Origin of the sequence: Microvirga sp. 2YAF29, assembly GCF_052114605.1 — a bacterium.
GTDB lineage: Bacteria > Pseudomonadota > Alphaproteobacteria > Rhizobiales > Beijerinckiaceae > Microvirga.
This window is the reverse complement of record NZ_JBFRFB010000001.1, coordinates 229,774-286,231: the sequence shown is the minus strand read 5'-3', so window position 1 is coordinate 286,231 and position 56,458 is coordinate 229,774. Positions and strand designations below refer to the sequence as shown.

Below are 56,458 nucleotides of genomic sequence, written 5' to 3'. Positions count from 1 at the left end.
CTCCCACTTGTTTTGCTCGCTTGCTTCGTGTTCCTGGCAGTACGCACTTCTTCAAACATCAACTATCCGAGCTTGATCGGCTTTGTGCCGTGGGTAATTACAGGCACAGCCATTGTCCTCGTCTTGCCCGAACTCTCCTTTGTGAGCAGGCTTTACAGCCGAATTTTCGGATTACTCCACACTAGATCGCCTTGAGAGAACTGGACACCATGGCAAACCAATACGACATCATCGTCATCGGCGGCGGTCCGGGCGGCTATGTGGCCGCGATCCGCGCGGCGCAGCTCGGGTTCAAGACCGCCGTGGTGGAGCGCGAGCATCTGGGCGGCATCTGCCTCAACTGGGGCTGCATTCCGACCAAGGCGCTGCTGCGCTCGGCGGAAATCTACCATTACATGGAGCACGCCAAGGATTACGGCCTGTCCGCTCAAGGCATCGGCTTCGATGCGGCTGCCATCGTCCAGCGCTCACGCGGCGTGTCGGGCCGTCTCAACGGCGGCGTGGGCATGCTGCTCAAGAAGAACAAGGTCGATGTGATCTGGGGCGAGGCTTCCATCTCGAAGCCCGGCGAAGTGGTCGTGACCGCTCCGAAGAAGCAGGCCATGCAGCCGCAGCATCCGACGCCGAAGGGCGTGCTGGAGCCGGGCACGTATCAGGCGAAGAACATCATCGTCGCAACCGGCGCACGTCCGCGTGCGCTGCCCGGCATCGAGCCGGACGGCAAGCTGATCTGGACCTATTTCGAGGCCATGGTGCCGCCGTCCATGCCGAAATCCCTGCTCGTCATGGGCTCGGGCGCCATCGGCATCGAGTTCGCCTCTTTCTATCGCACCATGGGTGCCGAGGTGACCGTGGTCGAGGTGATGCCGCAGATCATGCCGGTCGAGGACGCCGAGATTGCGGCGCTGGCCCGCAAGCGCTTCGAGAAGCAGGGCATGAAAATCCTCACCGGCGCCAAGGTCACGAAGGTGGAGAAGGGCGCGAATTCCGTCACGGCCACCATCGATGACGGCAAGGGCGGCACGCAGACGATCACCGCCGAGCGGATGATTTCGGCCGTCGGCGTCGTCGGCAACATCGAGAATCTGGGTCTCGAGAAGATCGGCGTGAAGATCGAGCGCGGCGTCGTCGTGACCGACGGCCTCGGCCGTACCAATGTGCCCGGCATCTACGCCATCGGCGACGTCGCCGGCGCGCCCATGCTGGCCCACAAGGCCGAGCACGAGGGCGTGATCTGCGTCGAGACCATCAAGGGCCTGCACACGCACGCCATGGACAAGGCCAAGATCCCGGGCTGCACCTATTGCAACCCGCAGGTCGCGTCGGTGGGCCTCACGGAGGCCAAGGCGAAGGAGCAGGGCTACGACATCCGCGTCGGCCGCTTCCCCTTCGTCGGCAACGGCAAGGCCATCGCGCTCGGCGAGCCGGACGGCATGGTGAAGACGATTTTCGACAAGAAGACCGGCCAGCTCCTTGGCGCGCACATGGTGGGCGCTGAAGTGACCGAGATGATCCAGGGCTTCGTGATCGCCATGAACCTGGAGACGACAGAGGAAGACCTGATCCACGCCGTCTTCCCGCATCCGACCATCTCCGAGACGATGCATGAAGCCGTCATGGACGCCTACGGGCGCGCGATCCACATTTGATTCTGATGAATCCGGGCCTTCATCCTATTTTCACACAGGGTGAAGGCATTTTGCTGGGACATATTGTCCAGCCTAACTAAATGGTCCGATCGTACGAGTACACCTGAAGTCATTGAAATGATATGACTTTACTAATCCTTAAGGCGATCCCTAAAAGGGGTACCTCATCCGAATTTATATGTTGTAATGCTTCGGTAAGTTGTCCTATAAACCCGGCGTTTTCACTCTTTTCCGGGTCCTGTCCATGTCCGACGCACTCCTTGCTGCTTTTAATGATCCTAATGCCACTGAGCTGACGATCCTCGACGCTATCGATACCTATGCTGCCGAACTTTTCTTTGACGGCAACGAAACTCCCTTCCGTGCGCTCCTCGATAACTCAGGCCGCCAGAAGGCAGTCGCCCTCGGCCTGAAGGAAGTTGCCACACTGTTTGGCGCCTACGAGAATATTGAGGCGATCCAGGCCGAGCTGGCTCACCAGATTCAGGTCGAATACGCCAAATTCGAGTTCATCGCCGCCATAAATGCCGCTAAAGACGCCGATGAGATGGCCGCTGCGCTCTACACCTATGGCGCTCCTCTCCATGAAGAGCGCATGTTCCTGATTGAAGCGTGGAGTGAGTCGGATAAACCGTCTGTTGTCGCGCGCGTTGCTGCTCTCAAGAGCGACACCTACACCACCGTTCTTCAGGAAATCGCTATTCATGCTGAGGATGAGGCCTATATGGTGGCCCTCGGCGAGCGCCTGCTCGCCGCCCGTGAGGCCACGCAGGACAAGCGTTTCTACGGCGACGGCGCGATCATGACTTCTCTCGACGCAGGAACCGACGACATCATTCTCGATGCCTTCAGCGATATATTCGATGCATTCGATAATGAAGAGGCGACGGAAATCGACATCCTGGCCGTCGTCGACCAATATGAAGATCAGCTGTTCTCCGCTCCTGACCTCGCTCTCTTCCGTCAGCTTCCCGACAATTGGGGACGCCAAAAGGCGGTTGTGCTTGGTCTGAAGGAGGTCGCCGACCTGTTCGACGATTACGCGACCCTGGGAGCCCTCAAGGCTGAACTCGCCCATCAGGTTAAGGTCGAGCACGACAAGTATCTTTTCATCACCGCTGTCGACAGTGCCGGCGATGCCGATGCAATGGCCAAAGCGCTCAAGGACTACGTTAAGGTGCTCAGCGACGAGCGCGACGCGCTGATCGCAAAGTGGGAAAAGGTTGAAGGCAATGAGGACGTCGCCGCGCGCGTCGCTGCCCTCAAAGAGGCCGACTATACCACTGTGCTGAGGCAGATTGAGACGCGTCTGGGCCAGTCCCCAGACTTCGCAGAAGATATCGCTTCACTTATGCTAGACGCTCGCACGGCCATGGGTGGCGCGTTCGTTGGCGACGGCAAGATCGTCGCTGCTCTGAAGATCGCCAGCGCGGCCATCAATTACGTTCCGACAGCGCCCGAGACGCGTTCCGTCACGACTAATGAGGACGTGGCTCTGGTCGGCATCGACATTGGTGCTCGCGATGTTGATGGAAATGACACCCTGACCTACACGATCGAGAATGGTAAGGGTCCTCAGAAGGGTGATGTCACGTTCTCCGGTGGCAAGTTCACCTACATTCCGGACGCGAACGTTCATGGCACTGACAGCTTCACCATCGTCATCTCTGATGGAGTGAACACGATCAAGCAGACGGTCACCGTCACGGTCAACTCCGTGAATGATGCTCCGACGGCGCCGGCTCTTGCTCTCGCCACGGTGGCTGAGAACTCCGCCAACGGCACTGTGGTTGGCGACCTCTCCTCCACGGACATCGACACTGCCGCTCTCACCTACAGCCTTGTTGATGATGCCGGCGGCCGCTTTGCGGTTCAGGGCAACAAGCTTGTGGTGAAGAACGGCCTGCTGCTCGACTACGAGCAGGCAGCCAGCCACCAGGTGACGGTGCGCGTGTTTGACGGCACCACCAATGTCGACAAGATCCTCACGGTTTCGCTGACCGACGTTGTCAACGAGACCCTGAAGGTTTCGTCAGGCAACAACGTCCTCACGGGCGGCATCGGCAATGACAAGATCACTGGCGGCACCGGCAAGGATATCATCGGTGGTGGCGTCGGCAACGACACGCTGTTTGGCGGCAAGGGCAAGGACATCTTCGTGTTCGGCACCAAGCTGGACTCCAAGAAGAACCTCGACAAGATCACGGACTTCAGTGTGAAGGACGACTCGTTCTGGCTGGATAACGCAATCTTCAAGAAGCTCGGGAAGGGCACGGAGCAGAAGCCTGGCAAGCTTTCCAAGAGCTTCTTCAGCATCGATGGCGCGAAGGATAAGAACGACTACATCAACTACAACTCCAAGACCGGCGTGATCTCCTATGATGCGGACGGCCTGGGTGGTAAGAAGGGGATCGACTTCGCCAAGGTGAAGGCTGGTCTCGCAATCACCGAAAAAGACTTCTTCATCATCTAATCCGTCGAAACGTTAGAGGAGCGGCGCATAGCGTGCCGCTCCTCTTCCTCTCAAGCTCAATCGGGGTCAGTCCCTGATTGAGCTTTTTTGTTTTTGGGGCGAGGCGCCTGAAGGTGTCGCTATCCCTTTAAACAAGCATAGGTCCACGGACCTGAGCTTCCGATATTTGTGCAATTGGATATCGTGACAAATCCGGCTGTTGCGGCCGGTCAGTCGCGGCTTCCTGGAACCAGCACCTAATCTGATTGTTTCGCTTTGAGCATACAAGCCACCAACGGCCGCTCTAAGGGAAACGCATCCATGGACAAGACGCCAAAGCAACCTCCGGGAACTCCGGATCGGGTTCTCACGAACCGTCAGGGTCATCAGATCACCAACAATCAGTCTCAGCGAACTGTCGGAGCGCGTGGTCCTGCCACGCTTGAGAACTACCAGTTCCTGGAAAAGATCACCCATTTCGACCGCGAGCGTATTCCTGAGCGCGTCGTCCATGCCCGCGGCTTCGTGTGTTACGGTGAGTTCGAGGCGACGGGGAAGATCGGCGATGAGCCCGCCTCGAAATACACCCGTGCCAAGCTGTTTCAGCAGGCCGGTAAGAAGACGCCGCTGGCGATCCGCTTCTCCACGGTGATCGGGGGGCGCGATTCCTCCGAAGTCGCCCGCGATCCGCGCGGGTTCGCCGTAAAATTTTACACGGAAGACGGAAACTGGGATCTCGTCGGCAATAACCTCGCGGTGTTCTTCATTCGCGATGCCATCAAGTTCCCGGATGTGATCCACTCGCTCAAACCCGATCCAGTCACCTTCCGCCAGGAGCCGAACCGCATCTTCGACTTCATGAGCCAGACCCCGGAATCCATGCACATGCTGACGCATTTGTTCAGCCCGCGCGGCATTCCGGCGAGCTATCGGCATATGGAAGGCTTCGGCGTGAACACCTACAAGATGGTGAACGCGCAAGGCGATACTGTTCTCGTGAAATACCACTTCCACCCCCGCTGCGGCCTTGCGAGCCTGACGGCCGAAGAGGCTGGGAAAGTGCAGGGGCAGGATCTCGGCTCCGCATCCAAGGACCTCTTCGAAGCCATCGAGCGCGGCGAGCATCCGCAATGGGACATATATGTGCAGATCATGGAAGACCATGATCATCCCGAACTCGAATGGGACCCGCTCGACGACACCAAGGTCTGGCCGGAGAAGGATTTCCCGCTGCGCCATGTGGGCGTCATGACGCTCAACCGCAATGTGGGCGATCATTTCAACGAGAACGAACAGATCGCGATGGGCACTGGCGTGCTTGTGGACGGCTTGGACTTCTCGGACGACAAGATGCTGGTCGGCCGCACGTTCTCCTATTCCGACACGCAGCGTCATCGCGTCGGCACCAACTATCTGCAGCTGCCGGTCAACCAGGCGAAAAACTCGAAGGTTTCGACGAATCTCAATGGCGGCCAGATGTCCTATCGCCGCGATCTGGCGGAAGGGCAGAACCCGCACGTGAACTACGAGCCGTCGCTTCATAACGGCCTGCACGAATCCCCGCGCGAGGAGCCCAACAACCCGCCGGAAGTTCACGGCCGCCTGACACGCAGCGTCATCGAGCGTCGCAACGACTACATTCACGCGCGTGGACGCTACTGTACCATGATGGATTGGGAGCGCGACGACCTCGTGCTCAATCTGGGCACGCTGCTTGGGCAATGCGAGCGCGATGTGCAGGAGCGCATGGTGTGGCATCTCCTGATGGTGCACGACGATTACGGACGGCGTGTTGGCGAGATGATCGGAATCACGGCCGATAACGTGCGCAATCTCCCGCCGTTGGCGAAGCAGGTGCTGACGGAGGATGAGCAGCGCCGGCTAAAAAGTCTCGGCAACAATGGTGACGTCATAGACCCAAAGGTCTGGGGTCAGTGGACCAGTTCCGTGAAGAACTACAAGGCTTCGGCGGAAGAAGTTCTGGGCGGCATGCGCAACGTGCCGACGGAGCCGGCGAAACAAGCGGCGGAATAAACGCAAGCGCCGAAAGGCGAGGGCAGTCTATTGCAAACATGATGTCATGGCCGGGTTCTGCCCGGCCATTGTCATTTCCCTTGCACGAGCACCCTTCCACCATCATCCTCCGTGCCGGAAAGCGGAATCTCGAAGGAGGATTCAGATGGTCGACGGTTCTCATATGCGCGAGGGCGGATGCCGATGCGGGCAATTGCGCTTTCGCGTCACCGCCAAACCCATCATTACCATGGCCTGCCATTGCACCGGCTGCCAACGGATGACCGCGAGTGCATTCTCTCTCAGTGCGCTCTATCCCAGCGAGGCGTTCGAGGTGACAGCAGGAGAACCCGTCATCGGCGGGCTGCATGGGGCCACGCGTCATTTCTTTTGCCCACATTGCATGAGCTGGGCCTTCACCCGGCCCAAGGGCCTCGATGCCTTAGTCAATGTTCGTGCCACGCTCTTCGACGATGCGCACGATTTCATTCCCTTCGTCGAGACCTGTACGAGCGAGGCGCTGCCATGGGCGAAGACATCAGCCGTGCACAGCTTCGAAAAGTTTCCGCCAATGGAGCTTTACCCGGAACTCACGGAGGAGTTCGCCCGGCAATCGGCTTAAAGCCATCCGTTCCGGCGGAAGCGCGAGTAGAGCAGGCCGCAGACCAGCCCGATTAACGCCAGCACGAGGGCGTATCCATACCGCCAATGCAGCTCGGGGATGACGTCGAAATTCATACCGTATATGCCAGCCACCGCCGTCGGCACGGCCAGGATGGCGGCCCAGGCCGCGAGCTTGCGGGTGATCTCGGTTTGCTGCGCTTGGCCCGTCATCAAACTCGTCTCGAAGGCGAAGGCCAGCACCTCGCGCAGGGACTCGATCTCTTCCTGCACCCTGCGGATGTGATCGGACACGTCGCGGAACAGCGGGGACATGGCGGTGTCGATACCGGGGAGGCCGGGCTGCTCCAGGCGCCGGCAGACCTCGACCAGGGGCACGACGGCATTGCGCAGCCGCAGCAGATCGCGCCGAAGCTCATAAAGCCGCCGCACGTGAAAGGCTTCAGAGGTTCCCGCGAGGATGCCGTCCTCGATCTCCTCCACTTCCTCCTGGATGGTCTGGATCACCGGCATGTAATTGTCGACGATGAAGTCGAGGATGGCATAGAGGATGAAATCCTCGCCCTCCGAGAACGCCTGAGGAATGGCCTCGCAGCGCTCGCGCACCGGGATATAGGTTGTCGAGGCCCCATGGCGCACGGAGACCACATAGCCTCTCCCGACGAACAGATGCGTCTCACCGAAGGCAATACGCCCGTCCACCATCTGAGCCGTGCGCGCGACGACGAATAGAGCCTCACCGTATTGTTCGAGCTTTGGCCGCTGGTGCGCCTTGAGCGCATCCTCGATGGCGAGATCGTTCAGGCTGAACTCCGCCTGTACCTTGCCGAGAAGATCGATGTCGGGCTCATGCAGCCCGATCCACACCACATGCCCCGGCTTGCGCGACCAATCTCCCGCCTCCTCGATAGAGATATCGGCCAAACGGCGACCGGCTGTGTAAACGGCCGACGCGACAACGCCATGGGGATGTTCAGGTTGGGACGGGACGAGTTGGATAGACTTGGCCATATGGCGTTAACGCGCGGCGAGGTTATCCGGTGCCGAGGCGAAAACGTAAGTAAATGCCGGGGAGGGATAAACGCAGCTCTCGTTAGAGTCTACAGCGATACTCAGCTTTGAGACACTTCCATCTATAAAACGGCATACGAAGCTTGCGACCAAATTTCTATAGATGCTCACTAAATGCTAGCCACTATAGAAGGTGAATTAGAACGCACCGCACACATCTGGTGATTAATACGGTATACCATTTCGCAACTATTGAGCGTGTAAATAACAACCTGTGCGCGCAGTTTTGGCTATAGTGCGGAAAACAAGTCATGAGAATTGATATCGCTTCGCTTTCTCTGGATATAGAGAACTTCAGACACAAGAAGGTTAAAACGGAGAGAGATGCGATCCAGCTTCTGCTTATGGATGAGAAGAAGCATAAAGTCTCCGAATTGGCTCAGGATATCGTGGAACAGGGTGGATTAGATCCATCTTCATTGCTCATCGTCGCTGTGGACCCAGCAACGCCTGGGCAGTTTATTGCATTAGAAGGTAATCGACGCGTCACAGCGCTCAAGGCGCTCATGACTCCGGACTTGGCTAAAGAATCTCCCAGTTATACACTCTTCAGGCGTCTCCATCCTAAGTTCCTAGCCTTGAATATCAGCACTGTAGAGTGCGTGGTTCTAGATCGTATTGCAGCCGCAGAGTGGATCAAGCGCAAGCATTACATAGGTATGGGTGGCAAGGGCGTTATTGGGTGGGACGCTGTCGCGACTGCACGGAGTAATGCAGCCGATGGCCGCTTTACGCGCTGGCTTGCCGCGCTTTCGTTCTTGGATGAGCACGGTGTCGATTCGGATCCTATCTTGAATCGTATTTCATCAAAGACAACCACGATCGAGCGCGTGCTTGTATCCCCTCATATTGTCACGATACTTGGTCTTGTTTTCGGCAAGGACGGAACATTAACGCCTGAGAATGGCGATAAGAGCGCGGCAGTAAAGTTAGTCAATATGCTTCTTGAGGCTATGGCTGACCCCAAATTTACAGAGCCTCAAGTTAGCACAGCCACGCAGCAGCAAGCATTTATCGAACGATTTAGTTGGCATAGCGTCAGAAAGAAGCCTCCGGAGGAGGTGGCCGGACAAATTAGGGGGATTGATAAGTCATCTAATGAAACCGCCACTCGGCCCCCAAAGTCGTTTGATGATTCCGGTGTTAATGCTGGTGGGTCTGCTTCCTCAAGCAGCAGTTCAGAAAGCGGGTTATTTCAATCTCGGTCCAAGCCCGTTCGAGATCGGAAGTATTTAGCTGAGCCTGGATTGAAGATCTCCAATTCAAGTCTTAATCGATTTTACGGCGAGCTTAAAAAACTCTCCGTAGAGAAAAATCCTTTCGTGAGCGCTGCGATAATTAGGATTTTCTTAGAGAAGGCTACAACTGTATTTCTTGAGGAAATGAACGTGCCAACTCTGAATAAGAGTCCCGGCTCGACATGGCACGACTACGGAATAAAACTTAAGTCAAAAGTAGATGCTGTTTTAAAGCAGATCGATCCTGACGGGAAAAAGCCGAAGCTTGCAGCAGCGAGAGATGTTGCAAATGGTAATCAAGATAGATTGCATAGCCTCGATGAGCTTAACCGAGCTATTCACGATCACACGGCAATGCCTGCTCCAAGCGAAATATTAACGATGTGGAGCAGATTTCACCCTTATTTTATCGAATTGTTCGAGGTACTCGAAAGTCAACGCAAATAGTTCTGGTCCCACTATTTTTGAGTGAGACAAAGAGGGGGCAGTTATGACGAATTTTTCTCCGCTCAGGTATCCTGGCGGCAAAGGTAAGCTTGCACCTTATTTGACTGAGATTTTAGAGCTTAACCGCCTTCAAGGAGGGCACTATGCCGAGCCGTTTGCAGGAGGCGCGGCTGTAGCGCTAGATCTTTTGTTCTCTGAGCGCGTCAGGCATATACATATCAATGACATTGATCACTGCGTATATGCTTTCTGGTACTCAGTAGTGCATGAAACTGATGCCTTTGTTGCCAAAATCGACAGTACCCCTATCACTGTAGAAACGTGGCTTCAGGCAAGAGAAATTAAACGGCAACCGGCCTCACACGATCTAATCGAAGTAGGTTTCTCAACATTCTTCCTAAATCGCACAAACCGTTCAGGAATTCTCAATGGCGGGCTAATCGGCGGGCTTAGTCAGAAGGGTGATTGGAAGATCGATTGTAGGTTTAATAAGAGCGAGTTGATCAGCCGGGTAAAGAGGATTGGCTTTTACCGATCTAGAATTTCAGTTTGCAATCTTGATGCCGCTGATTTTCTCTCAGGTTATGTTCATAACATTGATGGTGACTGCCTAATTTATATCGATCCACCTTATTATGTTAAAGGCGCTTACCTTTATCAAAATCATTATAAACATGAAGACCATGTAAAATTGGCTGAGATTATCGCCGAGATAGATCGTCACAAATGGATCGTTTCTTACGATAATGTCGAGCCAATTCACTCTATATATCAGACTTTTGAAAGGGAGCAGTTCGACATAAATTACAGCGCTCGAAACCACGGCAAGGGCACCGAAGTGATGGTGTTTGCGCCGGGCCTTGCCCGACCTTGTGCCATTTTCAGCAGCTTCAAAGAAAGGCAGTTAGCTTCACGAACTTGATCTGTCATCAAGCGCCTAAATTTACGCCTAAATACGTTCTGTCTTTGTTCTTGACAATAATCCCAACCTTAGCTATCTATGGCTTAGCCCGATCCACCGAGGGGCGCGCTCGCGAGGCGTCGTGATTGTGGGGTCGGGCGCGGTCTCGTGCGTGGGCTGACGCAAGCTCATGTGACGGGAGGCCCAGGCGAGAGGCCGGGTTCAGTTCTGGTCGGAAGCCGCCCGTAATAGAGACGGTGTCCGCTTCCGGCAGTTCGTGAGCCAGCCGCGCCTGTCCGCCTAAAAAAGCCGTGCGCGAAGTGCCATCCGGCTCTTCAAACACTACACAGCATCGAGCCGGGCTGCACATCGCGCCACCCTCGACTGCCTTTCAAGCTCCCGGCCTTTTCGGCCCGGAGCCCGCAGGCGCACGCCGTTTTCCTATCTCATAGTCCGACCAAGCCATTTCAATCCATCGATGATTGCCGAAGGTGTCCCATGTCCAAGAGCCGTCTTGCGACCATTCTTTCCCGACAACCCGACTGCGACGACACGCTGCGGCGCCTCGCCGATGTGCTGCAGGTGGCGCCCGGATGCCGCAAGCGCGCCTGCCGCACCGAGGGCAGGTGCCAGGGCGGATTCGGGCCGCCATGCTTCTTCGAGCGGCGGGAATTCTTCTCCGATGCGCTGCGTGACAACATGCAAGAGTACCGGATACGGTGCGCTGCCCAACGTGAGACCGTGCGGTCGATGCTGCGGCAAGGGTAGGGGCCGGATGCACCTGTCATGGGCATGCCTATGGTTCGTGCCATGAGGAATGTCATTCTGAGAGGGCAGGCTCATAAAGCTCCGCCCTTGTTCCCTCACCCTTGCGGGGAGGGGTTAGGGGTGGGGGTGGTGCGACCGGGTGAAGGCTCTGACCAAACCACTCCTACGTCATCACCGGCCTTGTGCCGGTGATCCCGATTGTTAAGAGCGCAGCGCTTTTCGGATCGGGATGGCCGGCACAAGGCCGGCCATGACATGGTAGGACTGGTGTGCTCATTGGATGAGGCGCGTGCGCCCCGACTTTGCGACCCCCACCCTCAATCCCTCCCCGCAAGGGGGAGGGAACACGCGCCACATCCTGCCGGCGCCCCCGGTTGGTCGAGGCATGGCGCTTCTCGAATTGTCATAGCCACGGACCGGCCGAATCCACCGCAACCCGGCTCTGCGACTTCAGCATTTGCGAAGATGCGTCAAAAGTCTTAAATCAGGCCAACACCGGGAGGCTTGGCCTCCGATCCAAGGGTTTGCTTCATGGCTGTCGTTCTCGACCTTCTGAACAAGGATAACCGCCCCCGCCATCCGGAAAAGGCGCACCGGCCGGACCAGCCTGTTCAGCAGCGCAAACCGGACTGGATCCGTGTGAAGGCGCCGGGCTCGCCCAAATGGGCCGAGACCAACCGAATCGTGCGCGAAAACAAGCTCGTGACCGTCTGCGAGGAGGCGGGCTGCCCCAATATCGGTGAGTGCTGGGAGAAAAAGCACGCCACCTTCATGATCATGGGCGACACCTGCACCCGCGCCTGCGCCTTCTGCAACGTGAAGACGGGCATGCCCCAGGCCCTCGATCAGAGCGAGCCCGAGAGCGTGGCGAAAGCAGTCGAGAAGCTTGGCCTTGAGCACGTGGTCATCACCTCCGTGGACCGCGACGACCTGGCCGACGGCGGCGCACAGCATTTCGCGGATGTGATCCATGCCATTCGCGCCCGCTCGCCGAAGACCACCATCGAGATCCTGACGCCCGACTTCCTTCGCAAGCCCGGCGCGCTCGAAGTGGTGGTCGCGGCCAAGCCCGACGTATTCAACCACAATCTGGAGACGGTGCCGGGCCGATATCTCAAGGTTCGCCCCGGCGCGCGCTATTTCCACTCCATCCGCCTGCTCCAGCAGGTGAAGGAGCTCGACCCGACCATCTTCACCAAGTCCGGCATCATGGTCGGTCTGGGCGAGGAGCGGAACGAGGTCCTTCAGCTCATGGACGACCTGCGCTCGGCGGATGTGGACTTCATGACCATCGGCCAGTACCTCCAGCCTACCAAGAAGCACCATCCGGTGATCCGCTTCGTCACGCCGGACGAGTTCAAGGCCTTTGAAACCACCGCCTATGCCAAGGGGTTTCTTCTGGTCTCCTCGACCCCGCTGACGCGTTCCTCGCATCACGCTGGCGAGGACTTCACCAAGCTCAAGTCAGCCCGTCTCGCCAAGCTCGCCTAGTTTCGGATGGAGCATGCAGCGAATTCTGGTCATCGGCAGCCCGGGCGCGGGCAAGAGCACCTTGGCGCGGCGACTTAGCGAACGGCTCGGGCTCCCCCTGATCCATCTCGACCGGGAATATTTCGGGCCGGGCTGGACCATGCCGTCACGGCCCGAATGGCGTGAGCGCGTGAAGGACCTCGCGGCGCGACCGGTTTGGATCATGGACGGCAATTACTCCAGCACCTTCGACATCCGCGTACCGCGCGCCACGGCTATCGTGTGGCTCGATCTGCCGCGCTGGCGCTGCATCGCCGGCGTGCTCTGGCGGGTCATGACAAATTACGGGCGGCCACGTTCCGATCTTGGCGTGGCCGGGCCTGAGAAATTCGACTGGTCTTTCATGCGCTGGATCTGGAGCTATCCGAAGACCATGCGCCCCAAGACGGCACGTATGCTCGAACACCTCCGGCCGGATCAGAGGCTTTTCGTGCTGCGTTCCCGTTCCGACATTCCGGCCATCGAGGCCGAGCTGACACATCTCAAAGAGGCCGCCTGACCCATGCCGACTTTCCGCATGACGCGTTCCGTGAAGCACAAGCCGGCCGAGATGTTTTCTCTCGTCGCCGATGTGGAGAGCTATCCGGAATTCCTGCCTCTGTGTGAAGACCTGCGTGTCATCCGCCGCGTGCAGAGCGGGGAGGGCGTCGAGACGCTCGTGGCCAACATGCGCGTGGGCTACAAGGCGATCAATGAGAGTTTCACCACCCGCGTGACCCTCGACGAGCCACGCCTTCGCATCCAGGTCGAATACGTGGATGGCCCGTTCAAGTATCTGGAAAACCGCTGGACATTCCACCCCACGCCCACCGGCTGCGATGTGGAGTTCTACATCAACTACGAATTTAAAAGCTTCGCGCTCGGCCTGCTCATGGGCACGGTTTTCGACAAGGCCTTCCGCAAATTCACCGAATCCTTCGAGAAAAGGGCGGATCAGGTTTTCGGTCCGAAAGGTTCGATAGCGGCTGGGTAGGTCACCAAAACCGCAGCAACAAGCCTCCAGCGACAATCACGACAGAAAGCCGGATCAGGCCTGATTTCGGACCGGGCGCGAAAAACGGTTGGATGGAAGCAGCGAACAAGAGGGCGATACCGACAGCTGAGGAACGAAGGTAGGCCTCTTTCGAGTCATAGTTGTCCGTCAGTCCCTCCGCACCCCAAGGATAACAATCGGGTTGGATGGGACGATCGCTGCAAGCCGATGCGCCTATCGCTTGAATGAAGTCATAGACCAAGCCGAAAAGGACGAACGCCAACAGGCTCTGCAGAATGATTTCGAGCCAGGAAAGCCGCAGGCGGAAGTGCATTACAGCACGGACTCGAAAAGCGCGATTGCATCCTCTACGGCACACCAGCGCACCATCACGCGGCCCAAATCGCCATAGCGCCGTTCGAGATGCTGCGTGGGCCTACCTTTCCGGGCCATACCGAAATGCACAAGCCCGACAGGTTTCGCCTCGCTTCCGCCGCCGGGACCGGCAATGCCGGTGATGGCAACAGCAACATCGGCGTGCGAGTGAGCCAACGCACCTTCCGCCATGGCGCGGGCCACCGGTTCGCTGACGGCGCCATGCGTGGCGATGAGATCGGCGGGGACGCCGATCAGCTCAATCTTCGCCTCATTGGAGTAAGTGACGAAGCCTCTTTCGACGACGGCGGAGGAGCCGGAGATTTCCGTCAGCAGGGCGGCGACGAGGCCGCCGGTGCAGGACTCCGCCGTTGCGATCTTCAGGCCGTTTCGCTCATAGGCCTTGAGGAGGGCATCCGCACGGTGCTTCAATTCTGGCTTCATCGTCTTACTCCGGCAGACGGATCGTAGCGGCGGCCTGCGCCGCGATGCCTTCACTGCGGCCTGTGAACCCCAGTTTCTCGGTCGTCGTGGCCTTCAGCGAAACCTGGTCGAGACGCAAGCCGCAGATCTCGGCGATCCGCTGCCGCATGGCTTCGCGATGCGGACCTAGACGAGGCTTCTCGCAGAGCAGGGTCGTATCGAGATGATCGAGCAACCCACCTCGATCACGCACAAGGCTCACCGCATGGGCGAGGAAGCGGTCCGAGGACGCGCCGCGCCATTGCGGATCGCTGGGCGGGAAGTGGGTTCCAATATCCCCATCGGCCAGCGTGCCGAGAATGGCATCAGTCAGGGCATGCAGGATCACGTCCCCATCGGAGTGAGCGATCACACCACGGTCATGGGCAACCTTGATCCCGCCGAGCCAGATATGATCGCCCTCGCCGAAGGCATGCACATCGAAGCCGGTTCCAACGCGGGTTACATAGGTCATGCGGGAGCCTTTCAGGCGCTGCTCCTCCTCCGCGAAATCGGAGGGGTGAGTGAGTTTGATGTTGGAAACTTCTCCGCCAAAGACATGTACGGGAAGCCCGGCCCACTCAGCCAAGGCGCCGTCATCCGTGAAGGCGTGGAGCCCAGCGGCGGCAGCCTTGCGATGGGCCTCGCTCAGTGCGGTAAATCGAAAGGCCTGCGGAGTCTGGATGGCCCGAAGGCCGGATCTGTCTGGTGTGGAAGTCACCATGCCCCGTTTATCCAAAACCTTGATCGTATCCGTGACGGGGATGCCGGGGACGGCGGCTCCCCACGTCTTTGCTGAATCGATGGCCCGGTCGATCAAGTCTGCTTTGACGAATGGGCGGGCGGCGTCATGGATGAGGACGAGATCCGGAGCGAGGTCCGAGAGGGCTTCCAGCCCGCTCCTGACAGAATCCTGCCGTGTTTCTCCACCATAGGCGGCGGGGAGCAGGGGGACGTTCACACCGGCTGAACCGACGGCCTTGTCGTAAAGGGCAATGTCGTCCGGGTGGATGACCACGATGACATGATCGATCCTTGGGTGGTCGAGAAAGCATTTGAGGGTCTGTTCCAGAATGGTCCGGCCATTCAGGAGACGATATTGCTTCGGCATGCCTTCGCCTGCTCGCGATCCACGTCCTGCGGCAACGATAAGGGCAACGACTGACATAAGCGGGCCTCTGTGACAGGTGCTGTCCTAAGCGCGACTTGCCGAATAGGCAAATCTCCTGACCGGGGGCTTGCGCAGGCCTGAGATTTGTCTATTAATTAGGCACAATGAATCTTGATCAAAAAATAGGCGGGCGAGAGTTCTGCATCGGCCCTGTCCGAGTCGAAAACCCAGCTGTGCTCGCACCTCTGTCCGGCGTGACGGACGTTGCTCTTCGGCGCATTGCCAAGAGCTGGGGGGCTGGTCTCGTCGTGTCCGAGATGGTGGCATCCGACGAACTCGTGCAGGGTTCGGAGGAGGCTCAGTTACGGGCGGAGGGCACAGGCATCGAACCCCATGTGGTGCAACTCGCCGGTTGCGAGCCGCATTGGATGGTCGAAGCCGCGCGGCTGGCTGAAGGGGCAGGGGCCCGGATTATCGACATCAATATGGGCTGCCCCGCAAAGCGGGTGATTGGCGGTTATTCTGGCTCCGCTCTCATGCGGGACCTCGATCATGCCTGCCGCCTGATCGAAGCCACAGTGGCTGCCGCCAGCGTCCCCGTGACCGTGAAGATGCGGCTCGGATGGGATCATGGCACCATCAATGCGCCCGAGCTTGCCCGACGCGCCGAGGCACTGGGCGTCAAGGCCGTAACGGTGCATGGCCGGACCCGGCAGCAATTCTACAAGGGCATGGCGGACTGGAACGCGATTGCGTCCGTCGTTCAGGCCGTGAGCATCCCCGTCATCGCCAACGGCGATATCGGCTCGCTCGACGATGCGCGAGCCTGCCTCGCTGCATCGGGCGCGGCGGCGGTGATGATCGGGCGCTCCGCTGTCGGGCGTCCGTGGATCGTGGGACAGATCGGCGCCGCTCTTCAGGGGCGCAGCCTGCCCGATCCGACCGCCGAGGAGCTGACCGAGATCGCCGTGGAGCACTACGAGGGCCTTCTCAGTCTCTATGGTCCGCAAGTGGGTATCCGCCATGCGCGCAAGCATCTCGTCGGCTATGCCGAGACGGCGATTTCGATGGGGTTTCGTGTGTCGCAATCGGTCCGAACCGATCTGGTGACGTCCAGTGACGCGCGCGCCGTCATGAACCTGTTGCGATCCCTTCATACCGAGCGCGCACGGGAGGCCGCATGACGATCGCCATGAACGACCTCATCGTGAATGCACTTCCCCTGCCGGTCCTCACCATCGGTGGGGATCACAAGATCGTTCATGGAAATTCCGCAGCCGAAGCGTTTTTCGAGATGAGCCTGCGCATGATGCAGCGCCAGAAGCTCAGCGACTTCCTGCCCTTCGATTCCCCTGTGATGGCACTTATTGACGACGTTCGCCAGCGAGGCTCCAGCGTCAGCGAGCACAGGGTCGATATCGGCAGCCCGCGCATGGGGGCTGAGCGCATCGTCGACGTGTTCGCGACCCCGCTGGGAGACGATGGCGAGAACGTTCTCATCATGCTCCAGGAGCGCACAATCGCTGACAAGATGAACCGACAGCTCACCCATCGCGGGGCCGCGCGGTCCATCACCGCGCTCGGTGCCCTTCTGGCGCACGAAATTAAAAATCCGCTCTCCGGTATTCGAGGCGCCGCTCAATTGCTCGAGCAATCCGCCAACGAGGACGACCGCCTCCTGACCCGATTGATCTGCGACGAGACCGACCGCATCGTAAAGCTCGTCGAGCGAATGGAGTTGTTCGGCGAGGAGCGCCCTGTCGAGCGTGGGCCGGTCAACATCCATGGCGTGCTCGATCATGTGAAACGTCTCGCTCAATCCGGCTTCGCGCGGCATATCCGCTTCGTCGAAAATTACGATCCTTCGCTCCCGCCGGTTCTCGGCAATCGGGACCAGTTGATCCAGGTCATCCTCAATCTCGTGAAGAACGCCGCAGAGGCTGTCGGTATCGATTCGACGGATGGGGAGATCACGCTATCGACGGCGTTCCGCACAGGTGTACGCCTTCAGATTCCGGGGGCACAGGAACGGGTGAGCCTACCGATAGAGCTCAGCGTGAGCGACAACGGTCCGGGCATCCCGCCCGAACTCATGAGCGATCTATTCGATCCCTTCGTGACAACGAAGGTCCAAGGCAGCGGCCTTGGACTTGCGCTCGTGGCGAAGATCGTCGGCGATCATGGCGGGATCATCGAATGTGAGCCGGCGCCGCGCCGTACGACTTTCCGAATTCTTCTGCCGATGCATCGCGCCAATGACGGTCGCGAAGCGGATATTTGAGGCTAATCGATATGCCCAGCGGACAAATTCTTCTTGCCGATGACGATGCCGCCATTCGGACAGTGCTGAATCAGGCGCTCTCCAGGGCCGGGTACGAGGTGCGGTCCACGAGCAACGCCGCAACTTTGTGGCGCTGGGTGGCTCAAGGTGAGGGCGACGTCATCATCACGGACGTGATGATGCCCGATGAGAACGCGTTCGACCTGCTGCCGCGCATCAAGAAGCTGCGCCCCGAGCTTCCCATCATCGTCATGAGCGCCCAGAACACGTTCATGACCGCCATCAAGGCTTCCGAACGCGGAGCCTACGAGTATCTTCCGAAGCCCTTCGATCTGAAGGAATTGGTGGCCGTCGTGGGCCGAGCGCTTTCGCGGCCTCGCCATGCGGTATCAAGTGTGCCGAATGCGGAGAATGAGGATATTCCCCTCGTCGGCCGTTCCCATGCCATGCAGGAAATCTACCGCGCCCTTGCGCGGCTGATGCCAACGGACCTGACCGTGATGATCACAGGCGAGTCCGGGACCGGCAAGGAGCTGGTGGCGAAGGCGCTGCATGATTACGGCAAGCGTCGCCAAGGCCCCTTCGTGGCCGTCAACATGGCGGCGATCCCGCGGGAGCTGATCGAGTCAGAGTTGTTCGGCCACGAGAAGGGCGCCTTCACAGGGGCAACCGCGCGCAATACAGGACGCTTCGAACAGGCCGAGGGCGGCACCCTCTTCCTCGATGAAATCGGCGACATGCCGATGGAGGCGCAGACGCGCTTGCTTCGAGTGCTTCAGCAGGGCGAATACACCACCGTCGGCGGGCGCGTGCCGATAAAGACCAATGTCCGCATCGTCGCTGCGACAAACAAGGATCTCCGGGTTCTGATCCAACAGGGCCTGTTCCGCGAGGATCTATATTTCCGGCTCAACGTGGTGCCCCTGCGCCTTCCGCCCCTGCGCGAGCGTGTGGAGGACATTCCCGATCTCGCTCGCCACTTCTTCACCCTGGTCGAAAAGGAAGGACTGGCCCGCAAGCAGCTCGACGTGGAGGCCATGGACCGGATGAAGCGCTACCGCTGGCCCGGCAATGTCCGCGAGCTGGAAAACCTGGTGCGGCGTTTGGCGGCCCTGTACCCGCAGGACACGATCACCGGCGCCATCATCGAGGCGGAGCTGGATTCCCAGCCACTTCTGCCGCCTCAGCCGGCCGGCAAGCCAAGCACTCAGGGCCAGCAGAACGCGGAGGGACTCTCCGATGCTGTCGAGCGGCATCTGGCCGAATATTTTTCCGGCTTTAGAGATACGTTGCCGCCTCCGGGGCTCTATCATCGAATCTTACGTGAGATCGAAGGGCCGCTGATTGGAGCTGCCCTTGCGGCAACTCGCGGCAACCAGATCCGTGCGGCGGAGCTGCTGGGCGTGAATCGCAACACCTTACGCAAGAAGGTTCGGGACCTGGAACTCATGGTGGTGCGTACAAACCGCGTTTGAGCCGTGGCTGTAATAATTTGACCACAGTGTTGTGTTGGTGCATCACCCTCTAAAGGGTGCCGCGCGAGGCATCCTAGTTGCGGGGCCTCACGTCTTGAACGACCAGAGCATACAAGAGCAGCATCAGACAGCCGAGCCGAGCCATAGAGGCTTCGGCTGGCTGGGCTATGTGGCCGTTCTGACGGCACTGGGTTCCGCCCTGACGACTTTCCTCGTCCTGGCCGGTGCCACGCCGATCCTGCCCACGCATGATGTGGTCGTCTGGCTTTTCATCCTGAACGGTATCCTGATCGCGCTCCTGCTCGGCATCGTCGCCTGGCAGGCGCGCAAGCTCGTACGCGAGCATAAGGCAGGAGCGGCCGCGGCAGGACTTCACGTCCGCATCGTTGGCCTTTTCAGCCTTGTTGCCGTCCTACCCGCGGTTCTCGTGGCCGGAGTCGCCACGGTCACCCTGGAGCGGGGCCTCGATCCCTGGTTCACTAGCACCATCAGGGAATTGATGTTCAACACCGTGGAGATCGCGCGGTCCTACCGGGAGACGCAATGCCGGACGATTGCCCGCGAGACGCAGCTCATGGCGGCCGATCTCAACCGGGCCAAGGTTCTCTTCGATGCGGACCGCAAGCTGTTCCAGGAGTTTATGAATTCCCGCGCGGTTTTCTTAGGGTTCCCGCTCGCCATGATCGTGGAGCCGGACGGCACGGTCGTGGAGCGCATCGAGGGCAAGAAGGTGCCGGGCATTCCGGAACCGACCCCGGCCGATCTGGCGGACGCAAGCAACCAAGAAGCTCTATGCCTCTTTCAGAGCACCGGCAATATCTTTCGCTCGGTTCTGAAACTGGACGCACATAACGGGCGCATCCTGTACCTCGCTCGCGAGGTCGATCCCCGGGCGGTCGAGTTCCCCGCCGTAGCTGAGCGCGGCGTCGAGATCTATGAGGGACTGAATCAGAAAAAGGCCGGCATTCAGGTCGCCTTCGCTTCGATGTTCACCCTGATCGCCCTCATTGTCCTGCTTTCAGCGATCTGGTTCGGCCTGAATTTCGCCAACCGTCTCGTGGCCCCCATCCGCCGCCTCATCCACGCGACCGATCAGGTGGCGACCGGCAACTTCTATGTCCAGGTTCCGGTGAAACGCGGGGAGGGCGATCTCGGCCATCTCGGAGAAACCTTCAACAAGATGACCGCCGAACTGCGCACGCAGCATGATGGCCTTACCGCCGCGAGCGAAGTCATCGACCGCAGAAGACGCTTCACGGAAGCGGTTCTTGCAGGCGTGTCCGCAGGCGTGATCGGCATCAATGCGCGTGGCCTGATCACCATTGCCAACCCCTCCACCGAGGCGCTTCTCGGCACGCCGCGGGAAGAGTTGATCGGCCGTCCCATCACGAGCGTCTTGCCCGAGGTGACGCAACTGGTTCAAGAAATGAGCCAGGCTCGCCAGCGCCTCATGCAGTCGCAGATCCAGATTTCCCGCAAGGGCAAGGAGCGCACGATCAACGTGCGTGTCACGAGCGAGCAGGCCCGCAGCGAGCGGCGCGACCTCGTCATCACCCTGGATGATATTACTGATCTCGTCCTGGCTCAGCGCACCTCCGCCTGGGCGGATGTGGCACGCCGCATCGCGCATGAGATCAAGAATCCGCTGACCCCGATCCAGCTTTCCGCCGAGCGCATTCGCCGCAAATATGGAAAGGTCATCACCACGGATCGCGAGGTATTCGACCAATGCACAGACACCATCGTGCGGCAGGTCGATGACATCAAGCGCATGGTGGACGAATTCTCCTCCTTCGCTCGCATGCCGAAGCCGGCCATCAGCCAGGAGGATTTGGCGGAGACCGTCCGTCAGGTCGTTTTCATGATGCGGATCGCGCATCCGGAGGTCGAGTTCGTGGATCGGTTCCCCGAAGGCCCGGTGGTTGCTCCCTTCGACCGCAGGCTGATTTCTCAGGCGGCGACAAACATTGTAAAAAACGCCACCGAGGCCATTGCCGCCGTTCCAGAGGAGGAGCGAGGGCAGGCACGGATCGTCGTGACGCTGGACGATACGCATCCCGATTATTTGATCCTGGCCGTCACCGATAACGGCAAGGGCTTCCCGGTCGAGGGCCGTCAACGCCTTCTGGAACCCTATATGACGACGCGAGAGGGTGGTACCGGACTGGGCCTGCCGATCGTCGCCAAGATTCTCGAAGACCATGGGGGAGGCATGGACCTCGTCGATAATCCCGCAGGGCGGGGTGGACAGGTCCGCATGTGGATCCCGAAACGGAAACAAGTTGAATCCGAAATGGCGGCCGCCGTTTCGGAGAGCAACGAATCTCGCAAGGCAAGCCTATGAGCGCTGATATTCTCGTTGTCGATGACGAAGTCGACATCCGCGAGCTGGTCGCCGGAATCCTGGAGGATGAAGGCCATCGGACCCGCACTGCGGGCACATCCGACGATGCCATCGCTGCCATTGAGGCGCGTCGTCCGCATCTCGTGTTTCTCGACATCTGGCTTCAGGGCAGCCGCCTCGATGGCCTGCAGGTGCTCGAGATCATCAAGGCACAGCATCCGGATCTGCCGGTGGTGATGATTTCGGGTCACGGCAATATCGAGACGGCGGTTTCTGCCATCAAATCGGGGGCTTACGACTTCATCGAGAAGCCGTTCAAAGCCGATCGCCTCGTGCTCGTGGCCGAGCGTGCGCTCGAAGCCTCACGTCTCAAGCGCGAGGTCCGCGACTTACGCTCCCGTTCGGTGCAGGCGAGCCGCATCGCCGGCAAATCCATTGTCGTCAATCAGCTCAGGCAGTCTGTGGAGCGCGCAGCGCCCACCAATGCGCGCATTCTCATCACGGGCGCTCCCGGTTCCGGCAAGGAGCTGACGGCCCGGACGGTGCATAGCATGTCAGCGCGTGCGAACGGCCCCTTCGTCGTGCTCACGGCGGCGACGATCACGCCCGAAACCATGGAGGCCGAGCTCTTCGGCACCGAGGGCGGGGAGGGTGGAGGACGCCGCGTGGGCGCGCTCGAGGAGGCGCACGGCGGCACGCTCTATATCGACGAGATCGCCGATATGCCACGCGAGACGCAGAACCGGATTCTGCGCGTCCTGGTCGATCAGAACTTCCAGCGCATCGGCGGCACGACCCGCGTCCATGTGGACGTGCGCATCATCTCGTCATCGAGCCGCGACCTGCCCGCTGAGATCGCCGCCGGCAACTTCCGGGAGGACCTGTTCCACCGGCTCGGCGTCATTCCGATCCGCGTGCCGTCGTTGGCCGAGCGCCGTGAGGACGTGCCGGAGTTGATCGAGTTCTTCATGGACCAGATCTCTTCGACCACAGGCCTTCCCAAACGGCGCATCGCCGAGGATGCCATGGCGGTGCTGCAATCCCATGATTGGCCGGGCAACGTGCGCCAACTACGCAACAACGTCGAGCGCCTGATGATTCTGACCTCCGGCGACCTCGATTCTGAAGTGACGGCCGAAATGCTTCCCTCAGAGATCGGAGCGCTCGTGCCGACGACGCCAGGCGGAGCGGGCGGCGAAAAGCTCATGAGCATGCCCCTGCGCGAGGCCCGCGAGATTTTCGAGCGGGAATACCTTTTGGCGCAAATTGCCCGGTTCAGCGGCAATATCTCCCGCACGGCGGAGTTCATCGGCATGGAGCGCTCGGCTCTTCATCGGAAACTGAAGTCACTGGGTATCGGCGGCTAGATCGCTCTGTGATCCGGGATGGAGTGTGTCATAGAACACTCCATCCACGGGAAAATATCCTACAGAGGGGGTAGAACTGCGAAGCCCCCCTTGCCGAACGGTCAACTTCGCCCTGTAATATGAAGGCCGGCCAACGACCGCACGATAGCGGATTATCATATACAGGCGGCCCAATAGCCAAGACCGGCGGCGATGGGCTGGCGAGGCAACTTCAATGGCGGGCGATCGCGCGCAGAATCTCCAGGACACCTTTCTCAATTATGTCCGGAAACAAAAGATTCCGCTGACCATATTCCTTGTAAACGGCGTCAAGCTCCAGGGCGTCGTGACATGGTTCGACAATTTCTGCGTTCTGCTGCGCAGGGATGGTCATTCTCAGCTGGTTTACAAACACGCCATATCCACCATCATGCCGGGACAGCCCGTTCAGTTGTTCGACCAGATCGACGAGGCTGGCGAAAAGGCTTGAGGTGACGGAACCGCGCACTCCGGGGGAGCAACGTCTCGCAGAACTGGCCGAACCTGAGAAAGAGGTTGCGGCCGGAACGAAAACGCTTGTTGTCGGCCCTTATCTGACGCGCAAACGGCGATTTGCCTCCAGTGACGTGGAGCGCGAAGACACGAACCCGCGTCCGCCCGAAGCTCGCCTCGACGAGGCTTCGGGCCTTGCTCTCGCTATCGACCTCACAGTCGTCCAATCCATGATCGCGCCTTTGGCGTCACCTCGGCCCGCGACCTATATCGGCAGCGGCAAGGTCGATGAGCTTGCAGGCTTGATCAAGGCGGAAGGTATCGGCCTTGTCGTCATGGATTGCGCGCTGAGTCCGGTGCAGCAGCGAAACCTGGAGAAGGCTTGGGGCGCGAAGGTCATCGACCGAACCGGCCTCATCCTAGAAATCTTCGGGCGGCGAGCCCGCACGAAGGAAGGTACGCTTCAGGTCGAACTCGCCCATCTGTCCTACCAGAAGGGCCGGCTCGTCCGCTCCTGGACCCATCTGGAGCGCCAGCGCGGCGGCTTCGGCTTCCTCGGCGGTCCGGGTGAGACGCAGATCGAGGCCGACCGGCGCATGATCCAGGAGCGCATGAACCGGATCGAGCGCGATCTGGAAGGCGTGGTGAAAACCCGGTCTCTGCATCGCACGAGCCGGAGGAGGGTGCCTTACCCTATCGTGGCGCTGGTAGGGTACACGAACGCCGGCAAATCGACCCTCTTCAACCGTATGACGCAGGCCGAGGTCCTGGCTGAGAACATGCTGTTCGCCACCCTCGACCCGACGACCCGCGCCATCGACCTGCCCCATGGTGAAAAGGCTATCCTGTCGGATACCGTGGGCTTCATTTCGGACCTGCCGACCATGCTCGTTGCGGCCTTCCGGGCGACGCTCGAAGATGTGGTCGAAGCCGATGTTCTTCTGCATGTTCGCGACGTGTCCCATGGCGAGACCGAGGCACAGGCAGGCGACGTGGCCGTCGTTTTGCGGGAGCTTGGCATCGATCCCGACGACACGCGGCGGATTATCGAGGTGTGGAACAAAGCCGATCTTCTGACGCTGGAGGACCGCGAACGTCTGGCAGCGACATCTGAGCGGACTGGCGAGGAGAGGCGGCCCATTCTCATTTCGGCCATCACAGGCGAGGGCGTGCCCGAACTGCTCGCCACCATCGAGCAGCATTTGGCTCTGGGGCGGCGCACCTACGAAGTGGATGTGGCGCCTGAGGACGGGCAGGGGCTCGCCTGGCTTCATGAGAACACAGAGATTTTGGCGAGGACACCGAGGGAGGATGGACACACCCTCCTCCAGATTCGCGTGATTGCCGGTAAGGAACCGCGTTTCCTCAACCGTTTCCCGCAGGCTCGCGTCCTGTAAGCCTCAGCGCTCGGCTGTTTTCGCCTGAACCCAGAGCTCTTCCATTTCATCGAGCGACGCTTCGTTCAAATCTCGGCCCTGACGCATAAGGGCCTGCTCGACCGAGCCGAAACGCCGTTCGAACTTGGCGTTCGTGCGGCGCAGCGCGCTTTCGGGGTCGATGCCGTAATGACGGGCAAGATTGGTGACAGAGAATAGGAGATCGCCGATTTCATCCTCGATCCGATCTCTCTCGCCGCTTGAAGAGGCCTCTTTAACCTCCTCCAATTCCTCATGAATTTTATCGATGGCCTGTGTAGCATCCGGCCAGTCGAAGCCGACCTTCGCAGCCTTCGCCGTCAACTTCTGGGCGCGGGTCAACGCGGGCAGGGCCGTTGGAATGCCGCCAAGAAAACCCGTCTCCTGGCTCTCCACGGGGAGGCCCTGCTTCTCGCGCTCCAGCCGCCGTTCGGCTTTCTCCTCGGTCTTGATAGTATCCCAAAGCGCCTTGACCTGCTCTGGAGACAACTCCTTTGCATTGCCAAACACATGAGGATGTCGCCGGATCAGCTTCCTCGTGATGGCCTCCACCACATTCGGAAAGGCAAAAGCACCTTGCTCCTCGGCCATCCGGGCATGGAAAACCACTTGAAGGAGAAGATCGCCGAGTTCGTCCCGCAGATCAGTCAGATCGCCGCGCTCAATGGTATCCACGACCTCATAGGCTTCCTCAAGGGTGTATGGTGCAATCGACGCGAAATCCTGCTCCAGGTCCCAGGGACAGCCGGTCTCGGGCGTCCGCAGCGCCGCCATGATCTCGATGAGCCGAGCGATGTCAGAGGAAGGCTTCATTTTCCGGCATTTCGTTGTTTCCGATGGCGCTTCTTAGCCCAAATCCGGTGGGAATCAGAGAGAAAGATGGTCAAAAGACATCAGGTATGCGGAGGCTGAAATAGCATGAAAGCACGGGTCAAACTGGTCGACGGCATGATGTTCGTGGGCGAATCCGGCAGCGGGCACGCCGTGGTGATGGACGGAGCCCCGGAATATGGCGGCAGAAATCTTGGCATCCGGCCCATGGAAATGCTCCTGATAGGCCTGGGAGGCTGTACGGCCTTCGACGTGGTCCAGATTCTCAGGAAGGGCCGTGAGCAGGTTTTGGACTGCGAGGTCGAAGTTACGGCCGAGCGCGCCGAGATGGACCCGAAGGTCTTCACGGCTATCCATATCGATTACCGGGTCACAGGACACAACCTGACGCCAGCCAAGGTCGAACGCGCCATCGAACTCTCCAAGGAAAAATATTGCTCGGCCTCGATCATGCTCGGAGCTGTGGCGAAGATCACGCATAGCTGGACAGCTGTTGAAGCATCAGAAGCCATTGACGATGGATCGGCGAGCCGTTCGGGAAGGGCGCAATCATAAGGGGAGACGGCATTAGGCCGTCATCTCCCTACATATCAAATTCGCATAAGATATATTATGGAACCAATCCATGTAGAGGGAATGGGCATTCCTAAGGCTTAGGAGCCTCTTAGGATTCAGGGTTGATGCATCCTCTACCCGACTTCGATTTGCATCCCGTCAAAGGCTGGCTCGACATACGGAGGCAGCTCGCGCTTCAGCTTCTCGTAATCGAGATCCGTATGCAGGTTTGTCAGGATGGCCCGCCGGGCTTTCACCTGCTCGATAAATGCCAGGGCCTCGGAAACGGAGAAATGCGTCGGATGCGGCGTATAGCGCAAGGCATCGAGGATCAGGACTTCCAAATCCTCGAAATAGCGCAGGCTCTCCGCCGGCATCGTGCTGACATCCGGCGCATAGGCGATATTGCCGAACCGGAACCCAAGCGCGTCGATATCTCCATGGACCATGCGGAACGGCACCGCATCGATCGAGCCGCCCGGCCCAAAGATCACGGTCGGCATTCCGAGCTCGAGATGGTGCATGGTTAATATAGGCGGATAGCTGCTTCCGGCCGGCGTTTGAAAGCAATAGCCGAAGCGCATCTGCAGCAGTTCGCTGGTTACACGGTCCGCATAGACCGGAATGCGATGATGCATGACAAGGGCAAGAGGCCGAAGGTCGTCGATGCCGTGGATGTGGTCTGCATGCTCATGGGTATAGAGAACCGCGTCGAGCCGCTTCACGTTCGCACCGAGAAGCTGGTCCCGCAGATCGGGAGTGGTATCGACCAGGACGCTTGTCGTCTTGTTTTCCGTGGCCTTTTCCACGAGGACGGAACAGCGTCTGCGCCTATTCTTGGGGTTCAGGGGATCGCATGCTCCCCACCCTACCCCAACCCGTGGGACGCCGGCAGAAGAGCCGCAGCCGAGAATGGTGAGACGAAGGCTCATGAAGCAATCGCCTTTGCCTGTGAGGCGTCGGCCAGCGCGGCTTTCGAGAACAGCCGGTAGAAATTCGCGGTCGTAATCTCGGCGATTTTCTCATCGCTTACGCCGACGACTTCGGCAAGCACATGGGCCGTATGCGCCACGTAGGCCGGCTCATTGGTCTTTCCACGGTGGGGAACCGGCGCGAGGTAAGGCGCATCCGTCTCCACGAGCAGCCGATCCTGCGGGACGTCGGCGGCGATCCGACGGATCTCCTCAGAATTCCGGAAGGTCAGGATACCCGAGAAAGAGACGTAGAGGCCGAGTTCGACACCAACCCGCGCCAGCTCGGCACCTGAAGAGAAGCAATGGAGAACAGCGCTAAACCGGCCTTTACTCATCTCCTCCGAGAGGATCGAGATCATGTCCTCATCCGCATTGCGGGCGTGGATCACCAACGGCAATCCTGTCTCGCGTGAGGCCGCTATATGAGTGCGAAAAACCTGCCGCTGAATGTCCCGTGGACTTTTATCGTAATGGTAGTCGAGACCAGCCTCGCCGATGGCGATGCAACGCGGATGTTGCGACAGCTCAATGAGTGTCTGCGATGGCACATCGGGTTCAACGTCAGCATTGTGCGGATGAGTGCCAATGGTGAAAAAGACGCTCTCGTTAGCCTCCGCAAGGGCCTTATAGGCCTCGAAGCGCGCCACATGGGTCGAGATCGTCACCATTCGCCCGACGCCGGCCCTTGACGCGGCGGCGAGAACGTCCGGCAGGCGGCTCTGGAAGTCGGGAAAGTCCAGATGGCAGTGACTGTCGACCAGCATCGGTGAAAGCGCCCTCCTCTGCGGCGGCTGTTGCTCGTGATGCTTAATTCGGATCGCGCCTTTCGTCTACCGACGCACGCCCTGAGCGGTCGGCGTCGGCTCATCGTCCTCCTTGGTCTCCCGCCGACGCATCTTCCGCAAGCGCTCCTGACTGCGGACGACATGCACCTCATCGGCTTCATCAGGCCGCACCACCGGCACGGAAAGGCAGACGCTCTGCGCCGGAAGAACGTGACACCAATCCTGAATCATCTGCTTGTAGCAACGGCCGACAGGGCGAATGTTGCGGTCGAGATCGTAGAGACCGACGGGAGTGATGCGGTTGTTCTCCTCCCTAAGCGCGACGTCCCAATCGACCTGATCCGTCAGGGAATACCAAGTAAAGCCGACGATTGGCACGCCGTTGTTGCGGACCCGCAGAATGTTGGCCCATTGCTTCCAGAGCCAGTCCACAGCCTCAGTGCCCTTCGGCCCCTCCATCAAGTTCGTTTCAGTGTGCATGACGGGTAGTTTGTAGCGGTCGTAATATTGGCGCGTGATCTCATCGTAGCCGAACACATCACCTGCTGCAGTCGTCACGCCATCGGCCCGCACCCGGTGCTCATTGGTGACATAGTAGTCGTTCCCCATGATGCTGTGATGCCGGAGCGAAGAGCGGCTGAGGAAAAAATGGTACTCGTCCCTAGTCATGCCGCTGTCCATAAGAAACTCGTACATCTCCGAGTCGACCCGGCGCCCGTAATTCAGGTCCAGGGATAGGAAACGCCGAGAATTCATGATCTCGGCCGGCTTGATGGCTTTGGGATTCTCTGCGTGAAAATATTCAGAGGACTCGCTCTGGACGAAAAGGGCGTCCGGGCGAACCGTGAGTATGCGCTCCATGGCCAGGACGTTGGCCTTCACGATATGCTTGAGAGCCGTGACGAAAGCCTGATCGCTGCTCAACTGCTCGTTCCACCAGCCATAAGCGGCCGAAAACTGAGCGCAGATGAACATCTCGTTGATGGGCGTATAAAGCTGGACCCAGGGAAAGCGTTGCGCGAAGGCTTCCGCGTAAGTCGCGAAAAGTTCAGGGAAATCCGGATTTTGAAAGTTGCCGATCCAATCGGGAACACCGAAATGGCATAGGTCCACGATAGGAATGATATTGCGCCGCTTGATATCGCCGAAGGTCATGTCGGCGAATGACCAATCATAGCGACCGGGCCCGACATATGAAGTGTGAAGCGGTGGGCCGTATCTCAGAACCTGAATGTCGAGATCGTCCAGAAGGTCGAAATCCAGCTTCCAATGTTTGTAATGGCCGCACTTTTCCATCTGATCGATGCGCGTGCGGCCATTGTTGATGGTCGGGATGCTGTTCTCGATCCCGGTCGCAAACATAAAACTCGTGAACATATCCCGCTTCCGCCGTGGCCCGGAGGGGGCCGATCAAAGCGGAAGCGTTATTCGGCCTCCGCCTCGATATAACGCGGGAAAATCGGGGCAGGTTGCGGAAGGGTCGTTCCTTGCGACAAGGCGCTTCTCCGGACTGATGTCAGCCCGCAAAAACGATGCTGTCTAGATATAGAAATCCTTATGAGACAGGCTTGCTAGGGTCTTGTTCTTGGTCAGCTGCGCGAACAGCTCCGCCTTTTGACCACCGACTCCGTCGGCATCGTAATACAACTTGCCGCTTCGGGTATCGAAAATGATATGGTCGTTTTTATCCTTACCCTGTGTGGCACCGACGCCTTTATAGAAGTTATCCGCCTTTAAGACGCCCTTGTCGCTCATGGCCTTCTTGAACACGCTTTTCGCCAGGAGAATCTTGTCCTCCTTAACAGTAAAGTCCGTAATCTTGGCGCTGTTTGCACCTTTCGCGGGCTTGGCAATGAACGTGAAGTAATCCTTACCCTTGCCGCCGGTGAGCACATCTTTGCCGAAATCGGCCATCAGGAAATCGCTTCCATCACCACCATCAAGGGTGTCTATGCCCTCTCCGCCCAATAGAACGTCATTTCCAGCGCCGCCAGAAACCTTGTCACTGCCACCTTGAGCCATGATGAAATTGTCATTACCATTGCCCGTGATGGCATCATTTCCATTGCCGGTGAAAACAGTAATTATACCCTGCGCAAAAGTGTCGACGCCCGAGCCCGTATACTGAGGCTGAAGATTCGATAGATCGATTGTGAAAGGGGTCGAATCCATAAAGAGCGCGACCGTACCCGAGATAACGTCATCTCCGGGAGTATTCATGGCCTGTGTGATTTCTTCAGGCGTTGTCGGGAACGGCGGGGTTGTCGGGATTCTGATCTTGGCCATACTGGTCCTACCTTATTCATGGTCGCTATATAGCAACTGAGTAACATGATTCGATTAAATAATTCTTGCCCTAACGGCAAGCATTATCTGTTACAACATGCGCGACGTTTTGGCAGACCAGTTCAGACGCGTGTCATAGTGCAAGCTTTGGTTGCCTATGTACCTGACATTGAAAGTTTGCAGTCCATGTAAATTTTCACTGTTTGACGAATTTTCTAAGTTTAGGGCACAAGTTTTGGTAGTCATCGTTAAATATTTGAAGAAACTTGCAGTCCTGATCTTATCTGCCAGCTCCACTTTTATTATAGCACAAGGCCCAATTTTTTTTAGATGGGCCGACCGCATTGGTCATGCGTCTTAATGCCAGTAAAAACTCACTGGCCTCGATCACCCCCTCTTTCGCCAATTTCTCTGAACAGGCTGTTTTGAGATGGATCGTGCTATCATTGACGAGCCAGGCAAATCTCGTTTCCTAAACCTTGATGAGACTGGTCGTCGGCATAGCGCGCCGCCAATCTAACCATCGTCAACGAAGCTACAGAAAATATTCTTTTGCCGCTTCTATGCGACCGATCAAAGCGGAAGCGTTATTCGGCCTCCGCCTCGATATAACGCGGGAAAATCGGGGCAGGTTGCGGAAGGGTCGTTCCTGCGACAAGGCGCTTCTCCGGACCGACGGCAGCTAGCCCCCTGCCCTCGGGCGCAATGGCCAAAAGATCGAGAAGCTTGGCGGCGGCATTCGGCACGAAGGGCTGCGCCAGGATACCCACCGCTCGGAGAACCTCGGCTGTCACGTAGAGCACGGTGTTCATTCGGGCAGGATCGGTCTTGCGCAGGATCCAAGGCTCCTGCGAGGCGAAATAGCGGTTCGCCTCGGCGACGACGGCCCAGATTTCGGCCAGCGTCGTGTGGAGGGAGAAGTCCTTCATCGCTGCCCTCGCCTTCTCCGGCAGGGCATCTGCCAGCCAGAGCATGTCCTGATCGGCCTGAGTGAACTCGCCGGGCTGTGGAACCGCACCGTCGCAGTTCTTGCCGATCATCGACAGGGAGCGCTGCGCGAGGTTGCCGAGGTCGTTGGCCAGATCCGCGTTGATGCGGTTGACGATAGCCTCGTGCGAGTAGTTGCCGTCCTGTCCGAATGGCACTTCGCGCATGAAGAAGTAGCGGATCTGATCGACGCCGTAGGTGTCGGCGAGGTCGAAGGGATCGACCACGTTGCCGACCGACTTCGACATCTTCTCTCCCTTGTTGAGCAGGAAGCCGTGGCCGAAGACACGCTTCGGCAGCGGCAACTCCGCCGACATCAGGAAGGCGGGCCAATAGACCGTGTGGAAGCGCACGATGTCCTTGCCGATGATGTGAACGTCGGCGGGCCAGTATTGCCAGCGCGGGTCATTCTCGTTCGGGAAGCCGCAGCCGGTCATGTAATTGTTGAGCGCGTCGATCCACACATACATCACGTGCTTCGGATCACCCGGCACCGGCAGGCCCCAGTTGAAGGTCGTGCGGCTGATCGAGAGGTCCTGAAGGCCGGAACGTACGAAGCTGGTGATCTCATTGCGCCGGGTTTCCGGGCTGATGAAATCCGGGTTCGCCTCGTAATGGGCGAGCAGGCGGTCCTGATAGGCCGAGAGGCGGAAGAAATAGCTCTCCTCCTCGATCCATTCGACGGGCGTGCCCGTGGGCGCGCGCCAGGAACCATCCGGCTGCTTGGTAAGCTCGCTCTCATCGTAATAGGCCTCGTCCCGCACAGAGTACCAGCCGGAATACTTGGAGAGATAGATGTCGCCCTTTTCCTGCATCCGGCGCCAGAGTTCCTGGGTCGAAGGCAGATGATCGGCATCCGTCGTACGGATGAACCGGTCATAGGAGCAGTCCAGGCGATCGGCCATGGCCCGGAACTTGGCCGCCATTTCGTCGACGAAGGCCTTGGGCGTCGTGTTGTTCTTGTCCGCCGTCTGCTGGATTTTCAGGCCGTGCTCGTCCGTGCCTGTCATGAAGAACACATCATAGCCGTCGATACGCTTGAAGCGCGCAATCGCATCCGAGGCAACGACCTCATAGGCGTGGCCGATATGGGGCGCCCCGTTCGGATAGGAGATAGCCGTGGTGATATAGAATTTCTGTTTGTCGGCCATGTCGAATCCCTAAACGCTTGAATTCATGCAAACCTTCACTCAAGTGCCGCAAGGTCAGGTTGTCCGCCGAACCGCGTCGGCCAGATCGTCGAACAGCGTGAGGATGAAGGGCCGGCGGTCGAGGTTGAACACGTCGATCTCGCGCGCCGAACGGCTGATCTTCTCACACACCTCCACCAAAGGCGCAAGGCGTGCCGCCCCTAGGCTTGCCTGCTGATGCAGCCGCCCTGAGACCCAACGTTCGACTGTCTCCAGCGCGAGCTCATAGCTGTCATCAGCATCCCGCTTGGCGAGGGCTTCGGCCAGAGCAAAGACCTGCTTGGTATCCGCACGCGGCAAGCCGTCCAGAAGCCGGGTGATTTGGCCGATGAAGGCGACCTTGTCCTCGTCCAGAAGTTCGAGGGTTCGCTGCACGGAACCTTCGCCATAAGCGAGCGCCTGATCGACCAGATGCTCGGGGCTGTCTGCCCAGGGCTCGCCCAGGGAGCCGATCACCGCCTTGATGTCGGAATCGGCCAAGGGGCGCAGCAGCAACCGACGGCACCGGGAGCGGATCGTCGGCAACACCCTTTGCGGGGCGTGACTGACGATGAGAAATAACGAGCGCGGCGGCGGCTCCTCGATGACCTTGAGCAGCGCGTTGGCGCTGGAGATCGTCAGGTCCTCGGCACTGTCAACGATGCAGACCCGGTAGCCGCCATCGGCAGCGGTCGAGCCGAACATGTTGAGCGCCTTGCGGACGGCGTCGACGGGAATCGTGGTCGAAGCGGCCTTCTTGTCGGTGGCGGGAGCCCGCCGAAGGATCGCGAAGTTCGGATGGGAGAGCGCCGAGAGCTGGCGCGCGGAGGGGGCGTCCGGCGAGATGTCCAGGCTGCCGATGGAGGAATCGTTCGTCTTTTTAGGGTCGAGAACCGTGCGGGCGACGCGATAAGCGAGCGTCGCCTTGCCGATCCCTTGAGGACCGCCGATCAGCCAGGCGTGATGAAGCCGGCCCGAACGAAGGCCCTCAAGGAAAGCCGCCTCGCCCTCCTGATGGCCGAAAAAAGCGAACTGATCCCGGGGATGCGGCGCACCCTCGAGCTGATCCGGCTCGACAGCCTCAACATCACGCGACATCGAGCGGCCTCTCGGTCGTCTTGGTCAGCTCAGGCAGCCGCTCGCGCAGAGTTGCCCAGATGGCGGCCTCCACCTCGTCCGCCGATTGGTCGGCATTGATAACGGCGCAGCGCTCCGGGTGTGTGCGAGCGATGGCCAGGAACGCTTGGCGCAGATTCTGGTGGAAGGAGAGGGCCTCACCCTCGAACCGATCAGCCCTCTCGCCTTTTTGTGCGGCCCGCTCGCTCGCGCGGGCAAGGCCGGTTTCGGCGGGAAGATCGAGAATGAAGGTAAGATCGGGCCTGGTGCCCGCCAGGGCTACGCGCTCCAGCCGGTCGATGAGAGCCGGATCGATATTTCCGGACGAGCCCTGATAAGCGCGAGTGGAATCCGCGAAGCGGTCGCACAGCACATGGGTGCCGTTCTTGAGAGCCGGAACGATGGTCTTGTCCAGGTGGTCGATGCGGGCGGCGGCGAAAAGCAGGGCTTCCGCAAAAGTGCCGAGGCTCTTGGCATGCCCGCCGAGAATGAAGGCGCGGATTTCCTCCGCATAGGGCGAGCCCCCAGGCTCCCGCGTGACAAGGACTTGCTGCGAGAGCTGCTCCAGCCGACCTTTGAGCCTGCCGATCTGGGTCGACTTGCCTGCGCCCTCCCCGCCTTCGAACGTAATGAACCGTCCTGCCATCAAATTCCTTCGATGACGCTCGTAAAGGCGCGGCGCACCCAGCCAGTGCTGAATTCCAACAGACCATCGAGGGCGCGCTGGCTCAGCGTACCTTCCTGGATGTCCTCATTGGCATAGAGCGGCATTTCGAGCGCCTGCATATCACCACGGTTGACCTGAAGCCGGGCCACCTCGGCTCCCTTTTGGATGGGAGCCCGCAGCGGGCCGGTGTAGACGATGCGAGCGGTCACCCGCTCTCCATCGCCACGAGGCACCAGTACACGAATAGGCTTCTTGGACACAAGCGGCAGAGAGCGCTTGCTGCCGCCGAAGACCTGGGCTTCACCAACCACTTGGCCTTCCGCGAAGAGTTGCTGCGAGTCGAACGCACGGAAGCCCCAATCCAGGAGCTTGCGGGATTCATTCGCACGGTCCCTGGCTGTCTTGAGGCCGTTGACCACCACGATCAGGCGTTGCCCGTTCTGGACGGCGGACCCGATCAGGCCATAACCGGACTCATCGATATTGCCGGTCTTGAGCCCGTCTGCGCCTATATCCATGGCCAGCAAGGGGTTGCGATTCTGCTGGCGGATCTTGTTCCAGGTAAACTCCCGCTCGCCGAAGATCTTGTAGAGGTCCGGATAGGTCTCAATGATGTAGAGGGCGAGCTTGGCGAGGTCGTGAACCGTCGCTTTCTGCTCTGGATGGCCGTAGCCGGTCGCATTGCGGAAGGTGGATTTGGTCAGGCCAATCTGCTTGGCCCGCTCATTCATGACTTTGGAGAAGTTCTCCTCCGTTCCGGCGATGCCCTCAGCGATGGCGATTGCCGCATCGTTGCCGGACTGGATGATGAGACCGCGCAGCAGGTCTTCAAGGCGCACGGAGGTATTGACCTGCGCGAACATGGACGATCCGCCGGATCCCCCGCCTCCCTTCTTCCAGGCGTTTTCGGAGATGGTGAACATGCTGTCCATGTTCAGGCGGCCGTTCTTGATCTCGCTGAAGACCACTTCCGCCGTCATGGTTTTTGCCATGCTGGCAGGCGCCGTCAGTTCATCGGCGTTCTTCTCGAACAGAATGGCATGGCTGTCCGCATCCATGAGCACCGCAGTCGGGGCGGATGTCTGGAAGCTCTGGGCTGATGCGGTCTTTGCTGGAAGGAATGCAAGAATTCCGCAGAAAAGAAGGGCTGCGGTAAAAGGTCGGGCAGGCATTGTATGACGCATCGTAAGGTATCCAGGCTCTTCCCCTAGGAGAGCCTGAATCTGTAGCGCGTCAACGACAATTCAACGTGACGGAACGATAAGCTGTGCGCGAGGTCACAGAGGTCTGCAGGCCTTCAGCCGATCAGCGGACGAACCTGGATTGATCCAGCGGCCTGAAGGCGCTGGTCTTCTGGAAACCGCCCTGCCCGCCTTCCGGCGATGCATAATACAGCCCGGCCACGACCGGACGTGCCGGCGATATAGTGCTGGGCGATGCGGAGCTGACCTTGAGCGACGGAGGGACAGCGCCAGGAATGGTGCCGAGGTCGAACGGACGCTCGGGCGGCAGCGGCACATAAGTGCTGGCGGGAACCGAGGCTGGCCCCTCGTTGAACGCCATGCGCTGAGGAGCAGTAGAGGCAATAGGAGCCGTCTCGATCTCATCCTCGGGCTCGTAGGCATTGATGCCAATCGCCTGACGCGGAGCTGCGGGACGCGGCGTCGCCTGGGCGATCATGGTCGGAGCGCCGCCATTTGTCATGCTGGCGGGCTGCCCATCGGTGCGCAGGCTCGCCAGAAGAATCCTGTCGTCGCTGCCATTGGTCGAGGCGCGGCCGACATATTCGACGCGAACGCGGGCGGTGCCCGCGCGCTGGAAGCCGAGAGCGGAAGCCGCCTTCTCGGAAACGTCGATGACGCGATTGCCATGGAAAGGTCCACGATCATTCACGCGGACGATCATGGAATGGCCGTTCTGCAAGTTGGTGACGCGCGCATAGCTCGGAAGCGGCATCGTCGTATGGGCGGCCGCGATCGAGTCGCGGTCGAAGATCTCGCCGTTTGCGGTCATGCGGCCATGAAAATTCGAGCCGTACCAGGACGCCAGACCCTCGGCCGGGCGTGAAGTCTCGGTGGGAACGTAAGTGCGCCCGGCAACCGTGTAGGGCTTACCGACCATGTCGCGGCCGCCGCCCTTCGGAACCGGCTGACCTGCAGCAACGACTCGCGGGCTGGCCTTCACGCCGTATTTAGGATCGACGCCGCCCCTCACATTCGAAGAGCAATTCGCAACAGTCAGGGCGATAAGCGTAACACCGGCAATGCGAATGAGGGCCGATTGATCGAAAGATGCCATCTTTCCCATCAGGCTCTTTGCCGCTTCAGCGCGATTCCAATGCATATTGTTACGCATCCCCTTTTGAGCACCTTAGGCTTGGCGGCCAGAATTGCCCCAGTTAGCCAGCCAAGGTGCTTTTGTCGCCTTAAAGGAAAGTTAAACGGCCCCGCTTGTCAATGATAAAGGCATGCTTTCATTAACATTGTTTCAAGAACATGTATTCACCTTTATATTTCAATAGGTTGGCCTCTCATTGAAATTAGCGGCCCGGTCATTGGGGCGCTTGAGAAAGCGCATTCATAAGAAAATGACGGGAGACCGGATTGGAACTTCAAGGGAGAAATATCTCCCATCCACCAAAGCCTTAGCCGCCTTTTGCGCTTCAGGCTCAAGAGCGGCCTGAAAATGCGGCTCTTTCGACTCAATAGAGATAAGCTTGGTTAACGACAGGTTCTCTCGCCCCGGAGACGGCTCCCGCTACGTATGGCGGCGGTATATGTTGACGGGAGTGACCTGACGGCCTTACAGAACCCTGAGCCGCCAGCACGTTCAGGCGATCTATGGAGAGGTGGCCGAGTGGTTTAAGGCAGCGGTCTTGAAAACCGCCGTGGGTGCAAGCCCACCGTGGGTTCGAATCCCACCCTCTCCGCCATCTTTATGACCAGGGTCGGCAGCGCGCTGGATACCCCCAAACCTGTCGTCATGACCCGGCGCGGACACCGGCCGGATCATGACTTGGCATGCAGATGTTGTGGGCACCTCTACGAGACGAGGACGTTCCGGAACTGCCACGGATCGGAGCTGTCGATATCCTCTTCGAAGAAGCCGGGGCGGTTGCTGAGCGGGGTCCAGTCCGTATAGACGCCGACCACCGATCCGAGATAGGGCATCTGAACTTCCAGGCAGCGACGGAAATCGATGTCGTCGGCCTCCACGATGCCGGCCTTCGGATTCTCCAGAGCCCAGACCATGCCCGCAAGCACGGCGGAAGTCACCTGCAAGCCGGTGGCGTTCTGGTAAGGCGCGAGCTTGCGGGTTTCCTCGATAGAGAGTTGAGAGCCATACCAATAGGCGTTCCTGTCGTGACCGTAGAGCAGCACGCCGAGCTCGTCGATGCCGTCGACGATCTCGTCTTCGGTTAGGATGTGGAGACTCTCCTGGAACTGTCCGGCATTGCCGAACATCTCATGCATCGACAGCACGGCGTCGTTCGCAGGATGATAAGCGTAGTGACAGGTCGGACGATACGTGACCTTGCCGTCCTCACGCACGGTGAAGAAGTCGGCGATCGAGATCGCCTCGTTGTGCGTTACCAGGAAGCCGTATTGCGGACCGGGCGTGGGGCACCAGCTGCGCACGCGTGTGTTCGCGCCGGGCTGAAGCAGATAGATCGCTGCGCCGCAGCCTTTCTCATGCGTTCGGGCGTTCTCAGGAATCCACTTTTCGTGCGCGCCCCAGCCGAGTTCGGAGGGCTGCAGGCCTTCCGACACGAAGCCTTCCACCGACCAAGTGTTCACGAACACGCCCATGGGCTTCGGCTTTTCCGCGCGTTGCGTATCGCGTTCCGCAATGTGAATGCCTTTCACGCCGACGCGCTGCATAAGAGACGCCCATTCCCCGCGCGATTCTGGAACCTTGGCATCGATGCCGATATCCTTGGCGACGTTGAGAAGCGCTTGCTTCACGAACCAGGAGACCATGCCGGGATTTGCGCCGCAGCAATTCACCGCCGTTGGCCCGCCCGGCGACTTGCGGCGAGCATCGAGGATGATCTCGCGCAGAGCGTAGTTGGTGCGCGCCTCCGGCCCGGCGTTTTTGTCGAAGTAGAACCCGGCCCACGGCTCGGCAACGGTGTCGATGTAGAGCGCACCGAGTTCCCGGCAGAGCTCCATGATGTCGCGCGAGGAGGTGTCCACCGACAGGTTCACGCAGAAACCCTGGCCGCCACCTTCCGTCAGGAGCGGCGTGAGGATTTCGCGATAGTTATCGCGGGTAAGGCCCTTGTTGATCAGGGGGATGCCGCGCACGTCAAGCATGCTGCGGTCAGTATCGACGGGATCGATGACCGTGAAGCGGCTCTTGTCGAACTCGAAATGCCGCTCGATCAGAGGCAGCATGCCTTTGCCGATTGAGCCAAAGCCGATCATGACGATCGGGCCGGTAATGCGGCCATAGATGGGGAAATGGTCATTCTTCATTTCGGTTCTGTCCATAATTGTTTCCCTGGCCACACGAGAGGTGGTGAAAAGGGCAGAGGATAGAATGGCCACAACAGAGGACATCGACGGATGCCCGTTGTCTGGAGTTGGCCGGTATGCGCGCTTACGCGGATTGGGGCTCCAGGACCGCCGGTTCGCACACCTTCAACACCGTCAGACGCTTCGTCTCGCCGGTGCGCGTTATCCAGTCGATCGACTTGCCGACGGGAAGTCCGATCAGGGCGGTTCCGATGGGCGTCAGCACCGAGATCCTGCCCTTCGCGATATCGGCCTCGTGTGGGTAGACGAGGAGCACCGTCTGCACCCTCCCCGTCATGTCGTCGCGGAAATCGACCTCGCAGCCCATGCAGACTGTTTCACCTGGACGGCGGCCTCTGGGAAGGACATGCGCGCGGTCGAGCTCCTCCGTAAGTTCGGCGGCGACCTCGGGCATGGTGCTCGCGGCTGCATTAGCGAGAGCCGAAAGCTTCTCGTGGTCTGCGGCGGTCAGGGTAATGCGCGGCTTGGAGCCGCCGATTTTCTTAGTCATGGGATGTCTCCAATTGTGTTGGACCCGATGGCGGTGTTCATGCGGCCGACGTACCGGGATCATTGTCGTCGTGCGTTGCCGGGTTTGGGGCATGCTCCGGTGCGGAACGCCTCTGCGGCATCAGCCGGACAACCGTCCCATCCGGCCGCTCCGCCTCTTGCGGAGCCGGCTTCGATAGCGGTTGTTTCGAGGGCTGCTGCACAAAGCGGCCTCCCCTGCTTTCAGCTTGCTTTTGAGCCAGTGCCGACCTGAGTGTCTGCGCCAGGAACTCGGTTGTGGAGCGCCTGGACCCGGGACACGCTTCGTCTGTCGGCATGCCGCGATGTCGGCCTCCGGCTTGAACGGGTTTTCGCTCCGCCAAGCGGAACATGAGTTTGAAGAAGTGCTGAAGCATACCGCCACACCGGATGCGTCAGCACCCGGCCTCACAAGACGTCCGAAGGATTTGGGATCTTGCGCTCCCCCGAACTCGGGGTGCGGATGCACGTCGAGCTCGGGGCTACTTGCCCGCGATGAGGTTGCCTGCCCGGTGCAGGCCGTGACGGAATTGTGCGAAGCTCAACATGGTGCCCTTAAGCTGGTTTACATTGACCCATTTGTCAAACCGCATGGGTGCCGGAGGCGAAATGTTCGGTTTCGGGCTTCTCGTCGCGCTTGCATCATGCAAGACAAGACCCGTAGCACAAAGACAAGATCGGCGGCTGTCGTCTGCGGAGACGAAGCCCTTTACCGCCGGACAACACATTTCTGCCACAAACCAAGTTAGGTTAACCTTAGCAATGAGCGGGAGAGAGCCAGGACACTGGCCGCCGAAGGAGCAACTGCCCCGGAAACTCTCAGGCATCCAGGACCGCTTCGTTGCATAAACTCTGAAAAGTGGAGCATTTTGCTCCCGCCCATGGTGAAAATCGCGGCTGCCGCCGGCATCCCGATGAAACTCTCAGGCCAATGACAGAGGGGGCTCCACCGCAGAATCGCCTGCGGCCCATGATGGAGCCTGATTGATGTTCGACACCTTTACCGCCCTCCTCGACTGGTTCGGGATTGTCGTCTTCGCCACCACCGGCGCGCTGGTCGCCTCGCGCAAGCAGATGGATCTGGTCGGCTTCGTGCTGCTCGGCACAGCAACCGGAATTGGCGGCGGGACGATCCGTGACACGCTCATCGATGCGCTTCCGGTTTTTTGGGTGCGGGAGCCGGCCTACCTGGTTACCTGCGTGCTGGTCTCATGTGCGGCATTCTTCCTTGCCCACATTCCGCATTCGCGTCTCAAGCTCCTGCTGTGGTGTGATGCTGTCGGCATGGCCTTGTTCGCGGTGACTGGGGCCGAAAAGGCTCTGCTGGCCGAGGCGGGTCCCATCGTCGCCGTCGCGATGGGCGTGATCACGGCCACCTTCGGCGGCATCGTCCGGGATATCCTGGGCGGCGAAAGCCCGGTCATTCTCAGCCGCGAGATCTATGTGTCTGCGGCGCTTGGCGGGGCCGTGATCTTCGTCGCCCTGGCGCTGACCGGGATCGCTCGCGAGTACGCGCTGGCAGGCGGCTTCCTGGCCGCGCTCGCGATCCGGGCCGCCGCGCTGAAGTGGGACTGGTCCCTGCCGCGCTATCGGCCGCGGCCCGGGCGCTCGCGGGACGAGATCGATCCGTGACCTCAGTGGCCCCCATGAACCTGTCACGTCCCGGGCAGGACTACGCAGCCATAGGCCGGGTATCGCCGTAGGACGGAAGCCACCGTCCGGAACGCCGCTCTTACGAAGCCTGTGCTGACATCATGTAAAACTCCCTATAGCCGGAAACCCGCCGATGGTGGATATTGTCAGGAGCCGTCGCTTTTACCCACGAGCATCCGAGTTTCGTACGGTCGAGGATACGCGACCGGTGCGGCCCGCGTGGATCATGGACAATGGGACGCGGATTGAGCGAGGTTACCGAAGGAATTCGCCAAGTTGGCGCGTAACTGCTGATCGCCGACCAGATCTGCACCACGTTCGATGTTGGCGGTGCAAAAGGGCGCGCCCAGGGTAGGCTCTCTCATATGTCGGCATTGGATGAACGGCGGGGGGAATAATGGAGCAAGCGACAAACCGAACCGGCAGCTGGAAAGCATCAGCATTCCGGATGACTTGCCTTATCCTGCTCCCGTTCATGTCCGCCTGCGCCGACCTGCGAGGCACGCTGCTTCCTGTTGATGAAACGGTTCCCGGAGCGAGCCGGGTCGAAATGCTCGTCACCACAACCCGCATGCGGGCAACCGATCCGAACGAGTTCTTCTCCGGCGATCGTGGGCCGCAGCTTTCTTTTGCTGAGTTCACGGTATCCATACCTCCGGAAGCCAACCGCAAACAGGGCGAGGTTCAATGGCCGCGCAGCGTTCCCGGCAATCCGGCTACGGACTTCGTGACCCTTAAGGCCGATGTGATCGATCGTGCGCAGGCACTCGCCTTGTTCAAGCGCACGGTGCGACAGGTCCCTAAACGCCGCGTGCTGGTATTCATTCACGGCTTCAACAATCGTTTCGACGATGCGGTCTTCCGCTTCGCACAGATCGTGCATGATGCGGGCACGCCCGTGGCGCCTGTCCTCTTCACGTGGCCCTCGCGCGGTAGCGTGCTGGCCTACGGTTATGACCGCGAGAGCAATACCTATTCGCGCAATGCGCTGGAAGATACGCTGCGCGCGCTGGCACAATCTCCCGATGTCGGCGAGATCTCCATCCTTGCCCATTCCATGGGCAACTGGGTTACTCTGGAAGCCCTGCGTCAGATGGCGATCCGTGACGGCCGCGTCGCACCTAAGATCAAGAACGTGCTGCTGGCAGCTCCCGACGTGGATGTGGGCCTGTTCCGCGAAGCCATCATGGATATGGGCAAGAACCGCCCGGAATTCACGTTGTTCGTGTCGCAGGATGATCGGGCACTGGCGATCTCCCGTCGCATCTGGGGAGATTCAGTACGGCTCGGCGCCATCGATCCGGAACAGGAGCCGTATCGAAGCCAGTTGGAACGGGCGGGCCTCACGGTGCTGAACCTGTCCAAACTCAGGTCAGGAGATCCGCTAAATCACAGCAAATATGCCGAAAGTCCCGAGGTCGTGCGCATCATCGGGCGGCAACTGGCGGAAGGTCAGACGTTGACGGATTCCCGCGTCGGCGTGGGTGACCGGATCATCCAAGTCACGGCGGGTGCCGCTGCAGCAGTCGGCACGGCTGCGGGTCTTGCCGTTTCCGCTCCGGTCGCCGTCATCGATCCGCGCACACGGGCGAACTTCGAAGGTCATGTCGGGAGCCTGGGCGAGGCTATCTCGGGGACAGTTTATCCCTGAGGCCGAATGCCGAGAGCTTTCTCCTCTCGGCCTCGCTTCGCTGGAAATTTCGCGTCAGGAGATCTCGCAAAACGCAGGGCCGCTTCTCCCGGCGCGTCATGAATCTTGTTTCAGTTGAGCCTGTATCATGTCCAGCAGCTGCTCCTCGGAGATCTCCGCCTCCCAGTCGCCTGGCAGCTCGATCCGTACCGATTGCGCACCGCCGGAAGGTGTGCAGACCACCTGGAAAGCATCAGCCTTCCCGTCGACGCGAGCCGCTTCCATCTTCTCTGGGTCCTTGCCCAATCCCGAGAAGGCTTGGATACAGGTCCATGTAATGCCGTCCGGGGCTGAGACTTCACGAGGCATGAGACTACCGTTTCTTGATTGGTATCGAGCCTCGACAACGGCGAACCTGCAACGACGTTCCGCTCAAGCTTCCTTGCGCCCGAGTTCACGCTCAACCCGCCGCAGCGCGAGCAGCAGGTCAATTTGCTCATCGGGGATCGGCTGCCCTTCGATTTCCGAGAAGACGGCTTGGAGATGGGCTCCGATCTGCTCCCGATCGTCGGGACCGAGCCGCGGTGGCGACGCCTTCTGATCCAGATTTCCCTTGCTACTCATAACGCTCTCCACTCGCACTCACCCCCAGGCAAGATTGGCTGCGAACCAACCTTGCGATTCACATGGAATTATTGATCGCCATGGTTAACAGATCGTAAGCAGGACTAGCTGAGTGAGTGCGAAAGCGCAGGCTGGTGTAGCGCCCCCAGGAAACAGGCGGACATATTGCGAGGACCCATCTCCTCCCGTTTATGGACATCAGCCCTCATGGTGAGCCGACTGCGGATGAGGGACTTTCTGCGATCTGACCGGCCGCTGCTTGTGCCACAGCCTCTGAATGGGGCACTCGTTCCTGGTTCATGGCCCTGCGCTGTTCCGCCATCTCGCCCACGGCGCTCCGTAGGGCGGGATGGCGCGCCATGAACTGATTGAAGTCGCGGTTCTCGAGGACAAAGAACTGGCAGTAATCGATCGCTGTCACGTCGGCGTTTCGTCGGGCATCGTCAACCAAAGCCATCTCACCAAAGAAGGCTCCGTGGTCCAGCCTGATCTTCCTGTCGCCGACCGTAACCTCCACGGCTCCCGATGAAATGAAATACATTCCATCCGACCGGTCTCCACGGCGGATGACTTTCTCGCCCGGTGCAGCAGCCTTGGGGCGGAACAGGAGAAGCAGCTCCTCCTGCTCATGCCGATCGACCAGAGCCAGAACGGGGAACGTCTCGAGCAGGGACTGAAGCTCTAATTCCCGTGCCCGCTCCAGCTCCTCGCTGTGATGGCGGTTCGCCGTCAGTTCGGCTTCGAGGGTGTGGTAGCGTCCGAAACCATAGTCGGTTTCTTTTGATGGAGTGTCGACGCCAAGGCGCTTCCTGAGCTTGTTCACCAGGTGAAAGGACAAGGGATTCAGGGTGATCGACAACAGAGCGCCAGCCAGGATCAGCCCTTGCCCCTCGCTCGGAAGCAGTCCGAGAGATGCTCCAAGCCCCGCGAGAATGAAGGAAAACTCTCCGATCTGGGCTAGGCTCACGGCGACAAGCAAGCCCATGTTCAGCGGATAGCGCAAGGCCAGGACAATGCCGAGGGCTATGTGTCCCTTTCCAGCGACGATCAGTGCGAGGACCAGAAGCACCGAGATAGGGTCGCGCATCAGGACCATGGGATCGAACAGCATGCCGACCGACACGAAGAACAGAACGGAAAAGGCGTCCTGCAGCGGAAGCGACTCCGCTGCGGCTCTATGACTGAAGTGAGACTCGCTGAGAACCACACCGGCAAAAAAGGCGCCAAGGGCGAAGGAAACGCCGAAGACTTTCGCCGAGCCGTAGGCAATGCCGATGGCTAGAGCCAGCACGGACAGCGTGAACAATTCACGGCTCCCAGTCCGCGCCACCTGCTTCAGCAGGTAAGGAACGACCCTCGGCCCCAGCAAAACCGCGAGGGCTACGAAGAGAGCCACCTTGCCGAGCGTTATCATCAATGTCAGCAGTATGGGACCGTCGGACGCGGGCACGGCATGAGCGCCGGATGCAGTCGCCGGATGACCGCCCAGAACCTCGGCGAAGGCCGGGAGAAGGACCAGCGCCAGGACCATGGCGAGATCCTCGACGATGAGCCAGCCGACGGCGACCCTGCCATTGGAACTTTGCAGAAGGTTTCGCTCCTCAAGAGCTTTCAGAAGGACGACCGTACTGGCAACGGACAAGGTCAGGCCGAAGACGATGCCCTCACCCAGGGTCCAACCCCAGAGGTGGGCAAGGCCCGCGCCGAGCGCTGTGGCCGCTATGATCTGGCCGATTGCTCCAGGTACGGCGATGTTGCGCACCGCCATGAGGTCCCTGATCGAAAAGTGGAGCCCGACCCCGAACATGAGCAGGATCACGCCCATCTCCGCGAGTTCGGAAGCCAGAGCTTTGTCCGCTACGAAACCTGGTGTGAAGGGACCGACGAAAACGCCGGCGACCAGATAACCGACCAGGGGTGGCAGACGAAGACGATCGGCGAGATAGCCGAAGACGAAGGCGAGGACGAAACAGACGGCGACCGTGGCAATGAACGTAGTTTCGTGCATGAGATTCACCGACTGAGTGGATTTCTCCTTCTATGCCATAATCCGCACTTGGACCAACAAGGCACATACCGAAAGATCCGCTGGAATCTTTTCGTAACATCATAACGTAAAAGGCGGATATTGCAGACGTGTATCTACCAAGCGGCCTTGCCATCTTCCTCTTTAGTTGAGAAAGCTTCATTCAATCCGACATTGACAATCTTCTTACATTCACGATCGGAGCCGTATCTGGACGGCGGGGCATAGCCTCAACATCGATTTGACATTAATTTTATTCGGTTATGCCCTTGCATCTGCAGGCCTACTTCAACCATATTGGGCGACATAAGCCCTAAAAACTCGGAGTTTTACTCGCGCTCCCACCCGGAAGGAGATCCCTCAATCCATGTCCAGTGGCATGCCTCTCCTGGCGATTATCGTCCTTCCCTTTCTCGGGAGCCTTGCCGCTGTCTTCCTGCGCCAGGATGCCCGCAATGGCGCCGCCTTCCTGGCCGGAACAATTGCGCTCTGTGCCGCTGCTCTCACAGCCGTTCAGTATCCGGTTGTGGGTGATGGTGGCGTTCTGCGTACCGGCATTGAGTGGATACCGACGCTCGATCTGAACTTCACCATGCGCATGGATGGCTACACCTGGCTGTTCACCATGCTGGTGACCGGTATCGGCTTCCTGGTGGTGCTTTATGCCCGATACTATATGTCCCCCGCCGACCCTGTGCCGCGCTTCTTCGCGTTCCTGCTCGCCTTCATGGGCGCCATGCTGGGGATCGTGCTCTCGGGAAATCTGATCCAGCTCGTCTTCTTCTGGGAGCTGACCAGTCTCTTCTCCTTCCTCCTCATCGGCTACTGGCATCACAACGCCAGCGCCCGCGATGGTGCGCGAATGGCGCTGACGGTTACGGCCTCGGGCGGATTGTGCCTGCTTGTCGGCGTTCTGCTGATTGGCCACATCGTCGGCAGCTATGATCTCGACCAGGTTCTCGCATCAGGGGACCTCATCCGCGGCAGCGACCTCTATCTGCCGGCTCTGATCCTGGTCCTCCTCGGCGCGTTGACCAAGAGCGCCCAGTTCCCATTCCATTTCTGGCTCCCGCACGCGATGGCCGCGCCGACGCCGGTATCGGCCTATCTGCACTCGGCCACCATGGTGAAGGCGGGCGTATTCCTGCTGACCCTGCTCTGGCCGGTCTTGTCCGGCACGGAGGCGTGGTTCTACATCGTGGTTTCGGCAGGCCTCTGCACTCTGCTCCTTGGTGCCTACGCGGCCATCTTCCAGCAGGATCTCAAAGGCCTGCTGGCCTATTCCACCATCAGTCACCTTGGTCTGATCACCCTGTTGCTCGGGCTCAGCAGTCCGCTCGCCGCGGTTGCCGCCATCTTCCACACCATGAATCATGCGACCTTCAAGGCCTCGCTGTTCATGGCCGCCGGCATCATCGACCATGAATCCGGCACCCGCGACATCCGGCGTCTGAGCGGCTTGTTCCGTTTCATGCCGATTACGGCCACCCTGGCGATGGTCGCAGCCGCAGCCATGGCCGGCGTGCCTCTGCTCAACGGCTTCCTGTCCAAAGAAATGTTCTTCGCCGAGGCGGCCGCCTTCCATGTCGACTCGATTCTCGACCATTCCCTCCCCTACTTCGCCATGCTGGCGAGCGCTTTCAGCGTCGCCTACTCCCTGCGGTTCATTCATGGCGTGTTCTTCGGCCCGCCCGCGACGGACCTGCCGCGCACGCCGCATGAGCCCCCGCATTGGATGCGGTTTCCCATCGAGCTTCTCGTTCTCGTATGCCTGCTCGTCGGAATCGTTCCGGCAATGACCATCAAGCCCTTCCTCTCGGCGGCGGTCCACGCTGTGCTGGGGCCGGACACGCCCTATTACAGCCTCGCGATATGGCACGGCTTCAACGAACCACTGATGATGAGCGTCATTGCGCTGACCGGCGGCATCATTCTGTACTGGCTTCTGCAGGGCTACCTCGCGAAGGGGATCGAAGGCCCTCCTCTGATGCGCCGTCTCAAAGGGCAGCGCATCTTCGAGCGTGTGCTCGTCGAGCTGTCATGGCGCTGGGCCCGTTCGCTCGAACGGCTGCTCGGCACTCAGCGGCTTCAGCCACAGTTGCGGCTCCTGGTGGCATTTGCGGTAATCGCGGCGCTCTGGCCCCTCTACGGGCAAGAACTTACGGCAGGCTCCCGTCCGGCGACGGCCTTCGATCCTGCCTTTGTCATGCTTTGGATCGTCGGCGGCCTGTGCGCGATCGGTGCGGCCTATCAGGCCAAGTATCATCGCCTCGCGGCCATGGTCCTCATGGGTGGAGCTGGCCTTATCACCTGCATCACCTTCGTCTGGTTCTCGGCTCCCGACCTTGCCATCACCCAGCTTCTCGTCGAGATCGTGACGACGGTGCTGATCCTCCTCGGTCTGCGCTGGCTGCCGAAGAGGCTTGAGATTGTTGGCGAAGGTGTTGCGATGGGGACCCAGGCCCGCATTCGACGGGTGCGGGACCTGATGCTTGCCGTGGCGGCCGGCGTAGGCATGACGCTCATCGTCTACGCGATGCTCACACGGCCGCTTCCGGACACGATCTCGCGTTATTTCATCGAGAACGCATACTCCGAAGGCGGTGGACGCAACGTTGTCAATGTGATCCTGGTCGATTTCCGCGGCTTCGACACCTTCGGCGAAATCGTTGTGCTCGCCGTCGTGGCGATCACGGTCTTCTCCCTCCTGCGCCGGTTCCGTCCCGCGCCGGAAAGTGTCGATGCTCCGGAACAGCAACAGGTTCAGGATGCCTACGACACAGCCCGTCCGGATCGGGCGGTGGGCGACACGCTCGCCGATTACCTCACGATCCCCGGCGTGATCATGCAATGGCTGTTCCCGGTGGTCATCGTGGTTGCCGTCTACCTCTTCCTGCGCGGCCACGACATGCCCGGCGGCGGTTTTGCGGCCGGCGTCACGATGTCGATTGCGCTGATCCTTCAATACATGGCGGGCGGGACGCGCTGGATCGAAGCGCGGTTGAGGATCCGACCGATCAGCTGGATGGGCCTCGGTCTCCTCTGCACAGCTTTCACGGGAATCGGCGCCTGGGCGTTCGGTTATCCGTTCCTAACTTCCTATTTCCAATACGTGGAAATTCCAGTGATCGGAAAGGTGCCGGCTGCCACCGCGCTCCTGTTCGATTTGGGGGTATTCTCAGTCGTGGTCGGAGCAACGGTGCTTATCCTGATCGCTCTGGCGCACCAATCGGGCCGTACCCCTCGCGCCGCCCGGCCTTCGATTTCCGCATCGCCACCAACCGTGATGAAGGAGGAAGCATGAACGAGCTCATCTTCGCGCTCGCGGTCGGCATCCTCACCGCCTCAGGTGTGTGGCTGCTGCTGCGTCCGCGCACATTCCAGGTGATCATCGGTCTGTCGCTGCTTGCCTACGCCGTGAACCTGTTCATCTTCGGCATGGGCCGTTTGCGGGTCGGAGCAGCTCCGGTCCTGGAGAATGCCGACGCCGTTGACCCGGCGCTTTACGCCGATCCGCTGCCGCAGGCGCTGGTTCTCACCGCCATCGTCATCAGCTTCGCCATGACGGCGCTGTTCCTCGTTGTCATGCTGGCCTCGCGCGGCCTGACTGGAACCGACCACGTGGACGGCCGGGAGGACTCATGATGGCCGGCCTGCTTGATAACCTGATTATTGTGCCGATCCTTCTGCCGCTCATCGCCGGAGCCGTGATGCTGCTCCTCTCTGAGCGCAGCCGTAAACTCAAAGGTGGAATCGGGATCGCGACGACACTTGCCCTGCTGATCGTCTCCATCGCTTTGTTGCAGCAGGCGGACATGATGCCTTCGGGATCCAGCGTACTGACCTATCATCTCAGCAACTGGCCTGCGCCTTTCGGGATCGTGCTGGTGCTGGATCGCCTTTCCGCCCTCATGCTGGTGCTGACGAGCGTGCTTGCCATCGCATCGTTGCTGTACTCGCTCGCGCGGTGGCATCGCGCCGGGCCGCGGTTCCACACGATATTTCAGCTCCAGCTGATGGGGCTCAATGGCGCCTTCCTGACCGGAGACCTCTTCAATCTTTTCGTGTTCTTCGAGGTGCTGCTCGCCGCCTCCTATGGTCTCGTTCTGCATGGGGACGGGGTTGCGCGGGTCAGGGTGGGCCTCGCCTATATCGCCATCAATCTCACGGCGTCCCTGCTCTTCCTGATCGGCGCCAGCTTGGCCTATGGGGTCACCGGGACGCTCAACATGGCGGATATCGCCAATCGCATCCCCAATCTTGCACCAACAGACGCCGCTCTCTTCGCCGCCGCAGCGGCGATACTCGGCACCGCCTTCCTGATGAAAGCAGGCGCATGGCCGCTCAATTTCTGGCTGCCGACCACTTACGCGGCAGCCTCAGCGCCGGCGGCAGCTCTATTCGCTATCATGAGCAAGGTCGGCATCTATGTCATCCTGCGTCTGTGGATGTTGATGTTCGACGCGGATGCGGGCCCGCTGGCCGGATTCGGCGGCGAATGGCTGTTGTTCGGAGGCATGCTGACCATCGCGTTCGGCACGATCGGCGTTCTGGCCTCGCAATCCTTGCCGAGGCTCGCCGGTTGCAGCGTGTTGGTATCGTCCGGGACGCTGATCGCCGCCATGGGCACGGGAAATGGAGCCGTCATTGGTTCTGCCCTATTCTATCTTGTCAGTTCCACCTTAGGCATCGCCGCCCTCTTCCTGCTGGTCGAGCTTGTTGAGCGTTTGCGCGACCCTGGAGCGGACGTTCTTGCCGTGACGATGGAAGTCTATGGCGATAGCGATGATGATCCCGAGGAAGAAGTCGGTGTCGCCATTCCGGCGACAGTGGCTCTTATGGGTGGCAGCTTCATCGCCTGCGCCCTGCTTCTGGCGGGCCTGCCGCCGCTATCCGGCTTCGTCGCAAAATTCGGCATGATGGCGGCAATGCTGAAGACGGATGGCACAACAGTCCATGCCTCGACCTGGGCTCTGATCGGCCTCCTGACCGTGTCCGGCCTCGCGACGCTGATCGCCATGACGCGAACGGGGATCAGTTCCTTCTGGGCTCGCATGGATGACAGCGTTCCCCGTGTACGTGTCATCGAAATGACTCCGGTGCTGGGCCTTCTGCTGATCTGCCTCGGTCTCACCATCGGCGGCGGCCCGGCCATGCGCTACATGGAAGCGACGACGCAGTCTCTGCGCGCTCCGCAGGACTATTCCACGGGTGTCCTGCAGGCGCCACGGGCCGGTGCGGATCACAGGAAGGATAGCCGATGAGCTGGCTTCTTCCCTATCCATTACTGTCGGCTGCGTTGCTCATCCTGTGGCTCCTGCTGAACCAGACCGTTTCGCCTGGCCATATCGTGCTGGGTGCCGTGATCGCAGTCCTTGCTTCCTGGGTGATGGCGGCCCTGCGGCCCGATAAGCCGCGCATCCGCCGGCCTGGAGCAGCCTTGCGGCTGGCTGGCGTAGTGCTGGTCGACATCCTGCGTTCCAACCTCGCCGTCGGTCGCATCATCGTGCGTTCGCGTGAGCCGGGCGTGAACGCAGGCTTCATGACGATTCCGCTCGACATGCGAAGCCCTCAAGGGCTGGCGGTACTGTCCGTCATCATCACTTCGACCCCCGGCACGATCTGGCTCAACTACGATGCCGCGAAAGGAACTCTGTTGCTGCATGTTCTCGATCTGGTCGACGAGACGGTCTGGATTCGCACGATCAAGGGCCGCTATGAGCGTCTGCTGATGGAGATTTTCGAATGAGCCAGTCCATCCTGATATGGTCGATCATCGCCGCTCAGATTCTGCTTGGCTTGGCGATGTGCTGCGCAACCTTCCGGCTCGCCGTCGGCCCGCGAGCGCAGGACCGTATTCTTGGGCTCGACACGCTCTACGTGAATGCCATGCTGATGCTGGTCTCGTTCGGCGTTCGCACCGGCAGCACCCTTTACTTCGAGGCGGCGCTGGTGATCGGACTTATGGGTTTCGTCGCGACCGTGGCGCTTGCAAAGTTCCTCATGCGCGGTGAGGTGATCGAATGACAAGCATGGGAGATTTTCCTGCCTGGGCCGCATGGCTGGTCGCCTTTTGCGTGCTGTCCGGCTCCGCCGTTACCCTCGTCGGCTCGCTCGGACTTCTTCGGTTAGGCAATTTTTACGCCCGCGTCCATGCTCCGACCCTAGGCGCGACATTCGGCATGGGGGCCATCCTGCTCGGATCGGCGCTCTATTTCACTGTTCTCGAAACCCGGCCTGTCGTGCATGAAATCCTGATCGCCCTGTTCGTCACATTCACGACGCCGGTGACACTGATGCTGCTTGCCAGGGCCGCCCTCTATCGCGACCGTACGGAGGGCGACAGGGACGTCCCGCCAGCCGATGCGGTGGAGGATCTTATACCTCCCGGGCATGGATGAGCAAAGCTCGCCCCTCTCGACGACAGGTGCCCTTAAGCTAAAGGCTTCCGAAACCGTACTCCGGGCCCGGCCTCGTCGGAGGCAATCAGCAATGCACCGCCTTTGTCGAGGGCCGCGACAACCTGGGCCGCCGTCGCAGGATGGAGGTGATGGCGACCGTTCTCGAAGTCACGGATGGTGCTGCGTGACACTTCGGCCCGTTCGGCAAGCTCCTCCTGAGTCCAGTCGAGGAGACCGCGTGCAGCACGGCATTGTTCGGGAGACAATATCGGCATTCGGGATGCTCTTGCAAAGGCAACACCAAGTCACCCATATTGGTTGAACCTAATGCTGGCTTACTTGTGGCGCAAGGTTCGACTGATACGCGGGTTTTTACGGCTGCGGGGAATTCGGGATGACGGCACGCCGCCATCGTTCAGACTCTGAGGACTTAAGGCCTGTTTTTCCTGAGCAGATAAGTGTCCATGATCCAGCCCTTCCTTGAGCGGGCATCGCTGCGGACACGCTCTATGTCGTCCATGACGTCTCCCAGCCGGCCCGACATCAGGATCTCGTCGTCCGTTCCGAGATACGCGCCCCAATAGATTTCCACGTCGTCAGGCGGGATGCTGCGGAATGAACATTGGCCGTCGAGCATGACCACGACGTTGTCGGCGTTGCTGGGAAAGCCCTCAGCAAGCCTGCGGCCTGTGGTGATCTGGATGGCTTCGCCAATCGTGTTGAGCGCCACCTTGTGCCGGGCCGCGAGCGCCTGCACGCTGGTGATGCCTGGGATCACCTCGTATTCGATGTCGACACGCCCCCTGCCCTGCACAGCAGCAAGGATGCGCAAGGTACTGTCGTAGAGTGATGGGTCTCCCCAGACGAGGAAGCCGGCGCATTCGCCCTCGCCGAGCTCCTCCCTGAGGAACGCTTCGTACCTGCTCGCAATCGCGTCGTGCCACTGTTCGACCGTCAGTTTGTAGGATTCGGATGCATCTCCTCGCGTCGGCTGCTCGAATTCGACGATCCTGTAGGCCCGGTCCGTGATGTAGCGGTCACAGATTTCCCGCCGTAACTGCACAAGGTCTTCCTTGTCGCCTCCCTTGGTCGCGACGAAGAACACATCGACCTTGTTCAGCGCATTGATGGCTTGAACGGTGATGTATTCAGGGTTGCCTGCACCGATGCCGATGACGAGGGCCTTGGGCATGCACGAGCTCCGGGTCCGTGTGAAATTCCATGGTAGGATACCATAGCGGGGTCGACCTCCCATGGCATGCACATGGCCGCTCCCACCAGCCCCAATTACAGCTTGCCGCTGCGTGGCTAGAATTTATAACAAGTAAACGCGGCTTGGATGTTTAGGAGACCTGCCGCACCGAGGCATCTCCCGACAATGCCTTGAGCCAAGCCCCGAAAGCCAGCACGCCGATGAGTGTGAAGAGCGTTCCTCCCGGCACCCACATGATCAGGCCTCCGAGCTGCTGATCTTCCAGAGGCGACAGGCCCCAAGGCCAGGTCGTCCCGGCGTGAGACACGAAGAGCGGACGCGGCGCGAGAGTCAGTAGGGCGCTGAGAAGGCTCATCTGAACCGTGCTGCCAAACCCCACCAGAAGAGCGGAGGACACGCAATTCAGGCGCCGGAACAAAGCGTGCCAGAGGAGCAGGGCCGTACCGAAGATGGTCGCATGCATGGTCCAGTAAATGACATCGCTTTGAAGGGTGGCATCATACGGTCCCGGCAGATGCCAGACCCAAAGGGCCGCGGCAAAACCCGTTGTCGCCACGAGCTGAAGGATCCCATCTCCCATCCGTGGGGAGCGGAGCGCCGAACCTGTCGGAAGCATGGAACGGAACGCCGCTCCCGGCTTACCGAGAACGATCAGCGGAGCAGCTACGAGCGTTACAATCATGTGCTGCGCCACGCGTGCCGAGAACAGCGCAACGCTGAGATTGCACAAGGGTGAGACGAGAGCCGCTGCCAAGATGGCCCAGCCGAGATAAAAGGACAATTGCCTCAGCCGGTCCGTTTTTCCCGGGCGTCCACTTCCGATCCCATAAAGGACGGGAACTGCCGTCAGGAGAGCGATGAGCACAGGATCCAGATTCCACGTGAGCTGGCCCGGGACCGGAGGAAATCCACAGTAAGGAACGTATGAGCTCGCGTCCATGATTGCTCCCTTCTGGTCAAGCTCAACGTATGGGCTGGAGATCATGTTCCCCTGATATGCAGAGATCGACTGCCTTATCCCTTCCCTTTGCGGCCGAAGTTCACATCCGCCAAGGGCACTAGGACAGATGCATCCTGCACTTTCCCGCAAAGCTCGAAAATCTCGATTCTGGCCTCGAAACCCTTTGGCCGAATGGTATCTACAGGGCGAAATGCAAAGCGGTCCGCTACCTGTTCCACGATTGCGGAGCTGACCAGGATCTCAGTGCCGTATTCCTTGTTGAGCGGCTCCAGCCGCGCCGCGAGGTTCACGGCTGCGCCGAGCACCGTGTAGGCCATGCGGTCGTCGGAGCCGATGGTGCCGACGACGGCTTCTCCGACATGAAGCCCGAATCTGGTTTTATAGGCTGGCCAACCCTCGGTTTCGAACTCGGCGTTCAGTTTGTTGATCGCGTTCCGGCATGCCAGCACGGTGGCGCAGGCATGGGCCACATGATCCGGATCGTCGGCTGGAGCATTCCAGATCGCCATGACGGCATCGCCGACGAACTTGTCGACCGTTCCACCATGCTCCGTGATCACCGCGGACAGAACGGCGAGGTAGCGGGATGTCTGGATCATCACCTGTTCCGGATCGGCTTTCTCCGTGATGTTGGTGAAACCCGTGATGTCCGTGAAAAGGATCGTCACCTCCCGCCGCGATCCGCCCAGCCGAAGGGCATCGCCCGTATCGAGTAATTGCTGGACAAGCCGCTTCGGCACGAAGCTCGCGAATGTGCGTACGACCGTGCGCATGGTTGTGATCGAACGCCCGAGATTGTCGATTTCGCGAATGATCGAGCGGACTTCGCCTCTGGAGCCATCCGTCTGGAACCTTTGAATGCGGTCTGTCTCCGCAGCCAGCGCCTTCATAGAGCGCGACATGACGGAACCAATCCCCCATACGATAGGGAGGGCTGCAAACACGAAGGCGAGTGCCAAGAACACCAGACGGCGGCGGTCCGCCTCGATTTCTCCGAAGAAATCGTCGAGAGGCGCTAGCACCGCAAGGCCGAGACCGGACGAACCTGCTGTCGGGATGGAGCGGAACGCTGCGACATAGGTCTCCCCATCCGATGCCTCAAAGATTTGCTGCGCCGCACCACCCTGCTGCCATGCATTCATGGGACGCGATATATCGACCGGAATGAGCTTGTCGAACCTCGGAAGATCGAGCGGGGCGCCGGACGTCTGGGTGCTCAGAGTCTCGGACATCTGAGGATGCGCAACGACGCGACCGTCGTCGTCGAAAAGAAAGACGACCCCGGATTCACCGAGCTGCTGTGACTTGAGATAGGCTTCGGTGTCGGCAAGGAGAATGTCTCCAGCGACGACGCCACGCCTTCCCTCGGGGAATGGCGCGCGGACGGTGTAACCGATCAGGTTGGCCAACTTGAATACGTAAGGCTCCGTGATCGCACTGGCGCCAGGCTTGAAAGCGTCCATGTACCACGGTCTTTCCCGTGGGTCGTAGTCGGCTACGCGGTTCTCTTCCCGGATGATCGAGAGATCGGAGGCGAGGTAAAATGTGAACTGCGTCCGCGAGCTGTCTCCCGGGGCCTTATCAATGATGCTCAGTCTGAAGACAGCGTCTTTCGGCGCGTCGAGTGTGGCGCGGGCGGCGGACCCTGCCCGATCCAACGCATCGAGTTCGAGAAGCGCACCGTCGTCATAGCCGATATAGAGATTGTAGAGCTGCCCATGGCGCCGGAGAAGCGCGGCCAGCGTGGCGTAGAGAGAAGGATTCCCTAAGATCGTGCCGGACTCGACGGGCTGAAGCTGCTTCAGCACCTCAAGGATATCGTAAATGTCCTTGAACTGCCCGTCGACCCTATCCGCCGTATGGTCGGCGACGCGATTGATGAAGGCCAGAGCTGCTGTGCGGGTGATCGACCGGGCTCGGTCGAAGCTCAGAAAAACCAGGGAAAGGCCAACTGAAAGCACCACGGCAACGAAAAGCGCCGTGATGGACAATTGATAACTGAATCGAACGCGCATACTTTCAGCCTTAAGCCTTGCCGGTAGAAGTGTCTTCCAGTCTTTGCGTTCTGTCGAGAAAGGGCTGCGCTACTACGCGCTCGTCTATGAAACAAAGTATCTTCAGAACGTTATGTGCACTGAATCGACATTGCGCTTTGATGGCCCGTGATAGACCGCTTCAATATTGTTACCGTCCGGATCGAGCACGAATGCAGCATAGTAGCCAGGGTGATACGGACGCTCTCCCGGCGCGCCGTTATCCTGTCCGCCACTCTTGAGCGCCGCATCATAAAATGCCCGTACCATCGCCTCATCTTTGGCCTGGAACGCGATATGGTGGCGGCCTGTCAGCCTGCCATGAGCCGCTTCGCTATCGGCCGATGAAATGAAGAGCTCGTCGACCCAGAAATAGGTATCGCCGCTGCCGCTGATCGGAACACCCAGCGCCTTGAAAACGGCTTCATAGAACCGCCGGCTTGCCGCCAAGTCGCGAACTACGAGCTGGATGTGATCGATCAGGCGTCCGAGGTGTACTTCTTTCGTCTCCATGCTTTTCTCCATGAACGCGATATGC

Annotated in this window: 51 protein-coding genes, 1 tRNA gene and 1 riboswitch (1 of these 53 cut by a window edge); of the genes, 28 read left to right on the top strand and 24 right to left on the bottom strand. The window is 59.6% G+C overall.

Annotated features, from left to right (window positions below):
• From AB4Y85_RS01310 to AB4Y85_RS01290, 5 genes are all read left to right on the top strand, one after another.
• On the top strand, positions 1-195 hold the 3' end of the coding sequence (locus tag AB4Y85_RS01310; protein ID WP_441983038.1) for a hypothetical protein. 243 nt of this gene lie to the left of the window's left edge; 195 of the gene's 438 nt are visible here — the last part of the coding sequence; its start codon lies off the left edge, out of view; it ends in the stop codon at positions 193-195.
• A 14-nt stretch (positions 196-209) separates the two neighbouring features.
• A complete protein-coding gene (lpdA, locus tag AB4Y85_RS01305; RefSeq protein ID WP_441983037.1) occupies positions 210-1,649 on the top strand; it encodes a dihydrolipoyl dehydrogenase in 1,440 nt (479 codons plus the stop codon).
• Positions 1,650-1,893: 244 nt separating this feature from the next.
• Positions 1,894-4,122 carry an Ig-like domain-containing protein gene (locus AB4Y85_RS01300; protein WP_441983036.1) on the top strand — a complete coding sequence of 743 codons (2,229 nt, stop codon included), beginning with the start codon at positions 1,894-1,896 and terminating at the stop codon, positions 4,120-4,122.
• A gap of 300 nt (positions 4,123-4,422) precedes the next feature.
• Positions 4,423-6,135: a catalase gene (locus AB4Y85_RS01295; protein WP_441983035.1), complete on the top strand. Its 1,713-nt coding sequence runs from the start codon at positions 4,423-4,425 to the stop codon at positions 6,133-6,135.
• Positions 6,136-6,280: 145 nt separating this feature from the next.
• Positions 6,281-6,736 carry a GFA family protein gene (locus tag AB4Y85_RS01290; RefSeq protein ID WP_441983034.1) on the top strand — a complete coding sequence of 152 codons (456 nt, stop codon included), beginning with the start codon at positions 6,281-6,283 and terminating at the stop codon, positions 6,734-6,736.
• On the opposite strand, the gene AB4Y85_RS01285 is transcribed toward AB4Y85_RS01290, so the two are convergent.
• Positions 6,733-7,746 carry a magnesium and cobalt transport protein CorA gene (locus tag AB4Y85_RS01285; RefSeq protein ID WP_441983033.1) on the bottom strand — a complete coding sequence of 338 codons (1,014 nt, stop codon included), beginning with the start codon at positions 7,744-7,746 and terminating at the stop codon, positions 6,733-6,735. The genes AB4Y85_RS01290 and AB4Y85_RS01285 overlap by 4 nt on opposite strands.
• Before the next feature lie 311 nt (positions 7,747-8,057).
• On the opposite strand from AB4Y85_RS01285, the gene AB4Y85_RS01280 reads away from it, so the two are divergent.
• The 6 genes from AB4Y85_RS01280 (at position 8,058) to AB4Y85_RS01255 (ending at position 13,663) form a co-directional block, all read left to right on the top strand.
• The gene (locus tag AB4Y85_RS01280; protein ID WP_441983032.1) at positions 8,058-9,491 is read left to right on the top strand and encodes a hypothetical protein; all 1,434 of its coding nucleotides are present in this window, start codon (positions 8,058-8,060) and stop codon (positions 9,489-9,491) included.
• Positions 9,492-9,534: 43 nt separating this feature from the next.
• Positions 9,535-10,413 carry a DNA adenine methylase gene (locus AB4Y85_RS01275; protein WP_441983031.1) on the top strand — a complete coding sequence of 293 codons (879 nt, stop codon included), beginning with the start codon at positions 9,535-9,537 and terminating at the stop codon, positions 10,411-10,413.
• A gap of 477 nt (positions 10,414-10,890) precedes the next feature.
• Positions 10,891-11,160: a hypothetical protein gene (locus tag AB4Y85_RS01270; RefSeq protein WP_441983030.1), complete on the top strand. Its 270-nt coding sequence runs from the start codon at positions 10,891-10,893 to the stop codon at positions 11,158-11,160.
• Between the two features lie 531 nt (positions 11,161-11,691).
• Positions 11,692-12,651, top strand: a complete 960-nt coding sequence (gene lipA, locus AB4Y85_RS01265) for a lipoyl synthase (RefSeq protein ID WP_441983029.1) — start codon at positions 11,692-11,694, stop codon at positions 12,649-12,651.
• Between the two features lie 13 nt (positions 12,652-12,664).
• Positions 12,665-13,189, top strand: a complete 525-nt coding sequence (locus tag AB4Y85_RS01260) for a topology modulation protein (RefSeq protein ID WP_441983028.1) — start codon at positions 12,665-12,667, stop codon at positions 13,187-13,189.
• Positions 13,190-13,192: 3 nt separating this feature from the next.
• Positions 13,193-13,663 carry a type II toxin-antitoxin system RatA family toxin gene (locus AB4Y85_RS01255; protein WP_441983027.1) on the top strand — a complete coding sequence of 157 codons (471 nt, stop codon included), beginning with the start codon at positions 13,193-13,195 and terminating at the stop codon, positions 13,661-13,663.
• Position 13,664: 1 nt separating this feature from the next.
• Here AB4Y85_RS01255 and AB4Y85_RS01250 read toward each other — a convergent pair whose 3' ends face one another.
• From AB4Y85_RS01250 to AB4Y85_RS01240, 3 genes are read right to left on the bottom strand one after another with little or no spacing between them, the layout of a single operon-like run.
• Complete coding sequence (locus tag AB4Y85_RS01250; RefSeq protein WP_441983026.1) at positions 13,665-13,997, bottom strand: hypothetical protein; 333 nt, start codon at positions 13,995-13,997, stop codon at positions 13,665-13,667.
• Positions 13,997-14,482, bottom strand: coding sequence for a CinA family protein (locus AB4Y85_RS01245; RefSeq protein WP_441983025.1), 486 nt, complete (start codon positions 14,480-14,482; stop codon positions 13,997-13,999). The genes AB4Y85_RS01250 and AB4Y85_RS01245 overlap by 1 nt, the downstream gene beginning before the upstream one ends.
• 4 nt (positions 14,483-14,486) lie before the next feature.
• Positions 14,487-15,668: a bifunctional 2-C-methyl-D-erythritol 4-phosphate cytidylyltransferase/2-C-methyl-D-erythritol 2,4-cyclodiphosphate synthase gene (locus AB4Y85_RS01240; protein ID WP_441983024.1), complete on the bottom strand. Its 1,182-nt coding sequence runs from the start codon at positions 15,666-15,668 to the stop codon at positions 14,487-14,489.
• A gap of 107 nt (positions 15,669-15,775) precedes the next feature.
• Between AB4Y85_RS01240 and dusB the strand changes: the two genes are divergently transcribed.
• The 7 genes from dusB (at position 15,776) to hflX (ending at position 24,946) form a co-directional block, all read left to right on the top strand.
• A complete protein-coding gene (gene dusB / locus AB4Y85_RS01235) occupies positions 15,776-16,795 on the top strand; it encodes a tRNA dihydrouridine synthase DusB (protein ID WP_441983023.1) in 1,020 nt (339 codons plus the stop codon).
• Positions 16,792-17,892, top strand: a complete 1,101-nt coding sequence (locus AB4Y85_RS01230; RefSeq protein WP_441983022.1) for a two-component system sensor histidine kinase NtrB — start codon at positions 16,792-16,794, stop codon at positions 17,890-17,892. Before dusB ends, AB4Y85_RS01230 begins: the two co-directional genes overlap by 4 nt.
• 11 nt (positions 17,893-17,903) lie before the next feature.
• A complete protein-coding gene (ntrC, locus tag AB4Y85_RS01225) occupies positions 17,904-19,367 on the top strand; it encodes a nitrogen regulation protein NR(I) (RefSeq protein ID WP_441983021.1) in 1,464 nt (487 codons plus the stop codon).
• 94 nt (positions 19,368-19,461) lie between these two features.
• Positions 19,462-21,711, top strand: coding sequence for an ATP-binding protein (locus AB4Y85_RS01220; protein ID WP_441983020.1), 2,250 nt, complete (start codon positions 19,462-19,464; stop codon positions 21,709-21,711).
• The gene (ntrX, locus tag AB4Y85_RS01215; protein ID WP_441983019.1) at positions 21,708-23,078 is read left to right on the top strand and encodes a nitrogen assimilation response regulator NtrX; all 1,371 of its coding nucleotides are present in this window, start codon (positions 21,708-21,710) and stop codon (positions 23,076-23,078) included. Before AB4Y85_RS01220 ends, ntrX begins: the two co-directional genes overlap by 4 nt.
• A gap of 214 nt (positions 23,079-23,292) precedes the next feature.
• Entirely contained in the window at positions 23,293-23,547 is a 255-nt protein-coding gene (gene hfq, locus AB4Y85_RS01210) for an RNA chaperone Hfq (protein WP_009491222.1), read from the top strand.
• A 1-nt stretch (position 23,548) separates the two neighbouring features.
• Positions 23,549-24,946 (top strand): GTPase HflX, encoded by a 1,398-nt coding sequence (gene hflX, locus AB4Y85_RS01205; protein WP_441983018.1) that lies wholly within the window; start codon positions 23,549-23,551, stop codon positions 24,944-24,946.
• A gap of 3 nt (positions 24,947-24,949) precedes the next feature.
• Here the strand turns inward: hflX and mazG are convergent, their stop codons facing one another.
• A complete protein-coding gene (gene mazG / locus AB4Y85_RS01200; protein ID WP_441983017.1) occupies positions 24,950-25,777 on the bottom strand; it encodes a nucleoside triphosphate pyrophosphohydrolase in 828 nt (275 codons plus the stop codon).
• Between the two features lie 105 nt (positions 25,778-25,882).
• Between mazG and AB4Y85_RS01195 the strand changes: the two genes are divergently transcribed.
• Positions 25,883-26,350: an OsmC family protein gene (locus AB4Y85_RS01195; protein WP_441983016.1), complete on the top strand. Its 468-nt coding sequence runs from the start codon at positions 25,883-25,885 to the stop codon at positions 26,348-26,350.
• A gap of 134 nt (positions 26,351-26,484) precedes the next feature.
• On the opposite strand, the gene AB4Y85_RS01190 is transcribed toward AB4Y85_RS01195, so the two are convergent.
• The 9 genes from AB4Y85_RS01190 to AB4Y85_RS01150 all read right to left on the bottom strand — a co-directional run bounded on the left by AB4Y85_RS01190 (position 26,485) and on the right by AB4Y85_RS01150 (position 36,632).
• The gene (locus tag AB4Y85_RS01190) at positions 26,485-27,282 is read right to left on the bottom strand and encodes an MBL fold metallo-hydrolase (protein ID WP_441983015.1); all 798 of its coding nucleotides are present in this window, start codon (positions 27,280-27,282) and stop codon (positions 26,485-26,487) included.
• On the bottom strand, positions 27,279-28,088 hold the full coding sequence (locus AB4Y85_RS01185) for a TatD family hydrolase (protein WP_441983014.1): 810 nt from the start codon (positions 28,086-28,088) through the stop codon (positions 27,279-27,281). Before AB4Y85_RS01185 ends, AB4Y85_RS01190 begins: the two co-directional genes overlap by 4 nt.
• Positions 28,089-28,154: 66 nt before the next feature.
• A complete protein-coding gene (locus AB4Y85_RS01180; RefSeq protein WP_441983013.1) occupies positions 28,155-29,486 on the bottom strand; it encodes a family 1 glycosylhydrolase in 1,332 nt (443 codons plus the stop codon).
• 162 nt (positions 29,487-29,648) lie between these two features.
• Positions 29,649-30,395 (bottom strand): calcium-binding protein, encoded by a 747-nt coding sequence (locus tag AB4Y85_RS01175; protein WP_441983012.1) that lies wholly within the window; start codon positions 30,393-30,395, stop codon positions 29,649-29,651.
• Positions 30,396-30,982: 587 nt separating this feature from the next.
• Positions 30,983-32,533 (bottom strand): methionine--tRNA ligase, encoded by a 1,551-nt coding sequence (metG, locus tag AB4Y85_RS01170; RefSeq protein ID WP_441983011.1) that lies wholly within the window; start codon positions 32,531-32,533, stop codon positions 30,983-30,985.
• Between the two features lie 54 nt (positions 32,534-32,587).
• Complete coding sequence (locus tag AB4Y85_RS01165) at positions 32,588-33,649, bottom strand: DNA polymerase III subunit delta' (protein ID WP_441983010.1); 1,062 nt, start codon at positions 33,647-33,649, stop codon at positions 32,588-32,590.
• The gene (tmk, locus tag AB4Y85_RS01160) at positions 33,639-34,313 is read right to left on the bottom strand and encodes a dTMP kinase (protein WP_441983009.1); all 675 of its coding nucleotides are present in this window, start codon (positions 34,311-34,313) and stop codon (positions 33,639-33,641) included. The genes AB4Y85_RS01165 and tmk overlap by 11 nt, the downstream gene beginning before the upstream one ends.
• Positions 34,313-35,518 carry a D-alanyl-D-alanine carboxypeptidase family protein gene (locus AB4Y85_RS01155; RefSeq protein WP_441983008.1) on the bottom strand — a complete coding sequence of 402 codons (1,206 nt, stop codon included), beginning with the start codon at positions 35,516-35,518 and terminating at the stop codon, positions 34,313-34,315. The genes tmk and AB4Y85_RS01155 overlap by 1 nt, the downstream gene beginning before the upstream one ends.
• Before the next feature lie 121 nt (positions 35,519-35,639).
• A complete protein-coding gene (locus tag AB4Y85_RS01150) occupies positions 35,640-36,632 on the bottom strand; it encodes a septal ring lytic transglycosylase RlpA family protein (protein ID WP_441983007.1) in 993 nt (330 codons plus the stop codon).
• Between the two features lie 544 nt (positions 36,633-37,176).
• On the opposite strand from AB4Y85_RS01150, the gene AB4Y85_RS01145 reads away from it, so the two are divergent.
• Positions 37,177-37,266 (top strand) — tRNA-Ser (locus AB4Y85_RS01145).
• A 109-nt stretch (positions 37,267-37,375) separates the two neighbouring features.
• Here AB4Y85_RS01145 and AB4Y85_RS01140 read toward each other — a convergent pair.
• Together AB4Y85_RS01140 and rnk are read right to left on the bottom strand one after the other, a co-directional pair.
• Positions 37,376-38,827 carry a homospermidine synthase gene (locus AB4Y85_RS01140; protein ID WP_441983006.1) on the bottom strand — a complete coding sequence of 484 codons (1,452 nt, stop codon included), beginning with the start codon at positions 38,825-38,827 and terminating at the stop codon, positions 37,376-37,378.
• Positions 38,828-38,936: 109 nt separating this feature from the next.
• On the bottom strand, positions 38,937-39,362 hold the full coding sequence (gene rnk, locus AB4Y85_RS01135; RefSeq protein WP_441983005.1) for a nucleoside diphosphate kinase regulator: 426 nt from the start codon (positions 39,360-39,362) through the stop codon (positions 38,937-38,939).
• 774 nt (positions 39,363-40,136) lie between these two features.
• Positions 40,137-40,225: riboswitch (glycine riboswitch) on the top strand.
• Between the two features lie 141 nt (positions 40,226-40,366).
• On the opposite strand from rnk, the gene AB4Y85_RS01130 reads away from it, so the two are divergent.
• The gene (locus AB4Y85_RS01130; RefSeq protein ID WP_441983004.1) at positions 40,367-41,011 is read left to right on the top strand and encodes a trimeric intracellular cation channel family protein; all 645 of its coding nucleotides are present in this window, start codon (positions 40,367-40,369) and stop codon (positions 41,009-41,011) included.
• A 469-nt stretch (positions 41,012-41,480) separates the two neighbouring features.
• Positions 41,481-42,683 carry an alpha/beta hydrolase gene (locus tag AB4Y85_RS01125; RefSeq protein ID WP_441983003.1) on the top strand — a complete coding sequence of 401 codons (1,203 nt, stop codon included), beginning with the start codon at positions 41,481-41,483 and terminating at the stop codon, positions 42,681-42,683.
• A 96-nt stretch (positions 42,684-42,779) separates the two neighbouring features.
• On the opposite strand, the gene AB4Y85_RS01120 is transcribed toward AB4Y85_RS01125, so the two are convergent.
• From AB4Y85_RS01120 to AB4Y85_RS01110, 3 genes are all read right to left on the bottom strand, one after another.
• Positions 42,780-43,031 carry a hypothetical protein gene (locus tag AB4Y85_RS01120; RefSeq protein WP_441983002.1) on the bottom strand — a complete coding sequence of 84 codons (252 nt, stop codon included), beginning with the start codon at positions 43,029-43,031 and terminating at the stop codon, positions 42,780-42,782.
• Between the two features lie 63 nt (positions 43,032-43,094).
• Positions 43,095-43,286, bottom strand: a complete 192-nt coding sequence (locus AB4Y85_RS01115; RefSeq protein WP_441983001.1) for a NepR family anti-sigma factor — start codon at positions 43,284-43,286, stop codon at positions 43,095-43,097.
• Positions 43,287-43,491: 205 nt separating this feature from the next.
• Complete coding sequence (locus tag AB4Y85_RS01110; protein WP_441983000.1) at positions 43,492-45,294, bottom strand: cation:proton antiporter domain-containing protein; 1,803 nt, start codon at positions 45,292-45,294, stop codon at positions 43,492-43,494.
• A gap of 385 nt (positions 45,295-45,679) precedes the next feature.
• On the opposite strand from AB4Y85_RS01110, the gene AB4Y85_RS01105 reads away from it, so the two are divergent.
• Genes AB4Y85_RS01105 through mnhG form a run of 6 tightly spaced genes read left to right on the top strand, consistent with a single transcriptional unit; the run spans position 45,680 to position 51,713 of the window.
• Positions 45,680-48,616, top strand: coding sequence for a monovalent cation/H+ antiporter subunit A (locus tag AB4Y85_RS01105; RefSeq protein WP_441982999.1), 2,937 nt, complete (start codon positions 45,680-45,682; stop codon positions 48,614-48,616).
• On the top strand, positions 48,613-48,957 hold the full coding sequence (locus tag AB4Y85_RS01100; protein ID WP_441982998.1) for a Na+/H+ antiporter subunit C: 345 nt from the start codon (positions 48,613-48,615) through the stop codon (positions 48,955-48,957). Before AB4Y85_RS01105 ends, AB4Y85_RS01100 begins: the two co-directional genes overlap by 4 nt.
• On the top strand, positions 48,957-50,576 hold the full coding sequence (locus AB4Y85_RS01095) for a monovalent cation/H+ antiporter subunit D (protein ID WP_441983230.1): 1,620 nt from the start codon (positions 48,957-48,959) through the stop codon (positions 50,574-50,576). Before AB4Y85_RS01100 ends, AB4Y85_RS01095 begins: the two co-directional genes overlap by 1 nt.
• A complete protein-coding gene (locus AB4Y85_RS01090) occupies positions 50,573-51,061 on the top strand; it encodes a Na+/H+ antiporter subunit E (protein ID WP_441982997.1) in 489 nt (162 codons plus the stop codon). The genes AB4Y85_RS01095 and AB4Y85_RS01090 overlap by 4 nt, the downstream gene beginning before the upstream one ends.
• Positions 51,058-51,339 (top strand): K+/H+ antiporter subunit F, encoded by a 282-nt coding sequence (locus tag AB4Y85_RS01085; protein ID WP_441982996.1) that lies wholly within the window; start codon positions 51,058-51,060, stop codon positions 51,337-51,339. The genes AB4Y85_RS01090 and AB4Y85_RS01085 overlap by 4 nt, the downstream gene beginning before the upstream one ends.
• Positions 51,336-51,713 (top strand): monovalent cation/H(+) antiporter subunit G, encoded by a 378-nt coding sequence (gene mnhG / locus AB4Y85_RS01080; RefSeq protein ID WP_441982995.1) that lies wholly within the window; start codon positions 51,336-51,338, stop codon positions 51,711-51,713. The genes AB4Y85_RS01085 and mnhG overlap by 4 nt, the downstream gene beginning before the upstream one ends.
• A gap of 32 nt (positions 51,714-51,745) precedes the next feature.
• Here the strand turns inward: mnhG and AB4Y85_RS01075 are convergent, their stop codons facing one another.
• The 5 genes from AB4Y85_RS01075 to AB4Y85_RS01055 form a co-directional block, all read right to left on the bottom strand.
• Positions 51,746-51,988, bottom strand: coding sequence for a helix-turn-helix transcriptional regulator (locus AB4Y85_RS01075; RefSeq protein ID WP_441982994.1), 243 nt, complete (start codon positions 51,986-51,988; stop codon positions 51,746-51,748).
• Between the two features lie 155 nt (positions 51,989-52,143).
• Entirely contained in the window at positions 52,144-52,905 is a 762-nt protein-coding gene (cobF, locus tag AB4Y85_RS01070; RefSeq protein WP_441982993.1) for a precorrin-6A synthase (deacetylating), read from the bottom strand.
• A gap of 151 nt (positions 52,906-53,056) precedes the next feature.
• The gene (locus tag AB4Y85_RS01065; RefSeq protein ID WP_441982992.1) at positions 53,057-53,866 is read right to left on the bottom strand and encodes a cytochrome c oxidase assembly protein; all 810 of its coding nucleotides are present in this window, start codon (positions 53,864-53,866) and stop codon (positions 53,057-53,059) included.
• 74 nt (positions 53,867-53,940) lie between these two features.
• Positions 53,941-55,902 carry an adenylate/guanylate cyclase domain-containing protein gene (locus tag AB4Y85_RS01060; protein WP_441982991.1) on the bottom strand — a complete coding sequence of 654 codons (1,962 nt, stop codon included), beginning with the start codon at positions 55,900-55,902 and terminating at the stop codon, positions 53,941-53,943.
• Between the two features lie 102 nt (positions 55,903-56,004).
• Positions 56,005-56,433, bottom strand: a complete 429-nt coding sequence (locus AB4Y85_RS01055) for a VOC family protein (RefSeq protein WP_441982990.1) — start codon at positions 56,431-56,433, stop codon at positions 56,005-56,007.
• Positions 56,434-56,458 lie beyond the last annotated feature (25 nt).

Bases quoted from the DNA above. Each gene is read 5' to 3' on its own strand.
- lpdA (WP_441983037.1), top strand. From the start codon at position 210: ATGGCAAACCAATACGACATCATCGTCATCGGCGGCGGTCCGGGCGGC.
- AB4Y85_RS01300 (WP_441983036.1), top strand. From the start codon at position 1,894: ATGTCCGACGCACTCCTTGCTGCTTTTAATGATCCTAATGCCACTGAG.
- AB4Y85_RS01295 (WP_441983035.1), top strand. From the start codon at position 4,423: ATGGACAAGACGCCAAAGCAACCTCCGGGAACTCCGGATCGGGTTCTC.
- AB4Y85_RS01290 (WP_441983034.1), top strand. From the start codon at position 6,281: ATGGTCGACGGTTCTCATATGCGCGAGGGCGGATGCCGATGCGGGCAA.
- AB4Y85_RS01285 (WP_441983033.1), bottom strand. From the start codon at position 7,746: ATGGCCAAGTCTATCCAACTCGTCCCGTCCCAACCTGAACATCCCCAT.
- AB4Y85_RS01280 (WP_441983032.1), top strand. From the start codon at position 8,058: ATGAGAATTGATATCGCTTCGCTTTCTCTGGATATAGAGAACTTCAGA.
- AB4Y85_RS01275 (WP_441983031.1), top strand. From the start codon at position 9,535: ATGACGAATTTTTCTCCGCTCAGGTATCCTGGCGGCAAAGGTAAGCTT.
- AB4Y85_RS01270 (WP_441983030.1), top strand. From the start codon at position 10,891: ATGTCCAAGAGCCGTCTTGCGACCATTCTTTCCCGACAACCCGACTGC.
- lipA (WP_441983029.1), top strand. From the start codon at position 11,692: ATGGCTGTCGTTCTCGACCTTCTGAACAAGGATAACCGCCCCCGCCAT.
- AB4Y85_RS01260 (WP_441983028.1), top strand. From the start codon at position 12,665: ATGCAGCGAATTCTGGTCATCGGCAGCCCGGGCGCGGGCAAGAGCACC.
- AB4Y85_RS01255 (WP_441983027.1), top strand. From the start codon at position 13,193: ATGCCGACTTTCCGCATGACGCGTTCCGTGAAGCACAAGCCGGCCGAG.
- AB4Y85_RS01250 (WP_441983026.1), bottom strand. From the start codon at position 13,997: ATGCACTTCCGCCTGCGGCTTTCCTGGCTCGAAATCATTCTGCAGAGC.
- AB4Y85_RS01245 (WP_441983025.1), bottom strand. From the start codon at position 14,482: ATGAAGCCAGAATTGAAGCACCGTGCGGATGCCCTCCTCAAGGCCTAT.
- AB4Y85_RS01240 (WP_441983024.1), bottom strand. From the start codon at position 15,668: ATGTCAGTCGTTGCCCTTATCGTTGCCGCAGGACGTGGATCGCGAGCA.
- dusB (WP_441983023.1), top strand. From the start codon at position 15,776: ATGAATCTTGATCAAAAAATAGGCGGGCGAGAGTTCTGCATCGGCCCT.
- AB4Y85_RS01230 (WP_441983022.1), top strand. From the start codon at position 16,792: ATGACGATCGCCATGAACGACCTCATCGTGAATGCACTTCCCCTGCCG.
- ntrC (WP_441983021.1), top strand. From the start codon at position 17,904: ATGCCCAGCGGACAAATTCTTCTTGCCGATGACGATGCCGCCATTCGG.
- ntrX (WP_441983019.1), top strand. From the start codon at position 21,708: ATGAGCGCTGATATTCTCGTTGTCGATGACGAAGTCGACATCCGCGAG.
- hfq (WP_009491222.1), top strand. From the start codon at position 23,293: ATGGCGGGCGATCGCGCGCAGAATCTCCAGGACACCTTTCTCAATTAT.
- mazG (WP_441983017.1), bottom strand. From the start codon at position 25,777: ATGAAGCCTTCCTCTGACATCGCTCGGCTCATCGAGATCATGGCGGCG.
- AB4Y85_RS01195 (WP_441983016.1), top strand. From the start codon at position 25,883: ATGAAAGCACGGGTCAAACTGGTCGACGGCATGATGTTCGTGGGCGAA.
- AB4Y85_RS01190 (WP_441983015.1), bottom strand. From the start codon at position 27,282: ATGAGCCTTCGTCTCACCATTCTCGGCTGCGGCTCTTCTGCCGGCGTC.
- AB4Y85_RS01185 (WP_441983014.1), bottom strand. From the start codon at position 28,088: ATGCTGGTCGACAGTCACTGCCATCTGGACTTTCCCGACTTCCAGAGC.
- AB4Y85_RS01180 (WP_441983013.1), bottom strand. From the start codon at position 29,486: ATGTTCACGAGTTTTATGTTTGCGACCGGGATCGAGAACAGCATCCCG.
- AB4Y85_RS01175 (WP_441983012.1), bottom strand. From the start codon at position 30,395: ATGGCCAAGATCAGAATCCCGACAACCCCGCCGTTCCCGACAACGCCT.
- metG (WP_441983011.1), bottom strand. From the start codon at position 32,533: ATGGCCGACAAACAGAAATTCTATATCACCACGGCTATCTCCTATCCG.
- AB4Y85_RS01165 (WP_441983010.1), bottom strand. From the start codon at position 33,649: ATGTCGCGTGATGTTGAGGCTGTCGAGCCGGATCAGCTCGAGGGTGCG.
- tmk (WP_441983009.1), bottom strand. From the start codon at position 34,313: ATGGCAGGACGGTTCATTACGTTCGAAGGCGGGGAGGGCGCAGGCAAG.
- AB4Y85_RS01155 (WP_441983008.1), bottom strand. From the start codon at position 35,518: ATGCGTCATACAATGCCTGCCCGACCTTTTACCGCAGCCCTTCTTTTC.
- AB4Y85_RS01150 (WP_441983007.1), bottom strand. From the start codon at position 36,632: ATGGCATCTTTCGATCAATCGGCCCTCATTCGCATTGCCGGTGTTACG.
- AB4Y85_RS01140 (WP_441983006.1), bottom strand. From the start codon at position 38,827: ATGGACAGAACCGAAATGAAGAATGACCATTTCCCCATCTATGGCCGC.
- rnk (WP_441983005.1), bottom strand. From the start codon at position 39,362: ATGACTAAGAAAATCGGCGGCTCCAAGCCGCGCATTACCCTGACCGCC.
- AB4Y85_RS01130 (WP_441983004.1), top strand. From the start codon at position 40,367: ATGTTCGACACCTTTACCGCCCTCCTCGACTGGTTCGGGATTGTCGTC.
- AB4Y85_RS01125 (WP_441983003.1), top strand. From the start codon at position 41,481: ATGACTTGCCTTATCCTGCTCCCGTTCATGTCCGCCTGCGCCGACCTG.
- AB4Y85_RS01120 (WP_441983002.1), bottom strand. From the start codon at position 43,031: ATGCCTCGTGAAGTCTCAGCCCCGGACGGCATTACATGGACCTGTATC.
- AB4Y85_RS01115 (WP_441983001.1), bottom strand. From the start codon at position 43,286: ATGAGTAGCAAGGGAAATCTGGATCAGAAGGCGTCGCCACCGCGGCTC.
- AB4Y85_RS01110 (WP_441983000.1), bottom strand. From the start codon at position 45,294: ATGCACGAAACTACGTTCATTGCCACGGTCGCCGTCTGTTTCGTCCTC.
- AB4Y85_RS01105 (WP_441982999.1), top strand. From the start codon at position 45,680: ATGTCCAGTGGCATGCCTCTCCTGGCGATTATCGTCCTTCCCTTTCTC.
- AB4Y85_RS01100 (WP_441982998.1), top strand. From the start codon at position 48,613: ATGAACGAGCTCATCTTCGCGCTCGCGGTCGGCATCCTCACCGCCTCA.
- AB4Y85_RS01095 (WP_441983230.1), top strand. From the start codon at position 48,957: ATGGCCGGCCTGCTTGATAACCTGATTATTGTGCCGATCCTTCTGCCG.
- AB4Y85_RS01090 (WP_441982997.1), top strand. From the start codon at position 50,573: ATGAGCTGGCTTCTTCCCTATCCATTACTGTCGGCTGCGTTGCTCATC.
- AB4Y85_RS01085 (WP_441982996.1), top strand. From the start codon at position 51,058: ATGAGCCAGTCCATCCTGATATGGTCGATCATCGCCGCTCAGATTCTG.
- mnhG (WP_441982995.1), top strand. From the start codon at position 51,336: ATGACAAGCATGGGAGATTTTCCTGCCTGGGCCGCATGGCTGGTCGCC.
- AB4Y85_RS01075 (WP_441982994.1), bottom strand. From the start codon at position 51,988: ATGCCGATATTGTCTCCCGAACAATGCCGTGCTGCACGCGGTCTCCTC.
- cobF (WP_441982993.1), bottom strand. From the start codon at position 52,905: ATGCCCAAGGCCCTCGTCATCGGCATCGGTGCAGGCAACCCTGAATAC.
- AB4Y85_RS01065 (WP_441982992.1), bottom strand. From the start codon at position 53,866: ATGGACGCGAGCTCATACGTTCCTTACTGTGGATTTCCTCCGGTCCCG.
- AB4Y85_RS01060 (WP_441982991.1), bottom strand. From the start codon at position 55,902: ATGCGCGTTCGATTCAGTTATCAATTGTCCATCACGGCGCTTTTCGTT.
- AB4Y85_RS01055 (WP_441982990.1), bottom strand. From the start codon at position 56,433: ATGGAGACGAAAGAAGTACACCTCGGACGCCTGATCGATCACATCCAG.